42 protein-coding genes are annotated in these 47,178 nt (G+C 70.7%); 15 read left to right on the top strand and 27 right to left on the bottom strand.

Features of this window, described 5'->3' with window-relative positions; genetic code table 11:
- A partial coding sequence (locus tag ABD844_RS15515) for an ATP-binding protein (RefSeq protein WP_344877416.1) occupies positions 1-2,369 on the top strand: 2,369 nt, incomplete at its 5' end.
- 35 nt (positions 2,370-2,404) lie between these two features.
- Entirely contained in the window at positions 2,405-3,916 is a 1,512-nt protein-coding gene (locus ABD844_RS15510; RefSeq protein WP_344877414.1) for a DHA2 family efflux MFS transporter permease subunit, read from the top strand.
- A 50-nt stretch (positions 3,917-3,966) separates the two neighbouring features.
- Here the strand turns inward: ABD844_RS15510 and ABD844_RS15505 are convergent, their stop codons facing one another.
- From ABD844_RS15505 to ABD844_RS15475, 7 genes are all read right to left on the bottom strand, one after another.
- Complete coding sequence (locus ABD844_RS15505; RefSeq protein ID WP_344877412.1) at positions 3,967-4,875, bottom strand: serine hydrolase; 909 nt, start codon at positions 4,873-4,875, stop codon at positions 3,967-3,969.
- 234 nt (positions 4,876-5,109) lie between these two features.
- Positions 5,110-6,504 carry an NAD(P)/FAD-dependent oxidoreductase gene (locus ABD844_RS15500; RefSeq protein WP_344877421.1) on the bottom strand — a complete coding sequence of 465 codons (1,395 nt, stop codon included), beginning with the start codon at positions 6,502-6,504 and terminating at the stop codon, positions 5,110-5,112.
- A 166-nt stretch (positions 6,505-6,670) separates the two neighbouring features.
- Positions 6,671-7,459 carry an ABC transporter permease gene (locus ABD844_RS15495; protein ID WP_344877410.1) on the bottom strand — a complete coding sequence of 263 codons (789 nt, stop codon included), beginning with the start codon at positions 7,457-7,459 and terminating at the stop codon, positions 6,671-6,673.
- Positions 7,456-8,307: an ABC transporter permease gene (locus ABD844_RS15490; RefSeq protein ID WP_344877408.1), complete on the bottom strand. Its 852-nt coding sequence runs from the start codon at positions 8,305-8,307 to the stop codon at positions 7,456-7,458. Before ABD844_RS15490 ends, ABD844_RS15495 begins: the two co-directional genes overlap by 4 nt.
- A gap of 3 nt (positions 8,308-8,310) precedes the next feature.
- On the bottom strand, positions 8,311-9,504 hold the full coding sequence (locus tag ABD844_RS15485) for a polyamine ABC transporter substrate-binding protein (protein ID WP_344877406.1): 1,194 nt from the start codon (positions 9,502-9,504) through the stop codon (positions 8,311-8,313).
- 27 nt (positions 9,505-9,531) lie between these two features.
- Positions 9,532-10,608 (bottom strand): ABC transporter ATP-binding protein, encoded by a 1,077-nt coding sequence (locus ABD844_RS15480; RefSeq protein WP_344877404.1) that lies wholly within the window; start codon positions 10,606-10,608, stop codon positions 9,532-9,534.
- A gap of 18 nt (positions 10,609-10,626) precedes the next feature.
- Complete coding sequence (locus tag ABD844_RS15475) at positions 10,627-12,060, bottom strand: gamma-aminobutyraldehyde dehydrogenase (protein WP_344877402.1); 1,434 nt, start codon at positions 12,058-12,060, stop codon at positions 10,627-10,629.
- 200 nt (positions 12,061-12,260) lie between these two features.
- On the opposite strand from ABD844_RS15475, the gene ABD844_RS15470 reads away from it, so the two are divergent.
- On the top strand, positions 12,261-12,752 hold the full coding sequence (locus ABD844_RS15470) for an Lrp/AsnC family transcriptional regulator (protein WP_344877400.1): 492 nt from the start codon (positions 12,261-12,263) through the stop codon (positions 12,750-12,752).
- Between the two features lie 18 nt (positions 12,753-12,770).
- Here ABD844_RS15470 and ABD844_RS15465 read toward each other — a convergent pair whose 3' ends face one another.
- The 3 genes from ABD844_RS15465 to speB all read right to left on the bottom strand — a co-directional run bounded on the left by ABD844_RS15465 (position 12,771) and on the right by speB (position 15,932).
- Positions 12,771-13,406 carry a cyclase family protein gene (locus tag ABD844_RS15465; protein ID WP_344877420.1) on the bottom strand — a complete coding sequence of 212 codons (636 nt, stop codon included), beginning with the start codon at positions 13,404-13,406 and terminating at the stop codon, positions 12,771-12,773.
- A 76-nt stretch (positions 13,407-13,482) separates the two neighbouring features.
- Complete coding sequence (locus ABD844_RS15460) at positions 13,483-15,000, bottom strand: purine-cytosine permease family protein (RefSeq protein WP_344877398.1); 1,518 nt, start codon at positions 14,998-15,000, stop codon at positions 13,483-13,485.
- Positions 14,997-15,932, bottom strand: coding sequence for an agmatinase (gene speB, locus ABD844_RS15455; RefSeq protein ID WP_344877396.1), 936 nt, complete (start codon positions 15,930-15,932; stop codon positions 14,997-14,999). The genes ABD844_RS15460 and speB overlap by 4 nt, the downstream gene beginning before the upstream one ends.
- A 69-nt stretch (positions 15,933-16,001) precedes the next feature.
- Between speB and ABD844_RS15450 the strand changes: the two genes are divergently transcribed.
- Complete coding sequence (locus ABD844_RS15450) at positions 16,002-17,462, top strand: PucR family transcriptional regulator (RefSeq protein ID WP_344877394.1); 1,461 nt, start codon at positions 16,002-16,004, stop codon at positions 17,460-17,462.
- Entirely contained in the window at positions 17,459-17,653 is a 195-nt protein-coding gene (locus ABD844_RS15445; RefSeq protein ID WP_344877392.1) for a hypothetical protein, read from the top strand. Before ABD844_RS15450 ends, ABD844_RS15445 begins: the two co-directional genes overlap by 4 nt.
- A gap of 75 nt (positions 17,654-17,728) precedes the next feature.
- On the opposite strand, the gene ABD844_RS15440 is transcribed toward ABD844_RS15445, so the two are convergent.
- Genes ABD844_RS15440 through ABD844_RS15400 form a run of 9 tightly spaced genes read right to left on the bottom strand, consistent with a single transcriptional unit; the run spans position 17,729 to position 28,722 of the window.
- Positions 17,729-18,619 (bottom strand): RpnC/YadD family protein, encoded by an 891-nt coding sequence (locus ABD844_RS15440; protein WP_344877390.1) that lies wholly within the window; start codon positions 18,617-18,619, stop codon positions 17,729-17,731.
- A 34-nt stretch (positions 18,620-18,653) separates the two neighbouring features.
- Positions 18,654-21,398, bottom strand: a complete 2,745-nt coding sequence (locus ABD844_RS15435; protein ID WP_344877388.1) for a glycoside hydrolase family 38 N-terminal domain-containing protein — start codon at positions 21,396-21,398, stop codon at positions 18,654-18,656.
- Positions 21,395-22,474: a Gfo/Idh/MocA family protein gene (locus tag ABD844_RS15430; protein ID WP_344877386.1), complete on the bottom strand. Its 1,080-nt coding sequence runs from the start codon at positions 22,472-22,474 to the stop codon at positions 21,395-21,397. Before ABD844_RS15430 ends, ABD844_RS15435 begins: the two co-directional genes overlap by 4 nt.
- Positions 22,471-23,364 carry a TIM barrel protein gene (locus tag ABD844_RS15425; protein ID WP_344877384.1) on the bottom strand — a complete coding sequence of 298 codons (894 nt, stop codon included), beginning with the start codon at positions 23,362-23,364 and terminating at the stop codon, positions 22,471-22,473. Before ABD844_RS15425 ends, ABD844_RS15430 begins: the two co-directional genes overlap by 4 nt.
- The gene (locus ABD844_RS15420; RefSeq protein WP_344877382.1) at positions 23,355-24,545 is read right to left on the bottom strand and encodes a CehA/McbA family metallohydrolase; all 1,191 of its coding nucleotides are present in this window, start codon (positions 24,543-24,545) and stop codon (positions 23,355-23,357) included. Before ABD844_RS15420 ends, ABD844_RS15425 begins: the two co-directional genes overlap by 10 nt.
- Positions 24,542-25,606, bottom strand: coding sequence for an ABC transporter ATP-binding protein (locus tag ABD844_RS15415; protein ID WP_344877380.1), 1,065 nt, complete (start codon positions 25,604-25,606; stop codon positions 24,542-24,544). Before ABD844_RS15415 ends, ABD844_RS15420 begins: the two co-directional genes overlap by 4 nt.
- The gene (locus ABD844_RS15410; protein WP_344877378.1) at positions 25,606-26,424 is read right to left on the bottom strand and encodes a carbohydrate ABC transporter permease; all 819 of its coding nucleotides are present in this window, start codon (positions 26,422-26,424) and stop codon (positions 25,606-25,608) included. The genes ABD844_RS15415 and ABD844_RS15410 overlap by 1 nt, the downstream gene beginning before the upstream one ends.
- Positions 26,421-27,353, bottom strand: coding sequence for a carbohydrate ABC transporter permease (locus tag ABD844_RS15405; RefSeq protein WP_344877376.1), 933 nt, complete (start codon positions 27,351-27,353; stop codon positions 26,421-26,423). The genes ABD844_RS15410 and ABD844_RS15405 overlap by 4 nt, the downstream gene beginning before the upstream one ends.
- The gene (locus ABD844_RS15400; protein ID WP_344877374.1) at positions 27,328-28,722 is read right to left on the bottom strand and encodes an extracellular solute-binding protein; all 1,395 of its coding nucleotides are present in this window, start codon (positions 28,720-28,722) and stop codon (positions 27,328-27,330) included. Before ABD844_RS15400 ends, ABD844_RS15405 begins: the two co-directional genes overlap by 26 nt.
- A 264-nt stretch (positions 28,723-28,986) precedes the next feature.
- On the opposite strand from ABD844_RS15400, the gene iolC reads away from it, so the two are divergent.
- From iolC to ABD844_RS15370, 6 genes are all read left to right on the top strand, one after another.
- On the top strand, positions 28,987-29,931 hold the full coding sequence (iolC, locus tag ABD844_RS15395; RefSeq protein ID WP_344877372.1) for a 5-dehydro-2-deoxygluconokinase: 945 nt from the start codon (positions 28,987-28,989) through the stop codon (positions 29,929-29,931).
- On the top strand, positions 29,928-30,833 hold the full coding sequence (locus tag ABD844_RS15390) for a Cgl0159 family (beta/alpha)8-fold protein (protein WP_425568571.1): 906 nt from the start codon (positions 29,928-29,930) through the stop codon (positions 30,831-30,833). The genes iolC and ABD844_RS15390 overlap by 4 nt, the downstream gene beginning before the upstream one ends.
- A complete protein-coding gene (iolB, locus tag ABD844_RS15385; protein WP_344877370.1) occupies positions 30,830-31,669 on the top strand; it encodes a 5-deoxy-glucuronate isomerase in 840 nt (279 codons plus the stop codon). Before ABD844_RS15390 ends, iolB begins: the two co-directional genes overlap by 4 nt.
- The gene (iolD, locus tag ABD844_RS15380) at positions 31,666-33,513 is read left to right on the top strand and encodes a 3D-(3,5/4)-trihydroxycyclohexane-1,2-dione acylhydrolase (decyclizing) (protein WP_344877368.1); all 1,848 of its coding nucleotides are present in this window, start codon (positions 31,666-31,668) and stop codon (positions 33,511-33,513) included. Before iolB ends, iolD begins: the two co-directional genes overlap by 4 nt.
- Positions 33,514-33,575: 62 nt before the next feature.
- A complete protein-coding gene (locus tag ABD844_RS15375) occupies positions 33,576-34,568 on the top strand; it encodes an AI-2E family transporter (protein WP_344877366.1) in 993 nt (330 codons plus the stop codon).
- 49 nt (positions 34,569-34,617) lie between these two features.
- Positions 34,618-35,295: an HAD family hydrolase gene (locus ABD844_RS15370; protein WP_344877364.1), complete on the top strand. Its 678-nt coding sequence runs from the start codon at positions 34,618-34,620 to the stop codon at positions 35,293-35,295.
- On the opposite strand, the gene ABD844_RS15365 is transcribed toward ABD844_RS15370, so the two are convergent.
- Positions 35,292-35,840, bottom strand: coding sequence for a DivIVA domain-containing protein (locus ABD844_RS15365; RefSeq protein ID WP_344877362.1), 549 nt, complete (start codon positions 35,838-35,840; stop codon positions 35,292-35,294). The two genes, ABD844_RS15370 and ABD844_RS15365, sit on opposite strands and share 4 nt — an antisense overlap.
- Positions 35,841-35,930: 90 nt before the next feature.
- Between ABD844_RS15365 and ABD844_RS15360 the strand changes: the two genes are divergently transcribed.
- Entirely contained in the window at positions 35,931-36,674 is a 744-nt protein-coding gene (locus ABD844_RS15360) for an ABC transporter ATP-binding protein (RefSeq protein ID WP_344877360.1), read from the top strand.
- The gene (locus tag ABD844_RS15355) at positions 36,671-37,342 is read left to right on the top strand and encodes a hypothetical protein (RefSeq protein ID WP_344877358.1); all 672 of its coding nucleotides are present in this window, start codon (positions 36,671-36,673) and stop codon (positions 37,340-37,342) included. Before ABD844_RS15360 ends, ABD844_RS15355 begins: the two co-directional genes overlap by 4 nt.
- A 41-nt stretch (positions 37,343-37,383) precedes the next feature.
- Here ABD844_RS15355 and rlmN read toward each other — a convergent pair whose 3' ends face one another.
- Positions 37,384-38,484, bottom strand: a complete 1,101-nt coding sequence (gene rlmN, locus ABD844_RS15350) for a dual-specificity RNA methyltransferase RlmN (RefSeq protein ID WP_344877356.1) — start codon at positions 38,482-38,484, stop codon at positions 37,384-37,386.
- A gap of 119 nt (positions 38,485-38,603) precedes the next feature.
- Between rlmN and ABD844_RS15345 the strand changes: the two genes are divergently transcribed.
- Positions 38,604-39,647 (top strand): suppressor of fused domain protein, encoded by a 1,044-nt coding sequence (locus ABD844_RS15345; RefSeq protein WP_344877354.1) that lies wholly within the window; start codon positions 38,604-38,606, stop codon positions 39,645-39,647.
- On the opposite strand, the gene ABD844_RS15340 is transcribed toward ABD844_RS15345, so the two are convergent.
- From ABD844_RS15340 to ABD844_RS15315, 6 genes are all read right to left on the bottom strand, one after another.
- On the bottom strand, positions 39,644-40,483 hold the full coding sequence (locus tag ABD844_RS15340) for a phosphatidate cytidylyltransferase (protein WP_344877352.1): 840 nt from the start codon (positions 40,481-40,483) through the stop codon (positions 39,644-39,646). The genes ABD844_RS15345 and ABD844_RS15340 overlap by 4 nt on opposite strands.
- Positions 40,484-40,589: 106 nt before the next feature.
- Positions 40,590-41,147 (bottom strand): ribosome recycling factor, encoded by a 558-nt coding sequence (gene frr / locus ABD844_RS15335; RefSeq protein ID WP_344877350.1) that lies wholly within the window; start codon positions 41,145-41,147, stop codon positions 40,590-40,592.
- A 43-nt stretch (positions 41,148-41,190) separates the two neighbouring features.
- Positions 41,191-41,889: a UMP kinase gene (gene pyrH / locus ABD844_RS15330; RefSeq protein WP_219912434.1), complete on the bottom strand. Its 699-nt coding sequence runs from the start codon at positions 41,887-41,889 to the stop codon at positions 41,191-41,193.
- A 145-nt stretch (positions 41,890-42,034) separates the two neighbouring features.
- On the bottom strand, positions 42,035-42,868 hold the full coding sequence (gene tsf, locus ABD844_RS15325; protein ID WP_344877348.1) for a translation elongation factor Ts: 834 nt from the start codon (positions 42,866-42,868) through the stop codon (positions 42,035-42,037).
- Between the two features lie 935 nt (positions 42,869-43,803).
- Entirely contained in the window at positions 43,804-44,796 is a 993-nt protein-coding gene (rpsB, locus tag ABD844_RS15320; RefSeq protein ID WP_344877346.1) for a 30S ribosomal protein S2, read from the bottom strand.
- A gap of 237 nt (positions 44,797-45,033) precedes the next feature.
- Positions 45,034-45,702 carry an ArsR/SmtB family transcription factor gene (locus ABD844_RS15315; protein ID WP_344877344.1) on the bottom strand — a complete coding sequence of 223 codons (669 nt, stop codon included), beginning with the start codon at positions 45,700-45,702 and terminating at the stop codon, positions 45,034-45,036.
- Positions 45,703-45,771: 69 nt separating this feature from the next.
- Here ABD844_RS15315 and ABD844_RS15310 point away from each other — a divergent pair, with 69 nt between their 5' ends.
- Positions 45,772-47,121, top strand: a complete 1,350-nt coding sequence (locus ABD844_RS15310; protein ID WP_344877341.1) for an MFS transporter — start codon at positions 45,772-45,774, stop codon at positions 47,119-47,121.
- The last annotated feature ends 57 nt before the right edge of the window (positions 47,122-47,178 follow it).

Raw genomic sequence — 47,178 nt, 5'->3', positions numbered from 1 at the left:
CGGCCACCGAGGACCGCGTGCAGGCCGACCTCGACCTCGGCCGGCACCGCGAGCTGGTCGCCGAGCTGAGCCAGCTCACCGCCGCCCACCCGCTGCGCGAACGGCCGCGCGCCCAGCTCATGCGCGCCCTGTACGGCAGCGGCCGCCAGGCGGAGGCGCTGACCGTCTACGAGGAGGTCAGGAAGCTGCTGGACGAGGAGCTGGGCGTCGAGCCCGGCGCCGAGCTGGCCGCCGCGCACCTGGCCGTGCTCAGGGCCGACCCGGCGCTCGGCGCGCCCGCGATCCCGCCGCCGCCCGTTCCGAGCTCCAGGCAGGGGTTGCGGGCCCAGCTCACCAGCTTCGTGGGCCGGGCCGAGGAGCTCGAACAGGTCGCGCTCCGGCTGCGGGCCGGCCGGCTCGTCACGCTGATCGGCCCGGGCGGCGCGGGCAAGACCCGGCTGGCCATCGAGACGGCCGCGAAGGAGCCGGGCGACGTGTGCTTCGTGCCGCTCGCGCCCGTCCCCGGCGGTGACGCGGTGGCGCTGGCCGTGCTGGCCGCGCTCGGCATCCGCGACGCCCTGCTGCACTCCCCGGAACGGGCCGCGGTCGACCCCATGACCACGCTGGTCGGCGCGCTGGCCGACCGCAGGCTGCTGCTGGTCCTGGACAACTGCGAGCACCTCGTGACGGCCACCGCCGAGCTGACCGACCACCTGCTGGCCGCCTGCCCCGACCTGCGGGTGCTGGTGACCGGGCGGGAGGCGCTGGGCATCACCGGCGAGTCGATCCTGCCGGTGGCGCCCCTGCGGCTGCCGCCGCCGGAGACCGCCACCCCCCTCGACTACCCGGCCGCGCGGCTGTTCGCCGACCGGGCCGCCGCCGTCCGGCCGGGCTTCTCCGTCGACGGCGCCAGCGCCGGGCACGTCGTACGCATCTGCCGGGCGCTCGACGGGCTGCCGCTGGCCATCGAGCTGGCGGCGGCGCGGCTGCGTACGCTGTCGGTCGCCGACGTGGCGGCGCGGCTGGACGACCGGTTCCGGCTGCTGACGCGGGGCAGCAGGACGGCGCTGCCGCGCCACCAGACCCTCCACGCGGTCGTGGCGTGGAGCTGGGACCTGCTGGACGAGGCCGAGCAGCAGATGGCCAGGCGGCTGGCCGCGTTCGTGGGCGGCGCGCGGCCCGAGGCGGCCGAGCGGGTGTGCGGGCTGCCGGAGGAGGTGCTGTTCTCGCTGGCGGAGAAGTCGCTGGTGGAGTTCGTGGACGGGCGTTTCCGGATGCTGGCGACGATCCGGGCGTTCTGCGTGGAGCGGCTGGAGGAGTCGGGCGAGGGCGACGCGATCCGCGACGCGCACGCCCTCTACTACTTCGACCTGATCATGGCGGCCGACCCGAAGCTGCGCACGGCCGAGCAGATGGAGTGGTTCGCCCGGCTCGACGAGGAGAGCGACGACCTCGACGCGGCCGTCCGCTGGGCCACCGACTCCGGGCAACTGGAGCTGGCGATGCGGCTGCTGGCCAACAGCGCCTGCTACTGGTGGATGCGCGGCCACCGCGTCACCAGTGCCTCCCTGGCCGGCGAACTGCTGGCCGCGCTCGGTGACACCCGTTTCCCCGAACGCCTGGAGGAGTACGCCATGTGCGTGCTCGTCACCGCCTGGACCGGCGGCGCGGACGAGAGCCTGCGCCCGCGGCTGGACGAGGTGCGCGGCCTGCTGCCCATCAGCTACCTGCCGAAACAGGTGGAGTTCCTGATGATGCTGCTGTCGATGTTCACCGGGCCCCCGCAGGACATGCAGTTGGCGTACGCGATCATCACGCAGGAGGCCGCGGATCTCCCGCCCTGGCGGATGGCGCTGTCGCACTGCGGCCGGGCGTTCATCCTGCAGACGCTCGGCAGGATCGACGAGGCGGTGGCGAACTTCGAGCTGAGCCTGGCCGGGTTCAAGGCCATCGGGGAGCGGTGGGGCATGGTGCTGGTGCTGTCCGGGCTGGGCTCGCTGCGCCAGTTGCAGGGCGACTACCGCACCGCGTACACGCTGTCCGACGAGGCGCTCGTCCTGGCGCGGGAGCTGGGCGCGAACACGGAGATCGCCGAGGCCCTGTGCCGCCGCGGCGACGCCCTCATCGGCCTGGACGACCTGCCGGCCGCGCGGGCCGACTACGTCGAGGCGGCCGAGCTGTCGCGCAGGAACGGCTCCACCGAGACCCTGGCCTGGGCCGAGCTCGGGAAGGGCGAGGTGGCGCTGGCCCGTGGCGACCTGGAGGGGGCCCGCACGCTGCTGCTCAGGGCCCGCGAGGTGTGCCCCGCCGACTGGTACGCCACCAACGACACCCGCAGCCGCATCGACGCCGGGCTGGCGGAGGTCAGCGGGGCGGTCAGCGAGCGGTAGGCCCGCCGTCAGCCGTCCCCCCGACAGTGGGCGGCATGAAGAACAAATGGGCCGCCCTGGCCGTGGCCTGCCCGGCCACGCTGTTGCTCTCGCTCGACCTCACCGTGCTGCACCTGGCCCTGCCCACGCTGTCGGCCGATCTCGGCGCCAGTTCGACGCAGGTGCTGTGGATCGGTGACATCTACGGCTTCGCGCTGGCGGGCCTGCTCGTCACCATGGGCAACCTGGGCGACCGCATCGGCCGCAGGCGCCTGCTCCTGATCGGCGCGGCGGCGTTCGGCGCCGCCTCCGTGATCACCGCGTACGCGCCCAGCGCCGAACTGCTCATCGCCGCCCGCGCGCTGCTGGGCGTGGCCGGAGCCACCATCATGCCCTCGACCCTGTCGATCGTGCGCAACGTGTTCACCGAGCCCGGTGAGCGCACGATGGCCATCGGCATCTGGAGCGGTATGAGCGCGGCCGGCTTCGCGGTCGGCCCGGTCGTCGGCGGCCTCCTGCTCGAACACTTCTGGTGGGGCTCGGTCTTCCTGATCAACGTGCCGATCATGGCGTTGGTGCTGATCGGCGGCTTCCTGGTGCTGCCCGAGTCGCGCAACCCGCACGCGGGGCGGATCGACCTGGTCAGCGTGGTCCTGTCGTTCGCGGGCGTGGTGGGCACCGTCTACGCGGTCAAGGAGGCCGCCCACAAGGGGCTGGAGCACGCCGACGTCCTGGCGACCGGGGCGGCCGGGATCGGGCTCCTGGCGTTGTTCGTGTGGCGGCAGACGCGACTCGCCGAGCCGCTGATCGACGTACGGCTCTTCGCACGGCGGGCGTTCACCGCCTCCATCCTGACGAACCTGCTGGCGATCTTCGCCATGTCGGCCATGATGCTGATGTTCGCCTGGTACCTGCAGCTCGTGCTCGGCTGGTCGCCGCTGGTGGCGGGTGTGGCCCAGCTCCCCGGCGGGCTGAGCAGCGCGGTGGGCGGCATGCTGGCCACCAGGCTCATCCACCGCATCGGCAGGAACGGCGTGGTCGCGCTGGGCCTGGCCATGAACGCGGGCGCGTTCTTCTACTACACCACGCTTGGCACCGAGCTGAACTACCTCGCGCTGCTGCCCATCCTGATGATCGGCGGCGTGGGCGTCGGGTTCGCCTTCACCGTCAACAACGACAACGTGCTGGCCACGGCACCACGGGAGCGTGCGGGGGCCGCCGCCGCGGTGTCGGAGACGGCGTTCGAGCTGGGCGGGGCGCTCGGCATCGCGGTCCTGGGCACGGTGCTGACCAGCGCCTACCGGGCCAACCTTGAGCTGCCCGCCGGGGTGCCGGTCGAGGCCGCAGGGGAGTCGCTGGCCGGGGCGCTGCAGACGGCCGCCGCACTGCCCGCCGAGCAGGCCGACCGGCTCGTGCAGGCGGCTCATGCGGCCTTCATCGAGGGCGTGCACCTCACCTCGTACGTCACGGCGGGTCTGCTGGCCGTGGTGGCGCTGCTCGCGCTGGTGGGGCTGCGCGGCGTGCCGAAGGTGATCCCGGAGGACGTGCTGGCGAGCGCGCACTCGTGACGACGGCGGGCGCCCCAGGGGCCGCACCGGGGGCGTTCGCGGCGGGGTGGTCAGGGTGTGGGGTTGGTCGGGCAGGCACGGGTGGTCGTCGGGGAGAGGGCGTCGAGCCGGCTCCCGATCATGCGGGCGATGCCCTCGATGGTCTCGATGCCCGGCTCCTCCCCCCACTGCTGGTCGGTCTGCACCGACATCAGCAGGTCCCGCCCCGGCCCGGCGATCCGCCCGTAACTCGTCACCGCCCACGTGTCCTGGATGAACTGCCGGGGCGTCCACCCGTTCTTGAGCGTCACCTGGTCCCCTGGCCTGGCCGCCGCGCTCACCCCCCACGCCTGGTCCTGCTGGACCCGTCCCATCAGGCCCAGCACCAGCCGCCGATCCGCCCTGGTCAGCCCTTTCCCGCCGTTGATCAGCACCTTCATCAGCCTGATCCGGTCGGCGGGGCTGGTCTTGGTGCCGCCCCAGTAGGCGCCGGGCCCCGGCGTCGTCTCCCTCAGCCCGATCCGCCGGTAGAACTCGCTCATCGCACCCGTGCCGCCGACCAGCGACCACATCGCGTCGGCGGCGAGGTTGTCGCTCTCCACGATCATGCGCTCGGCCAGGTCGAGCTCGTCCTCGCTCAGGCTGTCGTCCCTGCTCTGCAGCAGGGCGGCGACGATGTCGACCTTCGCCCCGCTGGCCGCGATCAGGTCCTGTACGTGCTCCCCGTGCCCCAGCCTGACCTTGCTCACCAGGTCGAGCACGTCGTAGACGATCCGGCCCGGCCGGGTGCCCACGTACCGGGCGATGTCACGGGCGAGCCGGACCCGTCCTGTGCGGCCCGCCCGGTTGTCCGGATATTTCAGCAGGCATCGCGCCACCTTGACCGGCGCCCGCACCGCGGCGGGCACGACCGGGGCCCGTTCGCCGCCGCACCCCGCCACGAGCGTCAGGCCCAGCAGGGCCATCCCTGTCGCACGCACGCGCCAAACCCCCATGATCTCGACGGGGGTTCGTACGCAGCATGCCCGACCCGGCGGCCGGGCCCGTCGCGCCAGGAGCGTTGCTGGTGAGACCTTCAGCACGACCTTGCCCCACCACAACCGGCCCCACCACGACCGGCCCCCACCACGACCCGGCCGCGCGCCGGTCGGGTCCACGGATGCCCGACCGGCGTGCGACCGTCGGGGGCGAACCCCCGAAAGTGCCCGAAAGCGCTACGAGTCGAACCCGAGCCCCATCCTGTCGAGCGCGCGCAGCCACAGGTTGCGCCTGCCCTCGTGCTGGTCGGCTTGGGCGATCGACCACCGGGTGAACTGGATCACCCCCGAGCGCACCGGCTCGGGCGGGAACGGGATCGGCTTCTCCTTCACCATGCGCAGCTCGGTCCGCTCGGTCTGCTCGCCGGACAGCAGGTCGAGCATGACGTTCGCGCCGAACCGGGTGGCCCCGACGCCCATGCCGGTGAAGCCGGCGGCATAGGCCAGCCGTCCGCCGTGCGCCTGGCCGTAGAAGGCGCTGAAGCGGCTGCAGGTGTCGATCACGCCGCCCCACCTGTGGGTGAAGCGCACCTGGTCGAGCTGCGGAAAGGTGTCGTAGAAGTGACCCGCGAGCTTGACGAACGTCTCGTCGCGCTGCTCGTACTCGGGCTTGACCAGGCCCCCGTTGTAGTAGACGGCGTCGTAGCCGCCCCACAGGATGCGGTGGTCGTCGGTCAGCCGGTAGTAGTGGAACTGGTTGGCCGAGTCGCCCACGCCCTGCCGGTTCCGCCAGCCCACCGAGTCGAGCTGAGCCGGGGTCAGCGGCTCGGTCATGAGCGCGTAGTCGTACACGGGGACCACGTAGTGCTTGAGCCGCCGCAGCAGCGGGGTGAACACCCCGGTGCCCAGGGCCACGCGGCGCGCGCCCACCGTGCCGTGCGGCGTGCGCAGGGTGATCGTCGTGCCGTCGTCGCCCATCGAGCGTACGGGGGTGCGCTCGTGCACGCGTACGCCGAGGCGCAGGCACGCCTCGCGCAGGCCCCACGCCAGCCGCGCCGGGTCGAGCATGGCGCAGCCGCTGCGCTCCCAGAGCCCGCCCAGGTAGGTCGGCGAGTCGACCTCGGCCCGCACCTGCTCCCTGTCGAGCGGCACGTAGTCGAGCCCCAGGTCGGAGATCAGGTCGAGGTGCGCGTTGAGCGCCTCGACCTGCCAGGGCTCGGTGGCCACGTGCAACTCGCCCGTACGCTCGAACGAGCAGTCGATGCCGTAACGCTCCAGCGTGCGCTCGATCTCGTCGAGGTTCGCCACCCCCAGGCGTTCGAGCTGTCCGATCTCCTCCGGCCACCGGTCCAGGCCGTTGGCCAGGCCGTGGGTGAGGGTCGCCATGCAGAACCCGCCGTTGCGGCCGGTGGCCGCCCAGCCGATCCTGCGGCCTTCGAGCAGGACGACGTCGAGTGACGGGTCGCGTTCCTTCGCCATCAGGGCCGTCCACAGCCCCGAGAATCCCCCGCCGACGACGACCAGGTCGGCGGTGGTGTCGTCCAAGAGCCGCGGCTGCGGCTCGGGTCTGGCCGGGTTGTCCAGCCAGTACGGCTTGCGCTCCGCGTCAGCCAGCGCCTTCAGCGGATCCACAAATCCCACTTCCCTTACGAAAGTTTGAGTTCTATGAAAATTGCGGGACCAATGAGGTGATCACGCGCGGGTTCCCCCCGCCGGTATCCGATCTCGCCTCCCTGTTCTTTGCCATATGAGCGAAAGCCCCTCCGCGACCTGCGGAGGGGAAGCCTGTCGGACCCGCTCAGCCCCGGCGCCGCGCCGCGACGGCATTCGCGATCGCGATCAGCACACCGATGCCGAAGATCAGCGTACCCATCACGTTGACCTGCGGTGGGATGCCGGTCTTCACCGCGCCCACGATCCACAGCGGGAAGGTCACGGTCGAGCCGTTGACGAAGCTGGTCACCACGTAGTCGTCGATGGACAGCGCGAACGACAACATCGCGCCCGCCAGCACGCCCGGCATGATCGAGGGCAGCGTCACCTGCCGGAACGTGCCCCAGGCCGTCGCGCCGAGGTCCCTGGCCGCCTCCTCCAGCGCCGGGTCCAGCGTGACGACCCTGGCCCGCACGGTGACGACCACGAACGACAGCGAGAACAGCACGTGGGAGACGATGATCGTGCTCGAGTCGCGCGGCACGTTGCCCGAGACGAACAACGACAGCAGCGAGGCCCCCATCACCAGTTCCGGCGTGGAGATGGCGGCGAAGACCAGGAAGTTCGTGACCCCTTTCCCACGGAAGCGGTGCCGGCCCAGCGCCAGGCCGAGCATGGTGCCGATCACCACCGTGACGACCGTGCTGACCAGGGCGATCACCAGCGTGTTGCGCAGCGCCACGGTCAGGTCGGAGATGTCGAACAGCTCGGCGTACCAGCGGAGGGTGAAGCCCTGCCAGGTGGTGTTGGACTTGCTCTGCTTGTCGTTGAAGCCGAACAGGATCATCACGGCGATCGGCGACGACAGCCAGATGATGACCAGCCACGTGTAGAGGTGCAGGAGGCGGTCGCCGAGGCGCGTGGTCCGGCTCATCGGGCCGCCGCCTCGAGGACGTTCTCGGTGCCGAGCGCCCTGGCGTAGACGAAGATGCCCACCAGCAGCACCGCCATCAGCGTGAACGACAACGCGGAGGCGGTCGGGTAGTCGAGGTTCGTCAGGTACTCGGTCTGGATGATGTTGCCGATCATCGTGTTGGCGGTGCCGCCGAGGATGGCCGCGTTGATGGGGTCGGCCGTGGCGGGCACGAACGTCATCAGCACCCCGGCGAACACCCCGGGCAGCGACAGCGGCAGCACCACCCGGCGGAAGGCGGCCGTCCGGCTCGCGTACAGGTCCTGGGCCGCCTCCACCACCCGCGGGTCCACCCGCTCCAGCGCCACGTAGATCGGCAGGATCATGAACGGCAGGAAGTTGTACGTCAGCCCGCCCACCACCGCGAACGTGGTGGCCAGCACGTGGAAGTCCGCGGGCAGCAGCCCCCAGCCCTTCAGCGTGCCGAACAGGATGCCGTTGTCCGACAGCAGGAAGTTCCACGAGATCGTCCGCAGCACGAACGAGACGAAGAACGGCAGCAGGAGCAGGAACAGGTAGACGGACTTGCGGGTGCCGCCCTTGAAGGCGATCCAGTACGCCACCGGGTACCCGATCACCAGCATGGCGACGGTCGCGAGCCCGCCGTAGACGAGCGAGCGGACGAGCTGAGGGCTGTACCGGCCGATCGCGTCGCCGTAGTTGGAGAAGCTGAACGTCATGGCGAAGCCGTCGATGGCGTTGCCGGTCTGCAGCGAGACCGAGGCCATCGCGACCATGGGCACGACCAGGAAGATCGCCAGCCACATCCAGCTCGGCAACGCGAGCAGGTAGGGGGTGAGCCGCCTCATCGCCTACGCCTGGGTGATCGACTGGAAGATCGGGTTGAACACCTGCTCCTGCTGGGTGGTGAGCCGGGTGTAGCTGCGCAGCTTGGCGTAGTCGGCCTCGGTGGGGAACATGAGCGGGCTGTCGACCATGTCCTCCAGGGCCTTCTTGTCCTCGCCGGTGGCCGTCTTGGCCTTCTCCCTCAGCAGGTCCTGCACGGCGGGGACCGGGGTGACGTACTGGATGAACTCGTCCAGCTCGGCGGCCACGGCCGGCTGGTAGAGGTAGTCCATCAGCATGAGGGCGTCGAGCGGGTTGGCCGCGCCCTTGGGGATGAGCATGTTGTCGGTCCAGATCGTGCCGCCCTCGGCGGGCACGACGAACTTGACGGGCTCACCGGCGAGCTGGCGCTGGAACACGTCGCCCGACCAGGCCATGGTCAGCCAGACGTCGCCCTTCGACACGGCGTCGATATACGACTGATCATAATATTTCCGCACAATTCCGGCGTCGCGTTGCGCCTTGAGCTTCTCCCCGGCCTTCTGCCAGTCCGCCTCGGTCGACTTCTCCGGGTCGATGCCCAGCGCGAACATCCCGAAGTTGCCGATCTCCTGCGCGTCGGCCATCATGCCGACCCGCCCCTTGTACTTGGGATCGAACAACGCCTCGATGCTGGTGATCTCTTCTTTGACGTACTCGGTGTTGTACGCGATACCGGTCACGCCGGAGGTGTAGGGGACCGTGTACTTGTTACCGGGGTCGTAGGCCCGCTCCTTGTACTTCTGCCCGGCGTTGGCCTGGAAGTTCGGGAGCTTGGAGTGGTCGAGCGCCACCGCGTAGCCCAGCTCGATCATGTGCTGGAGCTGGATGCCGTTGGTCATGACCACGATGTCGTAGCCCAGCGACTGACCGGCGCGCAGCACGGGGTCGGCCTTGCCGAAGAACTCGGCGTTCTCCTGGATGACCTCTTTGTACTCGTACGCGATGCCGGTGTCCTGCTTGAACTTCTCCAGCGGGGCCTTGTCCTCCGGCATGTACTCGGGCCAGTTGGCGAAGACGACCTTGCCGTTCTTCTTCTGCTTGGCCCAGAAGTCGGCCACGGCGTCGGCCTTGGGCGGCGCCGCCTTCTGCCCCTGCACGCCACAGGCGGCCAGGGCGAGCCCGGCGGCGGAGGCACCGGCGAGCCTGAAGACGTCACGACGGGTGCGGGGCTGCGTCATTCCGCGCATGAAGGGGTTCATGAGGTGCTATCCACTTCCAATCACGTACGAGTGCTGCGCCTGCCAGGACAGCCACACGGAGTCGCCCCGCTCCGCCGTGGCCGTGGCGTCGTGCACGTTCTGCTGAAACACCGTGATGATCGTTTCACCCCTGGCGGCGAGGTCCACGGCGTAGCTGGTGTAGGTGCCGAGGTAGACGACCTCGGTGACCGTGCCGCGCACGGCGCTGAGCCCCTGGCCGGGCTCCTCGGTACCGATGGTGATCTTCTCGGGCCGTACGGTCACCGTCACCTCGCCGTCGTGCCCGGGCACCAGCACCCGGCCGCCGCCGATCTTCAGCTCGCCGCCGTTCGCGCTGCCGGCCAGCAGGTTGGAGGTGCCGATGAAACCGGCCACGAACGGCGTCGCGGGCCGTTCGTAGATCTCGCGCGGCCCGGCGAGCTGCTCGACCAGGCCGTCGTTCATGACGGCGATGCGGTCGCTCATGGTCAGCGCCTCGTTCTGGTCGTGGGTGACGTACACGAACGTGATGCCGACCTCGCGCTGGATGCGCTTGAGCTCGATCTGCATGGCCTGGCGCAGCTTGAGGTCCAGCGCGCCCAGCGGCTCGTCGAGCAGCAGCGCCCTGGGGCGGTTGACCAGGGCCCTGGCCAGCGCCACGCGCTGCTGCTGGCCGCCGGACAGCTCGCGCGGCATGCGCTTCTCCCGGCCGGCCAGGTCGACGATCTCCAGCATCTCGCCGACCCGCCGCCCGATCTCCTCCTGGGGCGTCCTGCGCTGCTTGAGCCCGAACGCCACGTTGTCCCAGACGCTCATGTGCGGGAAGAGCGCGTAGGACTGGAAGACCATGTTGACGTCGCGCCTGTTCGGCGGGACGTTCGTGACGTCCTGGCCGTGCAGCCTCACCAGGCCCTTCGAGGGGGCCTCGAAGCCCGCGATCATCCGCATCGTCGTGGTCTTGCCGCAGCCGGACGGGCCGAGGAGGGAGAAGAACTCCCCCTCGGCGATGTCCAGCGTCACGCCTTTGACCGCCTGGACGACCTCGCCATGCGAGTGATACTCCTTGACGACGTCTTCAAGCTCAATCGCACTCAGCCCGGTCATCTCCAGGATCGTTCCTTGCTATTCGCCGATGTAGTGCATGACGTGCTTGACCCTGGTGTAGTCGTGCAGACCGAACACCGACAGGTCCTTGCCGTACCCGGAGTGCTTGAAGCCGCCGTGCGGCATCTCCGAGACGAACGGGATGTGCGTGTTGACCCAGACCACGCCGAAGTCGAGGCGGTTCGACATGCGCATCGCGCGGCCGTGGTCGGAGGTCCAGACCGAGCCGCTCAGGCCGTACTTCACGTCGTTGGCTTTGGCCAGGGCGTCGGCCTCGTCGGCGAACGTCTGCACGGTGATCACGGGGCCGAAGACCTCGTTCTGCACCATCTCGTCGTCCTGCCTGAGGCCGTCCACGACGGTGGGGGCGAAGAAGTAGCCCTTGTCGCCGACCCGCTGCCCGCCGGTGAGCACCTTGGCGTGCGCCGGGGCCCGTTCGACGAAGCCCTGGACCCTGGCGAGCTGGTTGGCGTTGTTGAGCGGGCCGTAGAGCGCCTCCTCGTTGTCCAGGTCGCCGGTGACCGTGCCCGCGGCGGCCTCGGTGAGAGCGGCCACGAACTCGTCGTGCACGCTCTCCTGCACCAGCACCCGGCAGGCGGCCGTGCAGTCCTGGCCGGCGTTGTACAGACCGGCGGTGGCGATGTCGGCGGCGGCCCTGCGCAGGTCTTTCACGTCCTCGAAGACCACGACCGGCGCCTTGCCGCCGAGTTCGAGGTGCACGCGCTTGAGGTCGTCGGCGGCGCTCCTGGCGACCGACATGCCCGCGCCGACCGAGCCCGTGATGGCGACCATGGAGGCGGTCGGGTGGGCGACGACCAGGGCGCCGGTCTCGCGGTCGCCGGTGACGACGTTGAAGACGCCCGCGGGCAGCACCTCGCCGAGGATCTCGGCCAGCTTGAGCGTGGAGGCCGGCGTGGTGTCGGACGGCTTGAGCACGACCGTGTTGCCGGCCGCGAGCGCGGGGGCGATCTTCCAGACCGCCATCATCATCGGGTAGTTCCACGGCGTCACCTGGCCGACGACGCCGATCGGCTCGTGCCGGATGACGCTGGTGTGCTCGGCGAGGAACTCACCGGCCGTGGGGCCTTCGAGCGTGCGCGCCGCGCCCGCGAAGAAGCGGAAGTGGTCGGCGGCGACCGGCGTCTCGTCCTCGGCCATGCGGGCGCGGGGCTTGCCGGTGTTGCGGCACTCGGCCTCGTTGATCTCGTCGGCCCGGGCGTCGATCGCGTCAGCGACCTTGAGCAGCAGGTTGGCCCGCTCGCCCGGGGTGGTCCTGCCCCACGACTCGAACGCGGCGGCAGCGGCGGCGAAGGCGGCGTCGACGTCCTCGGGACCCGACACGGGCGCCTGGACGTACGCCTCGCCCGTGCAGGGATCGATGATGTCGGAGAATCGGCCGCTCTTCGCGTCCACGAACCCACCGTTGATGTAGTTCTGCAGACGGGTGGTCAAGGTATGGCCTCCTCGTGAGGTGGCTGAGATGCCGCGACTCTGACAGAGCACACGCATCTGGACAAGGGATTTCGTGGTGAAGATATCAAATCGCTACGAATTCGCTTGACAGACCGCCAGGAACTGACAACATGTCGCACCAGGACGGCACCCGCCGGGACCGCCCCCGTGACGCCGGACCGGTAGGAGGAATCCTCTCAATGACCACGCCGCCCCGCGTACGCCGCAACCACCCCAATTCCGGCCCCGTGGTCCTCGACGACCTGTCGAAGCAGATCATCGAGCAGCTCCAGGCCGACGGCCGCAAGCCGTACGCGGCGATCGGCAAGGCGGTCGGCCTGTCGGAGGCCGCCGTCCGCCAGCGGGTGCAGCGGCTGCAGGACGCCGGCGTCATGCAGATCGTCGCGGTCACCGACCCGCTCACCTTAGGTTTCCCCCGGCAGGCCATGATCGGCGTCAACTGCGAGGGCGATCTGGAGTCGGTGGCCGACGAGCTGGCCGCCATCGACGAGATCGACTACGTGGTGCTCACCGCGGGTTCCTTCGACGTGATCGTGGAGGTGGTCTGCGAGGGCGACGGGCACCTGCTGGAGATCCTCAGCAAGATCCGCGCGATTCCGGCCGTACGCGCGACGGAGTCGTTCGTGTACCTGAAACTGCGCAAGCAGACCTACTCCTGGGGCACCCGCTAGTCCGTTCGGCGCGGCACGTCAGCCGACTCTGGCCACGGCGCGCACGGGTGCCCCGTCCGCCCCCGACAGTCGCAGCGGCAACAGGAACACCTCGATCGGGCGCTCACCGGCGGCCAACAGGAGGTCGAGCCCCGCCAGGTTCTCGGCGATGACGGCGTGCGCGCCCAGCAGCACCCGGTGCGCGGGGAAGTCGTCGGCGGGCGTCGGGTCCACGCTGAGCGCGTCGATCCCGACCGTCCGCACTCCCCGCCCGACCAGCAGCCCGGCCGCCTCCTCGGTCAGGTACGGATGCCGCTCGTACGCCCCGCTCCCCCAGTGGGCCGACCACCCGGTGGCGACCAGCACGATCGTCCCCGCCCGCACGTCCATGAACGGCTCCGCCCCGATCGCCGAGCCCGGCGGCAGCCCGCGCACGTCCACCACGACGGCGGGCCCGCAGAAGCGCTCCAGCGGCAGCTCGTCCAGCGTGGGCAGCGAGTCGTCGATGTGGCAGGGCGCGTCCACGTGGGTGCCCGAATGGGAGCCCAGGTGCAGGCCCAGCACGTTGACGCCGTCGCGGGCCACGGTGAGCGCCGGGGCGACCGAGACCTCGGGATCGCCCGGATAGACGGGCATCCCGGTCTCGATCGGCACCGACAGGTCGACCAGCTCCATCACGCGACCACAGCCTCCTCGCGACCGGCCTTGTCGCGACCGGCCATCACGTGACCGGCCTTGTCGTGACCGGCCATCACGTGACCGGTTCTGTGGCGGCGTCCACGATCGGCAGGATCGGGGTGTCGGCCGAGCGGACCCGCCGCGGCCCACGCGGCCCGTAGACCTCGCGCGGCTCCGGGAAGGCGGCCAGCAGCACCAGATGGAGCAGCGCCGCCACGGCCAGCCCGAGCGGGAGGGAGACGTCCACCCCGCCGGCCAGGTCCCCCAGCGGGCCGACGAACTGGCCGGGCAGGTTGACGAACATCAGGGCGAGCGCGGCGGAGATCAGCCAGGCGCTCAGGCCGCGCCAGTTCCACCCGTGCGTGAACCAGTAACGGCCGCCGCGCTGGCGCCGGTTGAAGACCTGCAGCGCCTCGGGGTCGTACCAGCCACGCCGGGTCACGTAGCCGAGCATCATGATCACCATCCAGGGTGCCGTACACGTGATGATCAGTGTGGCGAACGTGGAGATGCTCTGCGTGAGGTTCGCGGCGAAACGCCCGGCGAAGATGAACACGATCGACAGGATGCCGATGAACACCGTGGCCTGGACCCGGGAGAAGCGGGTGAACACGCTGGAGAAGTCGAGGCCGGTGCCGTACAGCGAGGTCGTGCCGGTGGACATGCCGCCGATCAGGGCGATGAGGCAGACGGGCACGAAGTACCAGCCGGGAGAGACGGCCAGCAGGCCGCCGACGTAGTTGGGGGCGGCCGGGTCCACGTACGCGGCGGCCTCGGTCGCGATGATCGAGGCCGTGGCCAGGCCGAACAGGAACGGCAGGATGGTGGCGAGCTGCGACAGGAACGCCGCCGCCATCACCCGCCCGCGCGGGGTGTCCGCCGGGATGTAGCGCGACCAGTCGCCCAGGAAGGCGCCGAACGAGACCGGGTTCGACAGCACGATCAGCGCCGCGCCGATGAACGAGGGCCAGAACAGCGGGTCACCGGCCGCGACCGTACCCGGGTAGGACGGGTCGAAGTCGCCGGCGAACGCGAACACGCCCAGCACGAACAGCAAAGACGCCGCCGCCACCGCGATCTTGTTGACGAACAGCATGAAGCGGAAGCCGTACACACAGACCACGAGCACGAGGACCGCGAAGATCGCGTACGCGACGCCGTACGACAGGTCGGTGTCCGGCAGCCCGACGAGCCGGTGCGCGCCGCCCACCAGCGCGTCACCCGACGACCACACCGAGATCGAGAAGAACGCGATCGCGGTCAACAGCGACAGGAACGAGCCGACCACCCGGCCGTGCACGCCCAGGTGGGCCGAGGAGGAGACGGCGTTGTTGGTGCCGTTGAGCGGCCCGAACAACGACAGCGGCGCCAGGATCAGCGCCCCCACCACCAAGCCGAGCCCGGTGGCGGCCAGTCCGTGCCAGAACGACAGGCCGAACAGGATGGGGAAGGCCCCGAGCACGCAGGTGGCGAACGTGTTCGCGCCCCCGAACGCCACCCGGAACAGGTCGAGGGGACGCGCGGTGCGGTCGGCGTCGGGGATGTGCTCGACCCCGTACGTCTCGATCTCGGTGATGGGGGTGCCGCTCATGTTCCGTTCTCCTGGAGTGCCATCAGGCTGACGAGGTCGTAGGCCACGTGGGAGGCGGCGATCGAGGTGATCTCCGCGTGGTCGTAGGCCGGGGCCACCTCGACCACGTCCGCCCCGATGAGGTTGCGCCCGGCCAGGCCGCGCAGGATCTCCAGCAGCTCCCTGCTGGTCAGGCCGCCCGCCTCCGGGGTGCCCGTGCCGGGGGCGTGGGCCGGGTCGAGCACGTCGATGTCGACCGAGACGTAGAGCGGACGGTCACCGACCCGCTGCCGCAGCAGGTCGATCACCTCGTCCAGGCCGCGCCGCAGCACGTCGGCCGCGGTCACGATGCCGAACCCGAGCCGCCGGTCGTCCTCCAGGTCCTTCTTGCCGTAGAGGGGGCCGCGGATGCCGACGTGGCTGAGCGCCTCGGTGTCGACAATCCCCTCCTCGACAGCCCGCCGGAACGGGGTGCCGTGCGTGTACTCGGCGCCGAAGTAGGTGTCCCAGGTGTCGAGGTGCGCGTCGAAGTGCACCAGCGCCACGGGGCCGTGCTTCCTGGCGGCCGAGCGCAGCAGCGGCAGCGCGATCGTGTGGTCGCCGCCGATGGTCACGAGCCGGGCGTCCAGCTCGTCGGCCGCGCCCTCGATCGCCTCGATGGCGGCGCCGATGTCGAACGGGTTGACCGCGATGTCGCCCGCGTCGGCGACCTGCACCCGTTCGAACGGGGAGACGTCCAGACCCGGATGGTACGGCCGCAACAGCCGCGAGGACTCCCTGACCGCGGCGGGCCCGAACCTGGCGCCGGGCCGGTAGGAGACGCCCGTGTCGAAGGGCACGCCCACGACCGCCACCTCGGCCCGCCCGACCTCGTCGAGGCGGGGCAGGCGGGCGAACGTGGCGAACCCGGCGAAGCGCGGGACCTTGGTGGAGTCGACGGGGCCTGTGTTCATGCGGTCAGTGTTCGTCATGGCTCTGACCAGCGGCAATTGTCACTGCCACGAAGTATTACGGTGTGTGTTGTGGCTGACCACAAAGTGACCGTAGAAGACCTGCTGCGCTCCCCCGCCCTCCAGCTCCGCGTGCTGGCGGGCGAGGCCGGGCTGTCACGCTCGGTCTCGTGGGCCCACGTGAGCGAGCTGGACGACCCGACGCCGTGGCTGCTGGGGGCCGAGGTCATCATGACGACCGGCATCGGCGTGCCCAGGAGCGCGGCCAGGCAGCGCGCCTACCTCGAACGCCTCGACGACGCCGGCGTCTCGGCCCTGGCCCTGTCGGCCCAGCTCCACGTGCCGCCCCTGCATCCGGCGTTCTTCGAGGCCGCGGCGGAGCGCGGCATGCCGGTGCTGGAGGTGCCGCTGGCGGTGCCGTTCATCGCGATCGCGCAGGAGGTGGCGGCGGCGCTCAGAGAGGACGCCGGCGAACGCCTGGCGGCCCAGCTCCAGGTCTTCGGCGCGCTGCGCTGGCTGGCCGCGGAAGACCTCGACACCGCCACGCTCTTCAAACGGCTGGAACGCCTGTCGGGATACGACGTCTACCTCTCGACCCGCCACGGGCTGCCCCTGCTGCCCGGCGTCCCGGTGCCTCCGCTCGACGTGCTGCCCGCCGAGCCCGACGCCCCGCCCACGATCCCCGGCGGCTTCGCCCTGCCGGTCTCGGCGCCCGGGGGCTCTGCGGGCTACCTGGTGGCCTTCGAACGCGAGGGCGCCAGGCCCGCCGGCCTGGCCGTGGTCCAGCACATCGCCACGGTGGCCGCCCTCCAGGTGGCCATGGCCAGGCACGAACGCGAGACCCTGCGCAGGGAGGGCGCGGAGACGCTGGCCGAGCTGCTCCAGGACCTGCTCGACCCACCGGCCGCCCGCCGCCGCCTGGCCCGGCTGGGGCTGCCCGCGGACGGGGACACGATCCTGCTGGTGGTGCGCGGGGTGCCGGACGACGCCCTGCGCCGCGCCCTCGACACGCTGCCGCACCTGATGTTGCGCCGCGGCGACGACCACTACGTCCTGGGCCCGCCGTCTCTGGGCCCGACCGTGGCGTCTGTGCCGGGGGTGGCGGCGGGGGCGAGCCGCCCGTTCCCGCCGGGAGACTCGCTGCGGGTGGCGCAACGGGAGGCGGTCTGGGCCGTCTCGCATGCGGCCGAATCGGGGAAGGAGCTGGTCCACTACGGCGAGGACACCACGGGCCGCTGGCTCCCCGACGACCCCGCGACTCTTGCCGCCCTGGTGGACCATGTGCTGGGCGGGGTGCTGGCCTACGACTCGGCCCACGACTCGAAGCTGCTGACGTCGGTACGGGTGTGGATGGAACGCAACCGTCACGTGGAGGACGCCGCGGCCGCCCTCCACATTCATCCCAACACGCTGTCCTACCGCCTACGCCGCTTCGCGACGCTCACGGGGCGCGATCTGTCGTCGAGCGCCGCGTTCGCCGAGGTCTGGCTGGCCGTCCGAGCCGCCCGTCAACTCGGTGTCCTGAGCTCGTGACCGAACGGCTCGGCGAAGAGTTCGTCCTCCGACTCGACCACAAGAGCCCGCCGAAGCAGCACATCCAGGGTCCACATGTCCCCGGAGCTCAAGAGCCGCTCGAACACCTCATCGGACAGCTCGATCCCACGGTGGTAGAGAACCCGCCACACAGCATGCATCAGGCCCCCGAAGTGATCGCCGATCAGTGACCCGGTCCGGCCCAGTGCCTTGAGCCTCTCGGCATACTCGCCCTCGTAGGGATACGTCCTCGTGCTCATGAGGCCCTAGCCGATCGGCTCGGCGAAGAGTTCGTCCCCCGACCTGACCACGATGGACCGCTGAAGCAGCACATCCAAGGTCTCCGGGTCCTGACAGCCCAGAACCCGCTCCCGCACCTCCTCGGACACTGCGATTCCGCGTGTATTGAGGATCTTCAGCACCGACTCCGCCTCGCCTTCGATCTTGCCCTCGATCCGCCCCTCCTGCTTACCCCCGGCCCAGAGACCCTCGGCGTACTCGCCTTGGTACGGATACGTCTCCAACTTCATGCCTCGGTCCCACTCTTTCTGTGCGTCACCTTCCAGTGACAGGTTGATGTATCGAGCGTACCGCCACGCCTGCTTCGGATCGATGTGACCCAGCGCCCGCTGCAGCGTGGCCGCGACTTCCTTGAACCTGGGATGCTCGCTCTGGGTGATGGCCGAGATGACGGCCAGGCCGATGTTCTCGACGGCCTGCTCGACGTCGACGATGAGCGGCGTGTTGCCCTGGTGGATGAGCAGGGGCTTCAAGGTGAACCCGGGATGGCCGGTGGGGATCTCCTTCTTCGCCCATCTGGCCACTCTCCGGTTCGGGCAGATGACGACCAGACAGGCTGGACATTGCTCGCGTGACCGGAAATTGGCTATGTACTCCGGCCACGCGTATCGCTTGTCGTCGTCGAGGCCGCGCTGCGTCTCGACGATGACCCCGAACTTCTCCTCTCCCTCGCCGTACAGAATCGCGCTGTCGGCGCGGGCGACGCCGGGATCGACCTCCGAGAGGTCGGGGGAGGCGATGCGCGCCTCACCCGACTTCGGGACCGGTAGGTCGAAGAGCGCTCGCAGCATGTCTCTCGTATGTTCGAGATTGAAGGTCGCGATCTTGTTCAGACCTTCATGTTGTGCCGTGACCATGCCGCGACATTACTACGTGCGTTCGATTCATTACCTAGAGTTGACGAAACTGGATGGTCGCAATTTCCCACGCGTTCAGCGGCAACCGCACCACACCATCAGTGACCTGCACAGACTCTCCCGGACGCCCCCTCAGGTCGGCATGCCGGGCCTCCACCAGGTTGCCGGAAATGACCGCTTCCGTGGCGCCGGGCGTCAACGCCACCATCCGTAGTTCCCGCCACCCGTCGCGGTCGCGGAGTGAGGTCATCACCACGCCGTCGCCCGTCACCGACAGGCCCGCCGCAGGCGCGGGCAGCGCGCGGGCGCGGTCGCCCGCCCCCGGCACCACCAGCAGGTCGTGGCGGAAGGTCTCCGCCTGCGGCACGACCTCCTCCCACGACTTCCGGTACGGCATCAGCGCCAGGCTCACCGAACGGACCCCGCGCGACTGCGCCGCCGGAGTGGGCAGTTGGGGTCCGGCGGGCTCGGGGCGCAGGGCGTTGCGGTTGCGGGAGAGGTAGCCGACCGAGCGGAGCAGGGTCAGGGCCAGTTCGCCGCCCGTGATCTCGTACTCGGTGACGTGTTCCAGCAGGGCGGCCACGCCCCCGGCGGCCACCCAGGAGGAGGCGGGGAAGGTGGGCAGCGGGGTCTCGCCGCAGCCGCCCTCCGCGCCGAGCCCACGGGTGACGACCGCGAACTGCCCCTCCGCGTACGACTCCTCGGCTGCCGACGGCAACGGCACGTGCAGGCGTACCCGGTGGTCGTCGCACCGGTTGTCGAACTCGACGCGCAGCCGCACGAACGGCTCGCCCGCGCGCAGTTCTACCCGGGTGGTGACGACGATCTCCTCCAGCCGGGGCACGCGCGTGAGCGCGGGCACCTCCGGAGCGCCCTCCAGCCCCTCGCTCGCGGCCGGCCACTGGTACGTGCGCCGCACGTCCACCATCGCGATCAGCGGACCGGTGCAGAGCAGTTCGGTCTCCACGGTCAACGGCTCCGTGACGATCAGGTTGGCCGCCGGGGGCGCGTAGTTGTAGGTGTCGCCCACGTCGCCGCCGTCCACGATGCGGCCCACCCCGGTGACCGTGGTGCCGTCCTCGCCCAGCAGCCGCAGCGTGCCGTCGTCGGCGATCGTGACCTGCAGCAGGCCGTTGTCCAGCAGCCTCTCGCTGCCCCTGACGGGCAGCGCGGCCGAGTCGGAGGTCAGCCAGCAGGACGAGTGGTGCTCGCCCACCAGGAGGCTGCGCCGCGCCTCGTCCTCGTCGGGGCGGTAGACGTCCTCGCGGGACGCGGGGCGGATGCTCGTGTGGCCGAGCGGCGGCACCTCGACCAGCGCGGCCACCGTACGGCGGGGCTCGGCGACGATGCGGACGCGGGTGACGCCTTCGAGGTCGTCCCGCAGGTCGTCCACGTCGAACAGCACCGAGGACTCCCGCGCCACGCTGAACGTCAGCGTGTCCTCCTCGATCGACCAGCCCGTGATGTGCTGCCCGTACAGCTCGGTGCCGTGGACGAAGGTCAGCGCGGTGGCCGGGTCCATGTCCTCGTCGAGCAGCAGCGTGGCCGCGTACTCCAGGGGCTGGGTGGGCACCGGCGCGCCCGAGGGGTCGACCAGCGGGTCGTTGCCCGCGAGATCCAGGACCACGACCCCCTGGCGGGTGCGCGGCGTCGGGTTGACGACGAGCACCCCGTCAGATGGCACGGTCCCGGCCAGGCGGGCGGTCACCATGTCGCGTACGGCCTGCCCGAGGTGCTCGGCCTCGGCGATGCGGGCGGCGACCTGCTGGGCGGTGTCGTCGACGCCGCACCCGGTGACCGAGTCGTGGCCGCTGGCGTCCACCAGGCGCCACCAGGCCATGTCGAGGAAGCGGCCGGGCCACTCGTCGCCCCAGAGCGTGGCCAGCGGCTCCGCGTAGCGCTCGACCATGCGCTCGGCGCGGCCCATGGCCTGCTTGACGTGGGGGCGGATGGAGATGACGCCGGGCAGGATGTTGGCGCGGGCGTGGGAGCGCAGCTCGCCGTGCACCCGCGGCAGGCCGTCCACCTCGCCGGGGTAGGCCGAGAGGTAGCCGGTCAGGGTGTCCATGCGGGCGCCGATGGCCGTCACCATGTCCGGCAGGCCGCGTACGGGCGCGGAGTGGTCGGTGCCGTACATCGCCAGCAGCGAGCCCTCTGGACCGTGCCACCCCCGCATGGTGGCGACGAACGCCGCCGCCCGCTCCTTCAGCCACGCCGCGTCGGAGAAGAGGTGCGCGCCGTTGCCGTAGCCGCCCGCCGGGAGGTACTGCGTGCGCAGCGCCGTGCCGTCTGGCGCCACCCAGGCGAACGCGTCGGTGGTGACCGAGGACGGCACCCCGCGGTAGACGCAGGCGTGCAGCAGCCCGGCCTTGCGCAGGATCTGCGGCATCTGCGCCGTGTGCCCGAACATGTCCGGCAGGTAGCCGACCGGCATGGCGCCGCCGAGCTTGTCGGCCCGGTCCATGCCCAGCTCCAGGTTGCGGACGATGTTCTCGCCCGAGCACAGGAACTCGTCGAGCAGGATCTGCCACGGACCCACCGCCAGCCGCCCCGACTCCACCAGCGCCGCCACGCGGTCGCGGTTCTCCGGGCGTACTTCGAGGTAGTCGTCCACGCAGGCGAGCTGCCCGTCAAGGGTGAAGTGGTAGGAGGGCTCGCGTTCCATCGTGTCGAGCACCTCGTCGAGCAGCGCCACCAGCCGGAGCCGGAACCGCTGGAAGGGCTCGTACCACTCCCTGTCCCAGTGCGTGTGCGGTACGACCACGATCTCCTTGCTCACGCCGCTTCTCCTCCAATGTTCAGTGCGTGTTGTACGGCGTAGCGGGCCGCGATCCGCTGCGCCGTGACGATGTCATCGAGCGCGCCGCCCACGTCGGTGAGCGGCGGCTTGCCATCGTTCACGTAAGCATGGAAGGCCGCGAGTTGTACTTCGAACGCCTCAGTCACCTCACGCCAATCCGTCCGGCTCTCGCCCGCGGACACGACGGTGAGCGTGGTCGGGGCGTTCATCAAGTAGGGCGAGGGGAAGACCAATTCGAGCGAGCCCTGGTCGTGGTGGACGGCCACGGTCTCGCGGTAGGCGGGATAGTCCTCCAGGTAGTGCCAGCGGATGGAGAACCTGCCCCGGATCGGCAGCGGCCCGGAGATCTCGATGGAGCCGGGCACGTCACCCCACGTCTCGACGTACGAGATCTCCGCAGGGGAGCCGGTGAAGCGCCTCAGGAGCGACAGGTCGTGGCAGATCGAGCCCAGCGACACCCCGTACAGGTTGCGCACCGCCGCCGGCGCCGACTCGCCCAGCGCCCGCGACATCAGCTCCTCCTCCGCCGCGCGCAGCGAGGCCAGCAGGCCCGGGTCGACGTCGCGGGCCTGCGTCAGGTTCGCGAAGGCGAGCTGTGACTCGCCGCTCGGGTGCAGCACGGTCACCTCGACCGACCTGATCGCCTCGGGCCCGCCCAGCTCCGCCAGCACCTCCTCGGCCCGGCGCACGGCCGGGTCGTACTGCTTCATGTAACCGACCATCAGCCGCCCCTCGGGCAGCGCCGCGACCTCGGCCCTGGTCAGGGCGAGCGGCTTCTCGCACAGCACCGCGTACCCGGCGGCCAGCGCCTGCCGCACGGTCTCGCCGTGGGAGCCCGAGGCCAGCACGACCACGGCCTCGAAGCCGCCGTCGGCGAGCATCTCCGCCACCGCGGTGTAGCGCCGGGCGGCGCCCAGCCGATCGCCCACGGCGTCGGCGAGGGTCCGCGACAGGTCGCAGACGGCGCTCACCTCGAACAGGTCGCGCCGCCTCGACAGCAGCGGCACGTAGACCGCCTGGGTGACGGCCCCGCAACCCACAAGCGCGATTCTCAAAGTCCCAAGTCCTTCAGCATCCGTCGGTTGGCCGCCTGGTCGGCGATGTTCTGGGCGACCGTGCGCCGCCCGGGAAGGGTGTCCTGCTCGATGACGATCCAGCCCGCGTAGCCGATCTCGTCCAGCGTGCGCACGACGGCGGGCAGGTCCAGCTCGCCCTCCCCGAGCCGGGCGAACCCGCCGCGGCCCATCAGCTCGCGCAGGTCGACGCCGTCGGCCAGGGCCTGGGCGAGGATCTTGGTGTCGCCGTCCTTGATGTGCACGTGCCCGACCCGGTCCGACCACTCGCGCAGCTTGGTCACCGGGTCTCCCCCGGCCAGGAGCAGGTGGCCGGTGTCGAGGCAGAGCTGCACGTCGGTCAGCTCCAGCAGGCGCTCGACGTCGTCGGGGGTCTCGACGTACGTGCCGAGGTGGTGGTGGAAGGCGGGCTCGAACCCGCGCTCGCGGCACCGGTCGGCGGCCTCCTGGACACGGGCGGCGTACGCGGGCCACTCGGCGGCCGTCAGCCCTGGAACGCTCCCGCCGGGCCGGGCGAAGCGCTCCGCCGAGCCCGAGCAGGCCAGGGTGGGCCGCGGCGGCAGGTCGCCCGCCGGGGCGGCGGCGAACACGTCGAGCGCGGCCTCCAGCGCGGGCAACCCGCCCGCGTACGCCCGCGCGTCGCCGTAGCGCAGGTCCACCCAGCCGCCGCAGAGCAGCAGCCCGGCCCCGCTGAGCCGGTCCGTCAGCTCGGAGCCGGTGCCCAGGTAGCCGATCGGCCCGGAGTCGATGCCCTCGTAACCCGCCTCGGCCAGCGCGCGGACCATCTCGTCGGCGGTCAGCGGCGGCGGGGCGTCGCTCAGCTCGAACACGCCGAAGCTGACGGGGGCGTTGGCGACTTTCCTCACGCGCATAGGGCGATCACCTCGTTCTCGTGGGTTTCCAACCGATGCGGGCCCTCGACGGCCGGCAGGAGCACGCGGTCGCCGCGGACCACCTGGCGCGTGCCGTCGGGGCGTACCAGCACCAGGCCGTCGGCGTCCAGCGCGAGCAGTTCGCCGCCCAGCCGGAGCAGCAGCGGCCCGTCGGGGCCTGTGGAGACGGCGGTGCGCCCGGCGCGTACGCCGTCCAGCACCGCCCCTGTGTTCTCGGCTGTGTTCTCGGCGAGCACCCAGGTCGTGGGCGTGCCGGGCAGGCCGTCGGAGCCGTGCCGGTGGAAGTCGCTGCCGCCGATCGCGATCACGTCGTCGCGCCAGGCGTCGGCCCAGGCCAGCGGCGCACCCCAGCGGCGGTCCCACCAGCCGGAGCTCCACACCTCGGCGACCCGGGGCCGGCGGGTGATCGGCAGCAGCCAGGCGCAGTCGCCGCCGAGCGGGTGGTTGACGGACATCAGCCCGCCCGCGCGTTCCGCGTGCTCGGCCCAGGCGTCGGCGGGCTGCCGGAAGTCGACCCAGCCGACGTCGCCGAACACGTTCGCGTGGCCCCGGTCGGTGGTGACCTCCTGGCCGGGGAGGAGCATCACGTCCCGGTCGATCTTGCTCAGCCAGGGGTGGTGGCTGACCGTGTTGTGGTCGGTGACGGCCAGGAAGTCGAGGCCGCGTCCGCGGGCCAGCTCGGCCAGCTCGGCGATGGTCAGGCTGCCGTCGCTGTGCACGGTGTGGGCGTGGAAGTCGCCGGCGTACCAGCGCAGGCCGTCGACGTCGGGGATGTCCCTGCGGGGCGGGCGCTCGCCGTGCGGCGGCTCCTGCGTCACGGGCTCGGGCGGAGCGGTGGCGTGGGTCGTGACGTCCAGCGTGTAGTCGAGGCCCTGCGGCGGGACGCGGTGCAGGCGCAGCCACACGTGCCACGTGCCGGCCTCGGGCTCGCCCGGCAGGTAACCCGGGGTGGCCCAGTCGCGGGCGATCGTGTACTCGTCGCGCGCGCCCCCCGACCAGCCGCGGAAGCCGTCGGGCGAGCCGCACCCGAGGTCGATCACCCCCTGTGTGCGGTCGTAGGCCAGGCGCACGGTCACCGCGGCCGTCCCCGCGGGCACCTCGAACGGCACCTCCCGCAGGATCCGCTCCAGCCGGTCGTCCAGCGTCCAGCGGCCCCTCACACCAGCGCTCCGTCCCGGTAGACGAGGGCGCGGTCGCGCCGGGGCGTGGCATAGCCCTCATCGCCGACCGCGGGCTCGCTGCCCTCCGGCACGACGGCCTGCACGGTCACGTCGTTGACGTCGAGGGTCACCAGATGGGACGCGCCCAGATTCTCCACGATCGCCACCTTCCCGCCGAGCGCGCCGTCCACGGGCCCGGCAGAGTAGGACATGTACTCCGGCCGTACGCCGTACACGATCTTCTCCCCGTCGGACAGCAGCCCCCCGGCGGAGGCCGGGACCGCGACCTTGTGACCTGCCACCTCCAGCGTGTCACCTCGTACGGCGCCGTCCAGCAGGTTCATGGGTGTCGACCCGATGAAGCCGGCCACGAACGTGTTGGCCGGCCGCTGGAACACCTCGGCCGGCGTGCCGATCTGCCTGATGTGCCCGGCCTCCATGACCGCCATCCGGTCGGCCATGGCCAGCGCCTCGGCCTGGTCGTGGGTGACGAAGACGGTGGTGACGCCCAGCTCGCGCTGGAGCTTCTTGAGGAACGTACGGGCCTCCAGCCGCAGCCGGGCGTCCAGGTTGGACAGCGGCTCGTCGAACAGGAACGCCTGCGCCTGCGTGGCCATCACCCTGGCCAGCGCGACCCGCTGCTGCTGCCCGCCGGAGAGCTGGCCGGGCCGCCGGTCCATGAGGTGGTCGAGCCCGAGCCGCGCCCCCACCTCGGCCGCCTTGTCGCGGCGCGCGTCCTTGGCCACCTTCTTGATGCGCAGCGGGTAGGCGATGTTGTCCGTGACGTCCATGTGCGGGAACAGCGCGTAGTCCTGGAACACCATGGCCACGTCCCGGCCGCCGGGCTGCACGCCGGTCACGTCGCGCCCGCCGATGACCACGGCGCCGCCGGTGGCGGTCTCCAGCCCGGCGATGGTGCGCAGCAGCGTGGTCTTGCCGCAGCCGGAGGGCCCGAGCAGGGCGAAGAACTCGCCGTCGGGGATCTCCAGGTCGAGCGCGTCGAGCGCTTTCACCCCGCCGGGGTAGACCTTGGTCAGCCCGCTTAGTTCGATGGCGGCCATTAACGCTTGATCCCTCCGTGGAAGCGGAAGCCGTACTTCTTGCTGACGAACAGGTACATGAGCACCACCGGGATCGAATAGAGCAGCCCGAACGTGGACAACATGCTCAGATTGGCCTGACCGCCCTCGGTGTACAAGGTGTACGTGATCACCGCGGCCGGCTGCTTCTCCACATCGCTCAGCAGCAGGTACGGCATCAGGAAGTTGCCCCACACGTTGGCCACGGCCCACACGGCGATGGTCGCCAGACCGGGCCGCACCAGGGGGACGACCACGTGCCGGACGATCTGCAGCGGCGAGGCCCCGAACACCCGGGCCGACTCCTCGTACGACTTCGGCGTGGCGTCCACGAAGTCCTTCAGCATGAAGATCGCCGCCGGCAGCAGCCCGCCGGTCAGGATGAGGATCAGCCCGAACTGCGAGTCGATGAGGTTCAGCTCGACCGCGAGCTGGAAGAGCGGCACCATGGCCGCCGTCCCCGTGATGATCGACGACAGCAGCAGCAACGCGTACAGCAGGGCGTCGCGGCCGGGCAGCCGCACCCGGCTCAGGGCGTAGGCGGCCAGCGCCGCCAGGATCACGACCAGCACGGCGGTGCCCGCCGACAGCACGACTGAGTTCCACAGCGAGGGCAGCGCGTACGGGTGCTCCAGGATGGCCTGGAAGTTGGCCCAGGTGAAGTCCGGGACCGCGACCTCGTAGGTGGGGTTCGACGTGAACGGCGCCGTCACCAGCCACAACAGCGGCACCGTGAAGAAGGCCAGCAGCACCGCGACCAGGGTGTAGAACCCGATCCGGCCCAGCACGAACCGCGTCATTTCTTGCTCCGCAGCAGCCGCAGGTAGAACACCGCCACGACCAGGTTGATCAGCAGGATGACCGTCGAGACGGCGGCCCCGTAGCCCAGCTCGCCGCCCTGCAGGGCGACCTTGTACACGTGCACGGCCAGCACCTCGGACCTGCCGTCGGGCCCGCCCGCGGTGAGCAGGAACGGGGTGAAGTCGTTGAACGTCCACAGGCTGATCAGCAGCAGGTTGGTCAGGATGTGCCCTCTGATGTGCGGGAACACCACGTCCCTGAGCTGCTGCCAGCCGGAGGCCCCGGCCAGGCGGGCGCTCTCCAGGTGGGAGGGCGGCACGTTGCCAAGCGCGGCGCCGTACAGCATCATCGAGAACGCGGTGCCGCGCCAGGTGTTGAACACGATGATCGACAACATCGGGTGGTCGAGCAGCCAGGCGAAGCCGGGCAGGCCGAGCAGCGCGTTGAGCGTGCCGCCGTCGCGGTCGAGCAGCGCCACCCACAGGAACGACACGATGGCGCTGGGCAGGATCCAGGCCAGGATGACGAGCCCCTCGACCAGCCGCTTCAGCGTCCCGCGCCGGTCGCGCAGCAGCCAGGCGATGGTGAAGCCGAGCCCGACCTGGCCGATGACGGCCGACCCCAGCACGAACTGCACGGTCAGCCACGTGGAGTTCCAGAACTCCGGGTTGGAGATCGCGTCGAGGAGGTTGCCGAGCCCGACGAACTCCGGCTCCGCGGCCGCGACCCCGGTCAGGCGGTAGTTCGTGAGCCCGAGGTAGAGCACCCAGAGGGCGGGGAAGACGAGGAAGGCCGCGACCAGCAGCAGCGCGGGGGCCATGAAGGCCGCGGCGCGCGTCCTGCCCAGGCCCGCCGCGTCGGAGCTGTAGCGGGGGGCCCGGGCGTCGCGCTCGGCACTGACCTCAGGAGGCGATGTTGCCCGCGCCACCGACGATTCCTTCGAGCTTCTTCTGGTAGTCGGCCGCCGCCTGGTCGGGCGCGGTGCCGCCGACGACCGCGGCGGTGGCCTCCTGCAGCGCGACGGACACCTGCGGGTAGACGGCGACCGGCGGGCGGTAGGCCGTCAGCGGCAGCGCCTTCTCCGAGATGAACGTCAGCAGCGGCTCTCCCGCGAGGATCTCCTTGTTGACGTCGGCGCGCGGCGTGATGCGGACGTTGCCGTCCTTGGTCTCCTCCTTCAGCGCCTCCGGCGAGAGCGTGAAGGCCGCCAGCTCGAACGCCTCCTTGGGGTGCTTGCTGCTGGGGTTCACCGTACGCAGGGCGCCGCCGGACATGCTGACGAAGTCCTGGCCGCGGATGCCCTTGCCGGGCTCCATGGCGGGGATCAGGGCGTACCCGACGGTCTGGTCGCGGTCGGCCATCTTGGCCACGCCGTCCGTGGGGTTGACGACGCCGCGCCAGAAGTAGTCGCCCTCCATGAGGATGCCGATCTTGCCCTCGGCGAACTGCTGGAACGACTTGTCGCGGCCCTTGGCCTCCTGCTGCAGCTTGGGGTCGCCGAGGCCGCCGCCGTAGATCTTCTGGTAGAGGCCGAGCGCGTCCTTCAGCGGCTGGGCGGCGCCGGTCCACTTGCCGTCCTTCTGCACCTCGCCGCCCGCGCCCGCGAGCAGCGGCAGCACGCCCTGCATGGAGGTGGCCTCGCCCATGGCGGTGCCGGCGTTGATCTGGATCGGCACGGGCACGCCGGAGGACTTCAGCTTGGTCCCGGCGTCGAGGACCTCCTGCCAGCTCTTGGGCTGCCAGTCGGCGGGCAGCCCGGCGGCGGCGAACAGCTTCTTGTTGAAGTAGAGCACGCGGCCGTCGGTGCCGACCGGCAGGGCGTACTTCTTGCCGTTGAACTCGGTCATCCCCTGCACCGCCTCGGGGATCTGGGCCCAGCCGTCCCAGTTGTCGGCCTCGGCCCCGACCAGCTCCGACAGCGGCTTGATGTAGCCGGCCTCGGCGAACTCGCCGGCCCAGATGCCGTCGATGTCGATCACGTCCGCGCCCTTGCCTGACTTGAGGTCGAGGGAGAGCTTGGTCTTGTACTGCTCGTCGTCGACGCCGCTGGGAACGAACTTGACCGTGACGTTTTTCCCCTTCGCCTTCTGTGCCGCCTCGAACTTGGGGATGACCCAGTCGGCGACGTATTTCGCGGCGGCCGCGTTCTTGCCGCCGGCGATGGCGTTCTGGGTGATCGTCAGCTCGATCGTGTCACCGCCTCCGCCCCCGCCGGACGACTGGCCGCAGGCGGCGAGCCCCAGACCGGCCGCGGCGACCACCGCGACCACACCCATCGACCGTTTCCGCAATGCCATGCAAACCCTCCGACGTGTCCTTAATGGGGAGGAAGCCATGGGCCAATATGTCATGACATCCATATGACGTAAAGGCCTGGCCGTATTCGAAGATGTGCCCGCATGCAGCGTCTTTGCCCAGGAGGGAGCGATCTCACTGTCACAGACCGCGAGAAGTGCGTGACCGGGGTCTCGGCGGGGCACTGCCCGGCAACATAGCGGACATCCGAATGTCATGACAATATGCCATAGTGTCGAAGGTAAGCTCCGTCTCTGGAGGTGCTGTTGTACGACCTGATCACGATCGGCCGCTGCGGCGTCGACGTCTACCCGCTGCAGACCGGTGTCGGCCTGGCCGACGTCGAGACCTTCGGCAAGTTCCTGGGCGGCAGCCCGACCAACGTCGCCGTCGCCGCGTCGCGCCACGGGCTGCGCTCCGCCGTGATCACCGGCGTGGGCGCCGATCCGTTCGGAGACTACGTGCGCCGGGCCATCCGGGGATTCGGCGTGGACGACGCCTTCGTGAGCACCATCGAGGGCCCGCCCACTCCCGTCACCTTCTGCGAGATCTTCCCTCCCGACCACTTCCCCATCTACTTCTACCGCGGTGAGCATCCGCCCGACCTGCGGATCGAGCCGTCCATGCTCGACCTGGCCGCGATCGGCGCGGCGGGCCTGTTCTGGTTCTCGCTGACCGGGCTGAGCCGGGAGCCGAGCGCCGCCGCCCACGCCGCCGCGCTCTCGGCGAGGCGGCGCACGTCGGGGTGGACGGTGTTCGACCTCGACTACCGGCCCACGCTCTGGGAGTCGCGCGAGGCCGCCCACGAGGCCGCCCGCCGTACGCTGCCGCTGGCCGACGTGGCGGTGGGCAACCTCGACGAGGTGGAGGTCGCGGTCGGCGTACGCGATCCCGAGGCCGCCGCCCAGGCGCTGCTCGACTCCGGCGTACGCCTCGCGATCGTGAAAATGGGCCCTGAGGGGGTTTTCGCGCGTACCTCCGAGGAGAGCGCATTGGTGGAGCCCATGGAGGTGAAGGTGGTCAACGGCATCGGCGCGGGAGACGCGTTCGGCGGGGCCGTCTGCCTTGGGCTGGCGCGCGGCTGGCCGCTGGAGCGCACGCTGCGCTTCGCCAACGCGGCCGGCGCCTACGTGGCCGCCCGCCTGGCCTGCGCCGACGCCATGCCGACGACCGCCGAGGTGGACGACCTGCTGAACGGGGCGCACTCTTGAGCGACATCACGCTGTCCAGGGCCGCCGACTACGGACGGCTCACCAGCATCCGCGCCACCAGGCCGGAGGAGATCGCCGAGGCCGCGGCCCGCCGTCAGCGGCGCGGCATGCCGGCGGAGGGCGAGCGGCTGCTGATCATCGCCGCCGACCACGCGGCACGCGGGGCACTCGGCGTACGCGACCGGCCGCTGGCCATGGCCAGCCGCGTCGACCTGCTCGACCGTCTGCGCCTGGCGCTGTCCAGGCCGGGGGTCGACGGCATCCTGGCCTCGCCCGACGTCCTCGAAGACCTGCTCCTGCTCGGGGCGCTGGAAGACAAGCTGGCCTTCGGCTCCATGAACCGGGGCGGCCTCCAGGGCTCGGTGTTCGAGCTGGACGACCGTTTCACCGGGTTCGACGCCGACTCCATCCAGGCCATGCGACTCGACGGCGGCAAGATGCTCTGCCGCATCGACCCGACCGACCACGCGACCGTGGCCACGCTCGAATCATGCGCCCGCGCGGTCACCGACCTGGCCCGCAGGCGGCTGGTGGCCATGGTCGAGCCGTTCTGGTCGGCCCGCTCCGAGTCGGGCGCCCTGCGCAACGACCTGTCGCCCGAGGCCGTGATCCGCTCAATCAGCATCGCCCAGGCCCTCGGCGTGACCTCGGCCTACACCTGGCTGAAGATCCCCGCCGTGCCCGAGATGGAGCGCGTGATGGCCGCCACCACGCTGCCCGCCCTGCTCCTCGGCGGCGACCCGCCCGACATCGACGCCGCCTACGCCGAGTGGCACCGCGCCATGAGCCTGCCCGGCGTGCGCGGCCTCGTGGTGGGCCGGGCGCTGCTCTACCCGCCGGGCGACGACGTGGCGAGCGCGGTCGACGGCGCCGCCGCCCTGGTACGAGAGGCCCGCCCATGACCCACCTGCCCTACGGCAAGACCGCCGGCGGCCCGTGGTCGGTGGAGATCACCCCGTCCCTGGCGGGCTGGACGTACGCGGGGCTGCGCGTGGCCGACCTGGGCTCCTCCCCCGTGTCGTTCGACACCGGGGAGGAGGAGATGATCGTCCTGCCCCTGTCGGGGTCCTGCACGGTCACCATCCCGGGCGAGACGTTCGCGCTGACCGGCCGGACCTCGGTCTTCGACGGCCCCACCGACTTCGTCTACCTCCCGATCGCCACCCGGGTGACGCTGGCGGGCGCGGGCCGGATCGCCCTGCCCTCGGCCCGCGCCACCCGCGCGTTCGCCCCGCGCCACGTCCCGGCCGCCGAGGTCACCGTCGAGATCCGGGGGGCGGGCCAGGCCAGCCGCCAGGTCAACAACTTCTGCTCCCCCGACGCCTTCGACTGCGACAAGCTCATGGCCGTCGAGGTGCTCACCCCGGGCGGCAACTGGTCCTCCTACCCGCCGCACAAGCACGACACCCCCAACCCGGGCGAGGCGGTGCTGGAGGAGATCTACTACTTCGAGGTCGCCGGTCAGGGCGTCGGCTACCAGCGCGTCTACTCCTCAGAGCGCGGCCGCATCGACACCCTGGCCGAGGTCTCGCCCGGCGACGTGGTGCTCGTCCCCTACGGCTACCACGGCCCCTCCATGGCCGCCCCCGGCTACGACCTCTACTACCTCAACGTGCTGGCGGGTCCCGCGGAGCGGCGTTCGATGGCGTTCTGCGACGATCCCCGCCACGCCTGGATCCGCTCCTCGTGGGACGCTCAGCCCATCGACCCCAGACTGCCGTTCGGGAGGACCTCATGATCCGCTTGACCGTCGCGCAGGCCGTCGTACGCTTCCTGGCCCACCAGTGGAGCGAGCGCGACGGCGTGGAGCGCCGGTTCTTCGGCGGCTGCCTCGGCATCTTCGGCCACGGCAACGTCGCCGGGCTCGGCCAGGCGCTGGCCACCTCCGCCGAAGACCTGCCGTACCGCCTCAGCCGCAACGAGCAGGCCATGGTCCACACGGCCGCCGCGTACGCCCGCGCGAGCAACCGGCTGGCCACCCTGGCCTGCACCACCTCGATCGGCCCCGGCGCCACCAACATGATCACCGGGGCGGCGGGCGCGACCATCAACCGGCTGCCGGTGCTGCTGCTGCCCGGCGACATCTTCTCCACCCGTGTCGCGGGCCCCGTGCTCCAGGAGCTGGAGGACCAGCGCTCCTACGACATCTCGGTCAACGACTGCTTCAAGCCCGTCTCCCGCTACTGGGACCGGATCAACCGGCCCGAGCAGCTTCCCTCCGCGCTGCTGGCCGCCATGCGGGTGCTCACCGACCCGGCCGAGACCGGCGCGGTGACGCTCGCGTTGCCGCAGGACGTGCAGGCCGAGGCGTTCGACTGGCCCGACGAGCTGTTCGCCCGGCGCGTCTGGCACATTCCCCGGCCGCGCCCCGAGCGCTCGGCCCTCGCGCGCGCCGCCGAGCTGATCAGGTCGGCCGAGCGCCCGCTGATCGTGGCCGGCGGCGGGACGATCTACAGCGAGGCCACCGAGCGGCTGCGCGTCTTCGCCGAGACCTGCGGCGTGCCCGTGGCCGAGACCCAGGCGGGCAAGGGCGCCCTCCCCTACGGCCACCCGCTCGCGGTGGGCGCGATCGGCGCCACCGGCACCACGGCCGCCAACGCGCTGGCCCGCGACGCCGACCTCGTCATCGGCGTCGGCACCCGCTACAGCGACTTCACCACGGCCTCCCGTACGATCTTCGCGCCCGACGCCCGCTTCGTGAACCTCAACCTCACCGGCTTCGACGCCGCCAAGCTCTCGGGCCTGCACCTGGTCGCCGACGCCCGCGAAGGGCTGGCCGACCTGGCCGAGGCGTGCGCGGGCTGGAGCACCCCGGCCGCCTACCGGCAGCGGGCGGCCGAGCTGACCAGGGCCTGGGACACCGCCGTCGACGCGGCGTACGCGCTGGAGGGCACGCCGCTGCCGCAGTCGGCCGTGATCGGCGCGGTCAACGCGGCGGCCGGCGACGACGGCGTAGTGGTGTGCGCGGCCGGGTCGATGCCCGGCGACCTGCACAAGCTCTGGCGGCCCAGCGGCCCGGGCAGCTACCACGTCGAGTACGGCTACTCCTGCATGGGCTACGAGATCGCCGGTGGCCTGGGCGTGAAGCTGGCGGCCCCGGAGCGCGAGGTGTTCGTGCTGGTGGGCGACGGTTCCTACCTGATGATGGCCCAAGAGCTGGTCACGGCCGTCTCCGAGGGCGTCAAGCTGGTCGTGGTCCTGGTCGACAACTCCGGCTTCGCCTCGATCGGCCGCCTGTCGGAGAGCGTCGGCGCCGAGCGGCTCGGCACCGCCTACCAGCGGCGCGACGGCGGCCCGCTCCCGGTCGACCTGGCGGCCAACGCGGCCAGCCTGGGCGCCTCGGTGCTGCGTCCCGAGACGGTCTCCGACCTGCGCAAGGCGCTCGACACGGCCCGTTCGGCGACCGAGACCACGGTGATCTACGTCCGTACCGACCGGCTCGCCGACGACGCCCCCTCCTCCGAGGCGTGGTGGGACGTGCCCGTCGCCCAGGTGGCCACGACGAGCGCCACCTACGCGGCGCGGGAGACGTACGAGGCGAACAAGCTCTCCCAGCGTCACCACCTCACCCCGCCCGGGTGAGCAGGGTTGCCCCCGATCGGCCTGGGGAACTCCTCTGACCAGGCACGATTGGGGGCAACGGGATGAGGCCGTGGCGGCTGCTCGGGTGGATCGCGGTCGTCGCGGTGGCGCTCTTCTGCCTCTACCACGTACGCACGGTGGCCATGTCGATCATCATCGGCCTCTTCCTCACGGCGCTGCTGCTGCCCCCGGCCCGATGGCTGCGCACGCGCGGCCTCAACTCCGCGCTCGCCACGGCCGTCGTCTTCGTCGGCGGCCTGCTGCTGGCCGGCGCGCTGATCGCGCTGCTGGTGCCGCCCACCGTGGCCAGCGTGTCGGAGCTGCACGCCAGCATCGGCAAGGTCCTCGGCGACCTGCACAACCTGACGGCCCGGTTCGGGATCGACGACCGGCAGATCATCGAACAGGCCCGCGACTACCTGTCCAAGCAGGGGCGGCAGATCACCACCGGGGCGCTGGCAGGGGTCAGGACGGTCGGCGAGATCGTCATCGGGGCCGTCCTGGCGGTCATCCTGTCGATCTACTTCGTGCACGGCGGCGACCGGCTCTTCCGCTGGCTGGTGGAGCTGACGCCCGCCCCCGCGCGGGCACGCCTGACCGAGACCGGCCACCTGATCTTCTCGGTGATCGGCCGCTACATCCGCGGGGTGGCGATCGTGGGACTGGTCGACGGGTTCTTCATCGGCATGGCGCTGTGGATCCTTGGCGTGCCGATCGCGCTGCCGCTCGCGGTGCTGACGTTCGTGGGGGCGTTCCTGCCGGTGGTGGGGGCGTTCTTCGCGGGGCTGCTGGCGGCCGTGGTCGCGCTCGTGGCCAAGGGGTGGCTGGTGGCGCTGATCGTGGTGGCGGTGACGGTGGCGGTGCAGCAGATCGAGGGGCACGTGCTGGCACCGCAGATCTACGGTAAGGCCCTCGACCTGCCGGGCGCGGTCATCCTGCTGGCGATCACCGTGGGCAGCGTGATTGCCGGCATCACGGGCGCCTTCCTGGCCGCCCCCGTGACCTCCGTCCTCGTGGCCCTCCTCCGCAGGCCCAGAGCCGCCGCCGCTCCGTAGTCGGCCGCCGGGTCGCGCCGGAACCGCTATGACCGTCATTATGTAACCTATGCGATGGGTTACGTTCGACTGCTACGGAACTCTGGTCGACTGGCGGCACGGCCTCCTCACCAGCATGGAGCTGATCGCTCCCGGGCGGGGGGCGGGGCTGCTGGAGACGTACCTCCGGCACGAGCTGGCCGTCGAGGAGAAGTCGCCCTCGATGCGCTACCGCGAGGTGCTGGCCCAGGCCCTGCGCAGGGCGTGCGCGGAGGAGAGGGTGCAGCTCAACGCCGACGACGCCTCGGTGCTGGCCACGACGCTGCCGTACTGGCCGGTCTTCCCCGAGGTCGGGGCCGAGCTGTCGGCGCTGCGCGCGGCCGGCTGGCGGCTCGCGCTGCTGACGAACTGCGACCGCGACCTCATCGCCGAGACGCGGCGGCGGCTGCCGGTGGCGTTCGACGCGGTGGTGACGGCGGAGGACGCGGGGGCGTACAAGCCGGCACCGGCCCACTTCGAGCTGTTCGGGGACTCGTACGAGCCGGAGGTCTGGGTGCACGTGGCCCAGGGCTACCACCACGACATGCTGCCCGCGCACCGGCTGGGCCTGCCCCGCGTATGGATCAACCGCCTCGGGGAACACCCGTCCGGCGAGCAAGTCGTCGAGCACGTCCGACCCGACCTCACCAACCTCCTCGACACCGTGCGAGCCGCCCAGCGCCCCTGGCCGCGCCCGGCGGGCGGCTAGGTTCGCTGGTCCAGCACGTCGGCGATGCCGGACAGGAAGGAGTCGACGTCGGCGATGAGATAGCCCGCCCTGAACAGCACGGTCGAGAACCTCGCCTCCCGTACGTCCGCGGCCGTCACCGGGAAGTCGGTCGTGCCGCGTAAGGTGGCCACGATCCGGTCGAGGAAGGCGTCGATCTCGTCCTCGTTGTAGCCGGTGCCCATGCGGCCGGGGCGGAAGGCCACCCGCTCGACCCGGGCGGCCTGGGTCTCGAACCACTCCTCGCGCAGCATCTCGCCCGTGGGCTCGGTCATCGCCAGCCGGCTGGGCCGCCTGGCCTGGGCCTCCAGCGCCACCACGAACGCCTCCAGGGCGAAGTCGACCGCGGTCTCCTGGTAGCCGCCGCGTCTGGCGCGGAACGTGGCGCCGCGCACCTCGTCGGGAGTGACGGGCTCAAGGGCGTGCGAGCCTCTGCCCAGAGTCGACTCGATGCGCCCGATCAGGGCGTCCACCTCGGCGGGGTCATAGCCTGAACGCATGCCCATGACGCGCGGAAAGCGGTTCAAGCCTCGCTCCTCTTGAACTGTGTGCTGGGGTGCCTCCATTGTCGGACCTTTATCCCGGCCCTGCGACCCGGCAGGTACGGTTGCGGCACCATGCGTCTGTCCAAGGTCTCCTTCCGCTACCGAAGGCGTGATCCCCTCGTCATCGAGGACGCCGACACCCACCTCGCCCCCGGCGACGTGATCGAGCTGACCGGCGCGAACGGAGCGGGCAAGTCGACCCTGCTGCGCCTCCTGGTGGGCCTGGCCGAGCCGACCACGGGCACGATCACCGACCGGCCGCGGGTCGTCGGTTTCGCGCCCGACCGGTTCCCCACGGGCCAGCCGTTCACGGTGACGGCCTACCTGCGGCACGCGTCCCGCGTACGCGGCGGCGCCCGCTGGGAGCCGTGGGCCGAACGCCTCACCATGGGCCACCTCCTCGGCACCCCGCTGGGCGACCTGTCGAAGGGCAGCGCGCACAAGGTCGGCCTCGTCCAGGCACTGATGGCCGAGCCGGGGCTGCTGATCATGGACGAGCCGTTCGCGGGTCTCGACGCGGACACACGCGAGGCGCTGCCCGCGATCGCGACCGAGGTGGCCGGGCGGGGCGGCATCGTCGTGGTCAGCGACCACCAGGGCGGCTTACGCGGCCTGCCGGGCCTGCGGCACTGGTCGATGGTGGACGGCCACCTCAAGGAGGGCACCGCGGCCCCGGTCGTGAGCAGCCCTGAGACTGACACCACGGGGGCCGAGACCACGGTGGCCGTCACCCTGCCCGCCGGCGACCTCCCGCGTTTCCTGGCCAGGATGCGCGAGGAGGGCTATCGGGCCCGCGAGATCGAGGAGACCGGATGATCGCCCTGGCCGTCTTCCGGGTGGCCGCCTACGTGCGCTCGCACCGGGTGTTCCAGGCGCTGCTCCTCACGCTGGCCATGCTGGCGATCGTGCACGGCAGCCGGGCGCCCCGGGGCGAGGAGGCCGCCGTGCTCACGGACGGCGCGGTGCTCCTCGTCCCCATCCTCGCGTGGGCGGCCAGGAGCCTGCTCGACACCGAGCCGGACCGGCAGCGCGAGATGTCGGCGGTCCAGGTCGGCGGGCGGGGCAGGGAGGTGGCCGCGGGGCTGCTGGCGGCGTTCGCGAGCTGTGCCGTGTTCGCGGGGCTGGGCCTGGTGTGGGCTCTGCTGCTGGGCATCACGGGGTCGCCGTCGCCCGACGTGCTGGGCGCGGGCGTCGCGCTGCACGTGGTGTCGGCGCTGACCGGCACCGCGCTGGGCGCGCTCACCAGCCGCGCCGTCCTGCCGTCGCCCGCCGTCTCGATCATGGTCCTGCTGCTCGGCTATCTGGTGATGTTGCTGCTCAGCGCCTCGTCGCTCTATTGGCTGACAGTGCCGCTCATCTCATGGATGAAGGCCGCCAACGCCGGGGAGCTCGCCGCCCGGCTGCCCCAGCTCGCCGCGATCTCGCTGGCCTGGTGCCTGGCCGGCCTCGCGGCCTACGCGCTGCTGCGACGACGGCGAACGTGACCCGCTGTGCGTCCGCCGAACGCGGCGGGTCAGGTGCCTGCTCACTCGGCGGCGGCGAGCTGACCGCAGGCGCCGTCGATCTCGCGGCCGCGCGTGTCACGCACGGTCACCGGCACGCCGTGGAACTGCAACCGCCGTACGAAGGCCCGCTCGTCCTCCGGCCGCGAGGCCGTCCACTTCGACCCGGGGGTCGGGTTGAGCGGGATGAGGTTGACGTGCACGAGCTTGTTCCTGACCAGTTTGCCGAGCAGGTCGGCCCGCCACTCCTGGTCGTTGATGTCCTTGATCAGCGCGTACTCGATCGACACCCGCCGCTTGGTCCTCGCCGCGTACGCCCAGGCGGCGTCGAGCACCTCCGACACCTTCCACCGCGTGTTGATCGGCACCAGCGTGTCGCGCAGCTCGTCGTCGGGCGCGTGCAGCGACAGCGCCAGCGTGACCGGCAGGCCCTCGTCGGCGAGCTTGCCGATGGCCGGGACCAGCCCGACGGTCGAGACCGTGACGCCGCGCGCGGAGATGCCCAGCCCGTGCGGGGCGGGCTCCACCAGGCGGCGCACCGCGCCGATCACCTGCTTGTAGTTGGCCAGCGGCTCGCCCATGCCCATGAACACGACGTTGCTCACCCGCGCGGGACCGCCCGGCACCTCGCCCGCGGCCAGCGCCCGCGCCCCGCTCACCACCTGCTCGACGATCTCGGCGGTGGACATGTTGCGCGTCAGACCGGCCTGGCCGGTGGCGCAGAACGGGCAGTTCATGCCGCAACCGGCCTGCGACGACACGCACATCGTGACCCGGTCGGGATAGCGCATCAGCACCGACTCGACCAGCGCCCCGTCGAACAGCCGCCACAACGTCTTACGCGTGGTGCCCCCGTCGGTGGTCAGCTCGCGAACCGGCGTGAGCAGATCGGGCAGCAGCGCAGCCAGCTTCTCCCTGGCCGCCGCGGGCAGGTCGGTCATCGCGCCCACGTCGGTGGTAAGGCGCTCGAAGTAGTGGCGCGAGAGCTGATCGGCGCGGAAAGCCTTCTCGCCCAGCTCGGTGACCGCCGCGCGCCGGTCGGCCATCGACAGGTCGGCCAGGTGCCGTGCGGGCTTGGCCCGCCGGGGCGCGACGAAGGTGAGCTGGCCTGGAGGCTGGGACACGTTGCTGCCTTTGCTTGAGGGGTTTGCGACCAGGGTAGTGAACGTTCGGATCGGAGGTGGAATTCCTGGTCAAGGTATGGCTCGCGTCTTGGTCTCCGGCCGATCTACAGTCATCTCGTATGGCGATTTTCCGGTCGGCATCCGGCGAGGGCGGCACCGAGGTCGTGCTCGCGGCAGGCAACCCGTACGGGAGCCGCACGCTCGTGGTCGAGCGCGACGACGACTCCTCGGTAGCTTACCTGTGCTCGCCCGACGGCACGGTCCACGGGGCCGTCTGGCTGGCCAACCACCGTCCCGCCCCACCCGTGGTCGACCTGTCCCGCATCAACGCCGGGCGGCCGCCGCTCATGCCCAGGCCCAACACGCTGCACCCCGAAGGACGCAGACCACTCGGGCAACTCAGCCCCCTGTGGTTCGAGGAGGGCGACGGCGTGGCGCTCTACGAGGACGACGACCTGCTCGCCGTCATCCCCGGCTGGGCCGACATGAGCAGGGGCATGCCCGGCTACGCGCGCGACGCGGTGGGCGAGTCGCCGTTCGCCTGGGCGTTGTCGGAGGCGCTCGAAGGGTTACAGCCCCGTATCTCGAACGCCAGATCCTACTGGCGCTGGCGGCACAGCGAGGGGTCGTGGCCGTCGTTCCAGCAGTTCGTGATGGGCCATCTCGACCGGGTGCTCGGACCGGCGGGCCGCTACTGGGACGCCAGCGGCGAACAGCTGCCCACCGTCGGCATCACCGAGCGCCCGCCCCACGGTGAGCGCGGGTTCACCGTGCTGACCACGGTCGGGATGAGCTGCCAGCGCATGCCCACGGTGGAGCAGTGGATCGACCGGCCGGGCGCGTACGCCAGGATCGAGCTGGCCGTGGCCACCCGGGAGGACCCGCGGGACGCGGCGCTGCTGCTGGTGTGGCTGTCGCAGTATCCGTGGCACTCGGTGACGTGGCTGGGCCATGGGCACACGGCGAAGTGGTATCACGACCCTTCGACGTTCCCGCTGGGGCCGCAGTACTCGGGGGTCCTCATGCAGGCCAACCCACCCCACATGCCCGACATGTCAGGCTTCGCATTCGGCGGCGAGACCGTACGGTGGCTCTGGCTGTCCCCCGTCACCACGCAGGCCCTGGAATCCCAGGAGCAACCCCTGCCACAGGAGAACGGCTAGAAGAACAGCGTCATCAGCAGCCAGACCGGCACCAGCGTCGTGACCAGCGAGTCCAGCCGGTCCATGAGGCCGCCGTGGCCAGGAAGGATCGTTCCCAGATCCTTGATGCCGAGATCCCGCTTGATCATCGACTCGATCAGGTCCCCCACGGTCGCCAGCAGCGCCGCCAGCGCGCCGATCAGCGCCCCCTGCCAGATCTGGCCGCCGAGCAGCCACGTCACCAGCCAGGCCCCGACCGCCGTGCACGCCACCACCGAGCCGGCCAGACCCTCCCAGGTCTTCTTCGGACTGATCACCGTCAACCGGTGCCGGCCGAACAGCACGCCCGCGATGTACCCGCCGATGTCGCTGGCCACCGTCACCGCGATGAAGATCAGCACCCGGTGGTCGCCGTCTTCCGGCTTGAGCAACAGCGGCACGAACGCGCTCAGCATCGCGGGATAGAACAGCGTGAACACCGACGCCGACGCGTCGCGCACGTAACCGTCCGTGCCGTCGCCGAACATCCGCCAGATCAGCAGCACGAACGCGAACACCGCGAACGAGGCCAGCAACCACGCCGGCCCGCCCCAGTACGCCCCCGCCTGCATCGCCACCAGCCCCGCCAGCACCGGCACGGCGGGAACCCTGATGTCACGGGTGGCGAACGCCTTGATCAGCTCGAGCGCCCCGACCCCGACGGCCCCCACGACCACCAGGAGGAACAGCTCCTTGATCGAATAGATCGTGCCGAGGACCAGCGCGCCCAGCGTCGCGCCGACCGCGATCGCCGCAGGCAGGTTCCTTCCGCTACGGCCGCCGCCGCTCGAGCTGCTGCCAGCCGTACGTTCTTCCACAGACTTCTCCAAGAGCCACGGCCCCCGCCAACGGCGGCGAGGGCCGTAGTGCAGACCCGCTACCTTCAGCGGCCCGTCGTGCGCGGTCCGCCCTGCGGCGCGCCGCTCAGACCTCGAGCAGCTCGGTTTCCTTGTGCTTGAGCAGCTCGTCGATCTTGGCGACGTGCTTCTGGGTGAGGTCGTCGAGCTCCTTCTCGGCCCGCCGGACCTCGTCCTCGCCCGCCTCGCCGTCCTTGATCATCTTGTCGAGGACCTCCTTGGCGGAGCGACGGATGTTGCGCACCGACACCTTGGCGTGCTCGCCCTTGTTCCTGGCGACCTTGATGTACTCCTTGCGGCGCTCCTCGGACAGCTCCGGGAACGTCACGCGGATCACCTGACCGTCGTCGGTGGGATTGACGCCGAGGTCGGAGTCGCGGATGGCCTTCTCGATCGCGCCCATCGAGCTCTTGTCGTAGGGCTGGATGAGCACCATGCGCGCCTCGGGCACGTGGAAGGACGCCAACTGCTGGATCGGCGTCGGCGTGCCGTAGTACTCGGCGTTGATCTTGTTGAACATCGCGGGGGTGACACGGCCCGTACGGATGGTTGCGAAGTCCTCCTTCGCCACCGAAACGGCCTTGTCCATCTTGTCCTCGGCTTCGAGGAGGGTTTCGTCGATCACAGCGGCTCCCTGTCTTCTAGCTGGCGGTGTCGGGCTCGCTCCGTCATTTGCCTGCGGGACTCACCAGCGTGCCGATCTTCTCACCGCGTACCGCTCGCAGGATGTTGCCCTCGCCCATCAGGTCGAAGACCACGATCGGCAGATCGTTGTCCTTGCACAGGCTGATCGCGGTGGCGTCCATGACCGCGAGGTCGCGCAGCAGCACCTCGCCGTAGTCGAGGTGGTCGAAACGGACCGCGTCGGGGTTCTTGCGGGGATCGGAGTCGTAGATCCCGTCGACCTGCGTGCCCTTGAGCAGCGCCTCGGCGCCGATCTCCAGGGCCCGCTGGGACGCCGCGGTGTCGGTGGAGAAGTATGGTGAGCCGAGCCCCGCGCCGAAGATGACCACGCGCCCCTTCTCCAGGTGCCGGATCGCGCGGCGCGGCAGGAACGGCTCTGCCACCTGCTGCATGGTGATGGCGGTCTGCACGCGGGTCTCCACGCCTCGCCGCTCGAGGAAGTCCTGGAGCGCCAGGCAGTTGATGACCGTGCCGAGCATGCCCATGTAGTCGGCCCTGGCCCGGTCGATGCCCCCCTGCGACAGGGTGGCGCCGCGGAACATGTTGCCGCCGCCGACCACCACGGCGACCTGCACGCCCTCCTTGACCGCCTCGGCGATCGAATCGGCCAGGTGATCGACGATGACCGGGTCGATGCCCAGCGGCTCGCTGCCGGCGAACGCCTCTCCTGACAGCTTCAGCATCACCCGTTTCCACCTGAGGGTGCTTTGCGGGTGTTGAGATGAGGAAGCCGCCGTCCGTGTGGATTCGTGGGCTGGCTCCCTTTGGTCCTGCACGGCGGCGGCCTCCTTCGTTCGGCGGATCGTTGAGCTGGCAGCTTGCCTAAGCCTAAGCCTGGCCGACCTTGAAGCGGACAAAGCCGAGGACCTCGACGCCGTTCTCCTCGGCGTACTTGCCCACGCTCTTCTTGTTGTCCTTGACGAAGGCCTGCTGCAGCAGCGTGAAGTCCTTGTACCAGCCGTTCACGCGACCCTCGACGATCTTGGCGACGGCGGCCTCGGGCTTGCCCTCGTCACGGGTCATCTCCTCGAAGAGCTTGCGCTCCTTCTCGACGACCTCGGCGGGGACGGAGTCGGCCTTGAGGTACTGCGGGGCCATCGCGGCGGCGTGCTGGGCGATGTCCTTGGCGACCTCGGCGTTCGGCTTGTCGAGCTGGACGAGCACGCCGACCGCCGGCGGCAGGGCCGGGTCGGTCTTGTGCATGTAGGCGCCGATGTAGCCGCCCTCAAGCACCGAGAACCGCCGGATCTCGATCTTCTCACCGAGCGCGGCGTTGGCGGTGTCGAGGTGCTCCTTGACGCTCTTGCCGTCGAAGGAGGACTCCAGCAGCGCCGCCACGTCGGCGGGCTTCGCCTCCAGGATGTGCGCGACGACCTGGCCGGCCAGCTCCTGGAAGCGCTCGCCCTTGGCCACGAAGTCGGTCTCGCAGTTGAGCTCGAGCAGCGCGGCGGCGGAGTCGCCGTCCTGCTGGAGCGCGACCAGGCCGTTGGAGGCCGTACGGGCCTCGCGCTTGCCCACGTCCTTGGCGCCCTTGAGGCGCAGCAGCTCGATCGCGCGGTCGAAGTCGCCCTCGGACTCCTCCAGCGCCTTCTTGCAGTCCATCATGCCGGCAGCGGTGATCTCACGAAGCCGCTTGACGTCGGCCATGTTCACGGAAGCCATTGCTCTTTTTCCTTGTGGGATTTCGTCGTCGTCATCGTGGTCCGGGCGGGGGCCGGAGCGGCCGTCCACCCTTGGTTCGTACGGCCGGCGCGTGCCGTACTGGAGCCTTGTCTTGCCCTGGGCTCGGGTCGGCTCGGCGTTGCTGCTGCTTGCCTCGGCATACTGCCCAGCCTCGCCACGGCCTACCACCTCGCCACCGCCACCATCGCCGGTCCGGCGCCCGAGCCTTGGAGTAGCCCACCCGGCGTGGGGGAGCCGCCCCGGCGTGCCGTCCTGGCCCGGCCATTTTGCCGTGCCGGGACGCACACCTTGCCTGGCCGGCCACTCATGGCCCGGTAGCCATCCGGTGGCTTGCCTTGTTCAGCTGTCACGTCGCCCTGCTCGCTCGCCCGGCCTCGCCTTCGCGGCCGCGCTCACTCGCCTGGCCTTACCTTGCTCGCCCGGCCCGTCTTGCTCACTCGGCCTTACTCGCTCGCCTGGCCTCAGCTTGCTCACTCAGCCCTGCTCACGCGCCCGACCTCGCCTCTGTTGGCTTGGCCCTGCCCACGCGCCTGGCTTCGCCTCGCCTCGCTCTGGCCCTAGCCCTGAGCCCTGGCCCGCTCGGCCGTGCTCACTCGCCCGGCCTCACCCTTGCGGGTTCGCCCGGTTCGGTCCGGCCGCGTAACCGACCTTGCCCGGCCCGCGCGACCAGCCCGGCCGCTGAGGCCGACCTGGCGCCCGAACGGTACCGTTCGGCTCCCCGGGCCCGCGGCAGGCACCACGGCTCTCGCCTCCGGCCTCCCCCGAGGAGCGGACCGGAGGTCCGCCGCGGAGCGGACCGGAGGTCCGCCGCGGTGCCGGCCCGTACCGTGTCCCATCCATCAGAACACGGCCGGACCGCACGTACGGACCCCCGGGACGTGGCATCGGACCGCTGCTCGAAGCGCCGCCAGGCGTCAGGCCTGCTCGGTGGTCTCGCCCTCGGCGGCGGGCGCCGTCGAGTCGTCGGTCGCGGCGACCGCCTCGGGCGCCACAGCCTCGGGAGCGGCGGCCTCAGGAGCGGCGGCCTCAGGAGCAGCAGCCTCGGGAGCGGCAGCCTCGGGAGCGGCGGCGGCCTCAGGGGCCGCAGGGGCCTCCTCGGCAGCGGCGGCCTCAGGAGCGGCCCCGGCCTCACCGGCGCCCTGCTCGATGAGCTCGCGCTCCCACTCGGCCAGCGGCTCGGCGGCGGCCGGCTTCTCGTCACCGCGGGCGGCGCCGGAACGGGCCATCAGACCGGCCGCGACACCGTCGGCGACCACCCTGGTGAGCAGGCCGACGGCGCGGATGGCGTCGTCGTTGCCCGGGATCGGGTAGTCGACCTCGTCGGGGTCGCAGTTGGTGTCGAGGATCGCGACGACAGGGATGCCAAGCTTCTTGGCCTCGCTGATCGCGATGTGCTCCTTCTTGGTGTCGACGACCCACACCGCGCTCGGCACGCGGCCCATGTCGCGGATGCCGCCGAGCGTACGCTCGAGCTTGTCCTTCTCACGACGGCGCATGAGGAGCTCCTTCTTCGTGAGCCCCGAGCCGGCGACGTTGTCGAAGTCGAGCTCCTCGAGCTCCTTCAGACGCTGAAGCCTCTTGTGCACGGTGGAGAAGTTGGTGAGCATGCCACCCAGCCAGCGCTGGTTGACGTACGGCATACCGACCCGCGCGGCCTGCTCGGAGATGGCCTCCTGCGCCTGCTTCTTGGTGCCGATGAAGAGGATCGTGCCGCCGTGGGCGACGGTCTCCTTGACGAAGTCGTAGGCGCGGTCGATGTACGACAGAGACTTCTGCAGGTCGATGATGTAGATGCCGTTGCGCTCGGTGAAGATGAAGCGCTTCATCTTCGGGTTCCAGCGCCGCGTCTGGTGACCGAAGTGAACGCCACTCTCAAGCAACTGTCGCATGGTGACGACGGGGGCCATGTGCTGGTCCTCCAGGTCTTGGCGCCCTGCGGATGGGCGCGGTTCTCGGTTGTGCCGCGACAGCGCGTCGGCTGCCGCCCTGATGCCCCGAACCCGCTCCCGCCGGGCACGTGGCCCGGACCGATGGCGCGGTCCGCAATGGGGCATGCGAAGTCGGCCTGTGGTCACAGGCCACCGAAAAGTCTACCTCCCACACCGCCCCAGGCTGACCGTCTGCGGTCAAACAGACAGTGCGCCCTATTCCCCTATGTGCCGCTCGGCCTCCTGCTTCCGCGTCGCGCTCAGGCGTGAGCGAGCGTCGTGGTCCTCGGTGGGCAGCCCCGGGACCGGCCTCTGCTGGACGGGGAACAGATTGATCTGCGCCTCGGCGAGCCTGGCCCCCTTGGGAGCGTCCCGCTCCTTGCGCTGCCGGGCGATGTACGGCTCGAGGAGCTCCTCGATCTGCCGGTAGATCTGGACCAGCTCCTCGGCGTCGACCCTGATCCGGTGTCGGCTGAAGTGGGTCGCATCGCGCCATTCTTCGCTCTCCCGGTCGACGCTCGCCAGCGCCCGTTCCGCCTCCTCGTTGGCCGATCGCCGGAACTCCGCGATCAGCAACTCCTTGGCGGCCCTGACCTCCGGTTGGTCATCGGGCATGATCCCGATGCCGAGCGGCCGTTCCACGGCGGTCTTCCACAGTCGTTCCCTGCCGTCGCCGCGCGGGGGCGCGTCCTGCACGAAGCCGTACTTGGCCAGCATCCGCAGGTGGTAGCTGGCGGCGCTGGGCGTGATCCCGGCGTGCTCCGCCACCTCGGTCGCGGTGGCGCTGTCCTCCAGGCCGAGCCACTGCAAGATCGACAGCCTCGCCGGGTGCGCCAGCGCCCGCATCGCCATGGGATCGCTGAGCCACTTGCTCTCCTGCGTCATACGCCAAAGGTACCCACCAAAAGGTCTGAAGCATTGCCTTCATAACTGTGAAGGGTTATCTTCATAGTTATGAAGCATTCCCTTCACACCTTGCCCGACACCGAACCCGCCCCATCACCGCCGCCCCTCCGAAGACAGCGCGACTACCGTCTGCTCTGGACGGCACGCACGGTCTCGGTCACCGGCTCGGAGGTCTCGAAGCTGGCCATCCCCTTGACCGCGGTCACCCTGCTGACGGCCTCCCCGTCCCAGATGGGCCTGCTTACCGCGGCCTCCGCGGTCCCGGCCCTGCTGTTCGGGCTCCAGTCGGGCGCCATCGCCGACCGCCTCATCCGGCACCGCCCACTGATGATCGCCTGCGAACTCGTCTCCTGCGCGGCCGCGCTCACGGTCCCGATCGCCTGGCTCCTCGGCCTGCTGAACGTGGCGTGGCTGATCATCGTTGCCCTGACGATCGGCACGGCGGGAGTGCTGTTCAAAGCGGCGAACTTCCCGCACATCGCGGCCGTGGTCGCGCCCCAGCAGCGCACCGAGGCGATGGCCGGCTTCCACGCCTCCTACTCGGTCGCCTCGGTCAGCGGACCGGGGCTGGCCGCACTCCTGATCCAGTTCCTCACGGCGCCGCTGGCCGTGCTGGCGGAGGCGTTCTCGTTCCTCGCCTCGGCCTTCCTGCTCCGCGCCATCCGCACCCCGGAACGCAACACCCCCACGACCTCCAAAGGCATGTGGCGCGACGTCATGGAGGGACTCAAGGCGAGCATCACCCACCCGGTGCTCCGCGCCCTCCTGGCCGCCGGCGTAACGATCAACTTCTTCGCGATGGCGTACACGGCCGTCCACATGCTCTACATGCTGAACGAACTGCACATCCCGAAGGGCCTGATCGGCGCGCTCATCGCCCTGGGCGGCGCGGGCGGCCTGCTGGGCGCATGGCTGACGCCCCGTCTGTCCAGGCGCTACGGCGAGGAGCGCGTCCTCCTCACCTCGGTGATCTTCTTCCCGCTGGAGATCCTCGCCGCCGGCCTGCTGACCGGCCCCCTGTGGTGGAACCTCGCCATGCTCGCCCTCACCGGCACGATCATCGGCGGCCTCGTCGTCGCCTTCGCCACCTGCATGGGCGTGATCACCCTGCGGGAAGCCGCCCCGGAACTCCGGGGCCGGGTGAACGCCACCATGACCTTCGCCGTACAAGGCGTTCTGGCCCTGGGCGGCCTCAGCGGCGGCCTCCTGGCCGAGTTCCTCGGCCTGCGTCCGGTGGTCCTGATCTGCGCGGCAGGCATGGCCTTGAGCACCATCTGGCTCTGGACGTCCCCCCTACGCCCCACACCCCCCACCACCGAACCCACCCCACCGCCGCATCCCTCACCCCCGCAAACCCTGACCCACTTGATCACCTCCAAACGCCACTCCTGGCCCTAACCCCACATCACGTCCCCCACCCCACCGCCTCACCAACACCCACCAGCCCTGCTTCCA

It is taken from the genome of Nonomuraea antimicrobica (assembly GCF_039536965.1).
GTDB classification, from domain to species: Bacteria; Actinomycetota; Actinomycetes; order Streptosporangiales; family Streptosporangiaceae; genus Nonomuraea; species Nonomuraea antimicrobica.
Note: the sequence above shows the minus strand (reverse complement) of the source record. Positions and strands in the feature narration are given on the sequence as shown.

What these genes read in the sequence shown, in the direction of transcription:
- ABD844_RS15440 (WP_344877390.1), bottom strand. Translation starts at nt 18,619, where the DNA reads ATGGTCACGGCACAACATGAAGGTCTGAACAAGATCGCGACCTTCAAT.
- ABD844_RS15310 (WP_344877341.1), top strand. Translation starts at nt 45,772, where the DNA reads ATGAAGCATTCCCTTCACACCTTGCCCGACACCGAACCCGCCCCATCA.
- iolB (WP_344877370.1), top strand. Translation starts at nt 30,830, where the DNA reads ATGACCCACCTGCCCTACGGCAAGACCGCCGGCGGCCCGTGGTCGGTG.
- ABD844_RS15425 (WP_344877384.1), bottom strand. Translation starts at nt 23,364, where the DNA reads ATGCGCGTGAGGAAAGTCGCCAACGCCCCCGTCAGCTTCGGCGTGTTC.
- ABD844_RS15470 (WP_344877400.1), top strand. Translation starts at nt 12,261, where the DNA reads ATGACCACGCCGCCCCGCGTACGCCGCAACCACCCCAATTCCGGCCCC.
- tsf (WP_344877348.1), bottom strand. Translation starts at nt 42,868, where the DNA reads ATGGCTTCCGTGAACATGGCCGACGTCAAGCGGCTTCGTGAGATCACC.
- ABD844_RS15460 (WP_344877398.1), bottom strand. Translation starts at nt 15,000, where the DNA reads ATGAGCGGCACCCCCATCACCGAGATCGAGACGTACGGGGTCGAGCAC.
- ABD844_RS15360 (WP_344877360.1), top strand. Translation starts at nt 35,931, where the DNA reads ATGCGTCTGTCCAAGGTCTCCTTCCGCTACCGAAGGCGTGATCCCCTC.
- ABD844_RS15410 (WP_344877378.1), bottom strand. Translation starts at nt 26,424, where the DNA reads ATGACGCGGTTCGTGCTGGGCCGGATCGGGTTCTACACCCTGGTCGCG.
- ABD844_RS15315 (WP_344877344.1), bottom strand. Translation starts at nt 45,702, where the DNA reads ATGACGCAGGAGAGCAAGTGGCTCAGCGATCCCATGGCGATGCGGGCG.
- ABD844_RS15490 (WP_344877408.1), bottom strand. Translation starts at nt 8,307, where the DNA reads ATGAGGCGGCTCACCCCCTACCTGCTCGCGTTGCCGAGCTGGATGTGG.
- ABD844_RS15400 (WP_344877374.1), bottom strand. Translation starts at nt 28,722, where the DNA reads ATGGCATTGCGGAAACGGTCGATGGGTGTGGTCGCGGTGGTCGCCGCG.
- pyrH (WP_219912434.1), bottom strand. Translation starts at nt 41,889, where the DNA reads ATGCTGAAGCTGTCAGGAGAGGCGTTCGCCGGCAGCGAGCCGCTGGGC.
- iolD (WP_344877368.1), top strand. Translation starts at nt 31,666, where the DNA reads ATGATCCGCTTGACCGTCGCGCAGGCCGTCGTACGCTTCCTGGCCCAC.
- speB (WP_344877396.1), bottom strand. Translation starts at nt 15,932, where the DNA reads ATGAACACAGGCCCCGTCGACTCCACCAAGGTCCCGCGCTTCGCCGGG.
- ABD844_RS15345 (WP_344877354.1), top strand. Translation starts at nt 38,604, where the DNA reads ATGGCGATTTTCCGGTCGGCATCCGGCGAGGGCGGCACCGAGGTCGTG.
- ABD844_RS15415 (WP_344877380.1), bottom strand. Translation starts at nt 25,606, where the DNA reads ATGGCCGCCATCGAACTAAGCGGGCTGACCAAGGTCTACCCCGGCGGG.
- ABD844_RS15465 (WP_344877420.1), bottom strand. Translation starts at nt 13,406, where the DNA reads ATGGAGCTGGTCGACCTGTCGGTGCCGATCGAGACCGGGATGCCCGTC.
- ABD844_RS15375 (WP_344877366.1), top strand. Translation starts at nt 33,576, where the DNA reads ATGAGGCCGTGGCGGCTGCTCGGGTGGATCGCGGTCGTCGCGGTGGCG.
- rpsB (WP_344877346.1), bottom strand. Translation starts at nt 44,796, where the DNA reads ATGGCCCCCGTCGTCACCATGCGACAGTTGCTTGAGAGTGGCGTTCAC.
- ABD844_RS15355 (WP_344877358.1), top strand. Translation starts at nt 36,671, where the DNA reads ATGATCGCCCTGGCCGTCTTCCGGGTGGCCGCCTACGTGCGCTCGCAC.
- ABD844_RS15480 (WP_344877404.1), bottom strand. Translation starts at nt 10,608, where the DNA reads ATGACCGGGCTGAGTGCGATTGAGCTTGAAGACGTCGTCAAGGAGTAT.
- ABD844_RS15370 (WP_344877364.1), top strand. Translation starts at nt 34,618, where the DNA reads ATGCGATGGGTTACGTTCGACTGCTACGGAACTCTGGTCGACTGGCGG.
- ABD844_RS15510 (WP_344877414.1), top strand. Translation starts at nt 2,405, where the DNA reads ATGAAGAACAAATGGGCCGCCCTGGCCGTGGCCTGCCCGGCCACGCTG.
- ABD844_RS15495 (WP_344877410.1), bottom strand. Translation starts at nt 7,459, where the DNA reads ATGAGCCGGACCACGCGCCTCGGCGACCGCCTCCTGCACCTCTACACG.
- ABD844_RS15485 (WP_344877406.1), bottom strand. Translation starts at nt 9,504, where the DNA reads ATGACGCAGCCCCGCACCCGTCGTGACGTCTTCAGGCTCGCCGGTGCC.